Annotated in this window: 51 protein-coding genes and 1 riboswitch (2 of these 52 only partly in view); of the genes, 25 read left to right on the forward strand and 26 right to left on the reverse strand. The window is 72.4% G+C overall.

Annotated features, from left to right (window positions below):
• The 4 genes from ABZT03_RS02185 to ABZT03_RS02200 all read right to left on the reverse strand — a co-directional run.
• On the reverse strand, window positions 1–53 hold the start of the coding sequence (locus ABZT03_RS02185) for an EamA family transporter (protein WP_356032265.1). 895 nt of this gene lie to the left of the window's left edge; 53 of the gene's 948 nt are visible here — the first part of the coding sequence; it begins with the start codon at window positions 51–53; the stop codon falls past the left edge of the window.
• 117 nt (window positions 54–170) lie between these two features.
• Window positions 171–2,357, reverse strand: coding sequence for an ABC transporter ATP-binding protein (locus ABZT03_RS02190; RefSeq protein WP_356032268.1), 2,187 nt, complete (start codon window positions 2,355–2,357; stop codon window positions 171–173).
• Between the two features lie 140 nt (window positions 2,358–2,497).
• Window positions 2,498–2,629, reverse strand: coding sequence for a hypothetical protein (locus tag ABZT03_RS02195; protein WP_356032271.1), 132 nt, complete (start codon window positions 2,627–2,629; stop codon window positions 2,498–2,500).
• 235 nt (window positions 2,630–2,864) lie between these two features.
• On the reverse strand, window positions 2,865–5,792 hold the full coding sequence (locus ABZT03_RS02200) for an FAD-binding and (Fe-S)-binding domain-containing protein (RefSeq protein WP_356032273.1): 2,928 nt from the start codon (window positions 5,790–5,792) through the stop codon (window positions 2,865–2,867).
• A gap of 135 nt (window positions 5,793–5,927) precedes the next feature.
• Here ABZT03_RS02200 and serC point away from each other — a divergent pair, with 135 nt between their 5' ends.
• Both serC and ABZT03_RS02210 read left to right on the forward strand, forming a co-directional pair.
• Window positions 5,928–7,046: a phosphoserine transaminase gene (serC, locus tag ABZT03_RS02205; RefSeq protein WP_356032276.1), complete on the forward strand. Its 1,119-nt coding sequence runs from the start codon at window positions 5,928–5,930 to the stop codon at window positions 7,044–7,046.
• A 170-nt stretch (window positions 7,047–7,216) separates the two neighbouring features.
• The gene (locus ABZT03_RS02210; protein ID WP_356032278.1) at window positions 7,217–7,702 is read left to right on the forward strand and encodes a hypothetical protein; all 486 of its coding nucleotides are present in this window, start codon (window positions 7,217–7,219) and stop codon (window positions 7,700–7,702) included.
• A 244-nt stretch (window positions 7,703–7,946) separates the two neighbouring features.
• Here ABZT03_RS02210 and ABZT03_RS02215 read toward each other — a convergent pair whose 3' ends face one another.
• Window positions 7,947–9,467, reverse strand: a complete 1,521-nt coding sequence (locus ABZT03_RS02215; protein WP_356032280.1) for a cellulase family glycosylhydrolase — start codon at window positions 9,465–9,467, stop codon at window positions 7,947–7,949.
• A gap of 212 nt (window positions 9,468–9,679) precedes the next feature.
• Window positions 9,680–10,651: a WD40 repeat domain-containing protein gene (locus ABZT03_RS02220; protein WP_356032282.1), complete on the reverse strand. Its 972-nt coding sequence runs from the start codon at window positions 10,649–10,651 to the stop codon at window positions 9,680–9,682.
• A gap of 88 nt (window positions 10,652–10,739) precedes the next feature.
• On the opposite strand from ABZT03_RS02220, the gene ABZT03_RS02225 reads away from it, so the two are divergent.
• Window positions 10,740–11,414 (forward strand): SGNH/GDSL hydrolase family protein, encoded by a 675-nt coding sequence (locus tag ABZT03_RS02225; RefSeq protein ID WP_356032285.1) that lies wholly within the window; start codon window positions 10,740–10,742, stop codon window positions 11,412–11,414.
• Window positions 11,415–11,470: 56 nt separating this feature from the next.
• Window positions 11,471–12,463 (forward strand): aldo/keto reductase, encoded by a 993-nt coding sequence (locus tag ABZT03_RS02230; protein WP_356032291.1) that lies wholly within the window; start codon window positions 11,471–11,473, stop codon window positions 12,461–12,463.
• 142 nt (window positions 12,464–12,605) lie between these two features.
• Here the strand turns inward: ABZT03_RS02230 and thpR are convergent, their stop codons facing one another.
• Window positions 12,606–13,178, reverse strand: coding sequence for an RNA 2',3'-cyclic phosphodiesterase (thpR, locus tag ABZT03_RS02235; RefSeq protein ID WP_356032293.1), 573 nt, complete (start codon window positions 13,176–13,178; stop codon window positions 12,606–12,608).
• Window positions 13,179–13,290: 112 nt separating this feature from the next.
• Between thpR and ABZT03_RS02240 the strand changes: the two genes are divergently transcribed.
• The gene (locus ABZT03_RS02240; protein ID WP_356032296.1) at window positions 13,291–13,878 is read left to right on the forward strand and encodes a Uma2 family endonuclease; all 588 of its coding nucleotides are present in this window, start codon (window positions 13,291–13,293) and stop codon (window positions 13,876–13,878) included.
• A 25-nt stretch (window positions 13,879–13,903) separates the two neighbouring features.
• On the opposite strand, the gene ABZT03_RS02245 is transcribed toward ABZT03_RS02240, so the two are convergent.
• Both ABZT03_RS02245 and ABZT03_RS02250 read right to left on the reverse strand, forming a co-directional pair.
• Entirely contained in the window at window positions 13,904–15,271 is a 1,368-nt protein-coding gene (locus ABZT03_RS02245; protein WP_356032299.1) for an MFS transporter, read from the reverse strand.
• Window positions 15,272–15,316: 45 nt separating this feature from the next.
• Window positions 15,317–15,754, reverse strand: a complete 438-nt coding sequence (locus tag ABZT03_RS02250) for a MarR family transcriptional regulator (RefSeq protein ID WP_356032301.1) — start codon at window positions 15,752–15,754, stop codon at window positions 15,317–15,319.
• 152 nt (window positions 15,755–15,906) lie between these two features.
• Here ABZT03_RS02250 and ABZT03_RS02255 point away from each other — a divergent pair, with 152 nt between their 5' ends.
• A complete protein-coding gene (locus ABZT03_RS02255; protein ID WP_356032304.1) occupies window positions 15,907–16,089 on the forward strand; it encodes a ribbon-helix-helix protein, CopG family in 183 nt (60 codons plus the stop codon).
• Between the two features lie 66 nt (window positions 16,090–16,155).
• Here ABZT03_RS02255 and ABZT03_RS02260 read toward each other — a convergent pair whose 3' ends face one another.
• A complete protein-coding gene (locus ABZT03_RS02260) occupies window positions 16,156–17,607 on the reverse strand; it encodes an NCS2 family permease (protein ID WP_356032306.1) in 1,452 nt (483 codons plus the stop codon).
• Window positions 17,608–17,756: 149 nt separating this feature from the next.
• Between ABZT03_RS02260 and ABZT03_RS02265 the strand changes: the two genes are divergently transcribed.
• Both ABZT03_RS02265 and ABZT03_RS02270 read left to right on the forward strand, forming a co-directional pair.
• Window positions 17,757–18,074, forward strand: coding sequence for a DUF2530 domain-containing protein (locus ABZT03_RS02265; RefSeq protein WP_356032308.1), 318 nt, complete (start codon window positions 17,757–17,759; stop codon window positions 18,072–18,074).
• Between the two features lie 114 nt (window positions 18,075–18,188).
• The gene (locus ABZT03_RS02270) at window positions 18,189–20,591 is read left to right on the forward strand and encodes a cation-translocating P-type ATPase (RefSeq protein ID WP_356032310.1); all 2,403 of its coding nucleotides are present in this window, start codon (window positions 18,189–18,191) and stop codon (window positions 20,589–20,591) included.
• A 3-nt stretch (window positions 20,592–20,594) separates the two neighbouring features.
• Here ABZT03_RS02270 and ABZT03_RS02275 read toward each other — a convergent pair whose 3' ends face one another.
• The gene (locus tag ABZT03_RS02275) at window positions 20,595–21,443 is read right to left on the reverse strand and encodes a hypothetical protein (protein ID WP_356032312.1); all 849 of its coding nucleotides are present in this window, start codon (window positions 21,441–21,443) and stop codon (window positions 20,595–20,597) included.
• A 256-nt stretch (window positions 21,444–21,699) separates the two neighbouring features.
• Here ABZT03_RS02275 and ABZT03_RS02280 point away from each other — a divergent pair, with 256 nt between their 5' ends.
• Window positions 21,700–22,089, forward strand: coding sequence for a hypothetical protein (locus ABZT03_RS02280; RefSeq protein ID WP_356032314.1), 390 nt, complete (start codon window positions 21,700–21,702; stop codon window positions 22,087–22,089).
• 70 nt (window positions 22,090–22,159) lie between these two features.
• Here ABZT03_RS02280 and ABZT03_RS02285 read toward each other — a convergent pair whose 3' ends face one another.
• Window positions 22,160–25,309 (reverse strand): molecular chaperone Hsp90, encoded by a 3,150-nt coding sequence (locus ABZT03_RS02285; RefSeq protein ID WP_356032316.1) that lies wholly within the window; start codon window positions 25,307–25,309, stop codon window positions 22,160–22,162.
• A gap of 528 nt (window positions 25,310–25,837) precedes the next feature.
• On the reverse strand, window positions 25,838–26,764 hold the full coding sequence (locus ABZT03_RS02290; RefSeq protein ID WP_356032318.1) for a DUF3027 domain-containing protein: 927 nt from the start codon (window positions 26,762–26,764) through the stop codon (window positions 25,838–25,840).
• A gap of 379 nt (window positions 26,765–27,143) precedes the next feature.
• Between ABZT03_RS02290 and ABZT03_RS02295 the strand changes: the two genes are divergently transcribed.
• From ABZT03_RS02295 to ABZT03_RS02310, 4 genes are all read left to right on the forward strand, one after another.
• Window positions 27,144–28,565: an MFS transporter gene (locus ABZT03_RS02295; RefSeq protein WP_356032320.1), complete on the forward strand. Its 1,422-nt coding sequence runs from the start codon at window positions 27,144–27,146 to the stop codon at window positions 28,563–28,565.
• Window positions 28,566–28,627: 62 nt separating this feature from the next.
• A complete protein-coding gene (locus tag ABZT03_RS02300) occupies window positions 28,628–29,140 on the forward strand; it encodes a hypothetical protein (protein ID WP_356032322.1) in 513 nt (170 codons plus the stop codon).
• A 13-nt stretch (window positions 29,141–29,153) separates the two neighbouring features.
• Window positions 29,154–29,882, forward strand: a complete 729-nt coding sequence (locus tag ABZT03_RS02305; protein ID WP_356032324.1) for a futalosine hydrolase — start codon at window positions 29,154–29,156, stop codon at window positions 29,880–29,882.
• Window positions 29,854–30,729 (forward strand): 1,4-dihydroxy-6-naphthoate synthase, encoded by an 876-nt coding sequence (locus ABZT03_RS02310; protein ID WP_356032326.1) that lies wholly within the window; start codon window positions 29,854–29,856, stop codon window positions 30,727–30,729. Before ABZT03_RS02305 ends, ABZT03_RS02310 begins: the two co-directional genes overlap by 29 nt.
• Window positions 30,730–30,753: 24 nt before the next feature.
• Here the strand turns inward: ABZT03_RS02310 and ABZT03_RS02315 are convergent, their stop codons facing one another.
• Both ABZT03_RS02315 and ABZT03_RS02320 read right to left on the reverse strand, forming a co-directional pair.
• A complete protein-coding gene (locus ABZT03_RS02315; protein ID WP_356032328.1) occupies window positions 30,754–31,137 on the reverse strand; it encodes a cold-shock protein in 384 nt (127 codons plus the stop codon).
• A 453-nt stretch (window positions 31,138–31,590) separates the two neighbouring features.
• Window positions 31,591–31,818, reverse strand: a complete 228-nt coding sequence (locus ABZT03_RS02320; RefSeq protein WP_356032330.1) for a hypothetical protein — start codon at window positions 31,816–31,818, stop codon at window positions 31,591–31,593.
• Between the two features lie 362 nt (window positions 31,819–32,180).
• On the opposite strand from ABZT03_RS02320, the gene ABZT03_RS02325 reads away from it, so the two are divergent.
• Window positions 32,181–32,429, forward strand: a complete 249-nt coding sequence (locus ABZT03_RS02325) for a hypothetical protein (protein ID WP_356032331.1) — start codon at window positions 32,181–32,183, stop codon at window positions 32,427–32,429.
• Here the strand turns inward: ABZT03_RS02325 and ABZT03_RS02330 are convergent.
• Together ABZT03_RS02330 and ABZT03_RS02335 are read right to left on the reverse strand one after the other, a co-directional pair.
• Window positions 32,408–33,055, reverse strand: a complete 648-nt coding sequence (locus ABZT03_RS02330; protein WP_356032333.1) for a haloacid dehalogenase-like hydrolase — start codon at window positions 33,053–33,055, stop codon at window positions 32,408–32,410. The genes ABZT03_RS02325 and ABZT03_RS02330 overlap by 22 nt on opposite strands.
• A 60-nt stretch (window positions 33,056–33,115) precedes the next feature.
• Window positions 33,116–34,150, reverse strand: coding sequence for a hypothetical protein (locus ABZT03_RS02335; RefSeq protein WP_356032335.1), 1,035 nt, complete (start codon window positions 34,148–34,150; stop codon window positions 33,116–33,118).
• A gap of 179 nt (window positions 34,151–34,329) precedes the next feature.
• Here ABZT03_RS02335 and ABZT03_RS02340 point away from each other — a divergent pair, with 179 nt between their 5' ends.
• Window positions 34,330–36,972 carry a helicase-associated domain-containing protein gene (locus ABZT03_RS02340; protein ID WP_356032337.1) on the forward strand — a complete coding sequence of 881 codons (2,643 nt, stop codon included), beginning with the start codon at window positions 34,330–34,332 and terminating at the stop codon, window positions 36,970–36,972.
• 84 nt (window positions 36,973–37,056) lie between these two features.
• Window positions 37,057–38,700, forward strand: coding sequence for a DNA repair helicase XPB (locus ABZT03_RS02345; protein ID WP_356032339.1), 1,644 nt, complete (start codon window positions 37,057–37,059; stop codon window positions 38,698–38,700).
• A gap of 25 nt (window positions 38,701–38,725) precedes the next feature.
• Here the strand turns inward: ABZT03_RS02345 and ABZT03_RS02350 are convergent, their stop codons facing one another.
• Window positions 38,726–38,911, reverse strand: a complete 186-nt coding sequence (locus ABZT03_RS02350; RefSeq protein WP_356032341.1) for a hypothetical protein — start codon at window positions 38,909–38,911, stop codon at window positions 38,726–38,728.
• A gap of 392 nt (window positions 38,912–39,303) precedes the next feature.
• Here ABZT03_RS02350 and ABZT03_RS02355 point away from each other — a divergent pair, with 392 nt between their 5' ends.
• Window positions 39,304–41,295: a UvrD-helicase domain-containing protein gene (locus ABZT03_RS02355; RefSeq protein ID WP_356032617.1), complete on the forward strand. Its 1,992-nt coding sequence runs from the start codon at window positions 39,304–39,306 to the stop codon at window positions 41,293–41,295.
• Between the two features lie 40 nt (window positions 41,296–41,335).
• On the opposite strand, the gene ABZT03_RS02360 is transcribed toward ABZT03_RS02355, so the two are convergent.
• Window positions 41,336–42,028, reverse strand: a complete 693-nt coding sequence (locus ABZT03_RS02360; protein WP_356032343.1) for a copper homeostasis protein CutC — start codon at window positions 42,026–42,028, stop codon at window positions 41,336–41,338.
• Between the two features lie 101 nt (window positions 42,029–42,129).
• On the opposite strand from ABZT03_RS02360, the gene ABZT03_RS02365 reads away from it, so the two are divergent.
• Window positions 42,130–42,774 carry a hypothetical protein gene (locus ABZT03_RS02365; RefSeq protein WP_356032345.1) on the forward strand — a complete coding sequence of 215 codons (645 nt, stop codon included), beginning with the start codon at window positions 42,130–42,132 and terminating at the stop codon, window positions 42,772–42,774.
• 26 nt (window positions 42,775–42,800) lie between these two features.
• Entirely contained in the window at window positions 42,801–43,907 is a 1,107-nt protein-coding gene (locus ABZT03_RS02370; RefSeq protein WP_356032347.1) for a GNAT family N-acetyltransferase, read from the forward strand.
• Here the strand turns inward: ABZT03_RS02370 and ABZT03_RS02375 are convergent.
• A complete protein-coding gene (locus tag ABZT03_RS02375) occupies window positions 43,889–44,167 on the reverse strand; it encodes a DUF4031 domain-containing protein (protein WP_356032350.1) in 279 nt (92 codons plus the stop codon). The two genes, ABZT03_RS02370 and ABZT03_RS02375, sit on opposite strands and share 19 nt — an antisense overlap.
• Window positions 44,164–44,547, reverse strand: coding sequence for a hypothetical protein (locus ABZT03_RS02380; protein ID WP_356032352.1), 384 nt, complete (start codon window positions 44,545–44,547; stop codon window positions 44,164–44,166). Before ABZT03_RS02380 ends, ABZT03_RS02375 begins: the two co-directional genes overlap by 4 nt.
• A 54-nt stretch (window positions 44,548–44,601) precedes the next feature.
• On the opposite strand from ABZT03_RS02380, the gene ABZT03_RS02385 reads away from it, so the two are divergent.
• The 4 genes from ABZT03_RS02385 (at window position 44,602) to ABZT03_RS02400 (ending at window position 48,737) form a co-directional block, all read left to right on the forward strand.
• The gene (locus ABZT03_RS02385; protein WP_356032354.1) at window positions 44,602–45,519 is read left to right on the forward strand and encodes a MurR/RpiR family transcriptional regulator; all 918 of its coding nucleotides are present in this window, start codon (window positions 44,602–44,604) and stop codon (window positions 45,517–45,519) included.
• Between the two features lie 108 nt (window positions 45,520–45,627).
• Window positions 45,628–46,563, forward strand: coding sequence for an N-acetylmuramic acid 6-phosphate etherase (gene murQ, locus ABZT03_RS02390; RefSeq protein ID WP_356032356.1), 936 nt, complete (start codon window positions 45,628–45,630; stop codon window positions 46,561–46,563).
• 16 nt (window positions 46,564–46,579) lie between these two features.
• Window positions 46,580–47,989, forward strand: coding sequence for a PTS transporter subunit EIIC (locus tag ABZT03_RS02395; RefSeq protein ID WP_356032358.1), 1,410 nt, complete (start codon window positions 46,580–46,582; stop codon window positions 47,987–47,989).
• Between the two features lie 178 nt (window positions 47,990–48,167).
• The gene (locus tag ABZT03_RS02400) at window positions 48,168–48,737 is read left to right on the forward strand and encodes a hypothetical protein (RefSeq protein WP_356032360.1); all 570 of its coding nucleotides are present in this window, start codon (window positions 48,168–48,170) and stop codon (window positions 48,735–48,737) included.
• Between the two features lie 30 nt (window positions 48,738–48,767).
• On the opposite strand, the gene ABZT03_RS02405 is transcribed toward ABZT03_RS02400, so the two are convergent.
• The 5 genes from ABZT03_RS02405 to thrC form a co-directional block, all read right to left on the reverse strand.
• Window positions 48,768–49,895 carry an NADH:flavin oxidoreductase gene (locus tag ABZT03_RS02405; protein WP_356032362.1) on the reverse strand — a complete coding sequence of 376 codons (1,128 nt, stop codon included), beginning with the start codon at window positions 49,893–49,895 and terminating at the stop codon, window positions 48,768–48,770.
• A gap of 252 nt (window positions 49,896–50,147) precedes the next feature.
• Window positions 50,148–51,770, reverse strand: coding sequence for a chaperonin GroEL (groL, locus tag ABZT03_RS02410; protein WP_356032364.1), 1,623 nt, complete (start codon window positions 51,768–51,770; stop codon window positions 50,148–50,150).
• 353 nt (window positions 51,771–52,123) lie between these two features.
• Window positions 52,124–52,330: a cold-shock protein gene (locus ABZT03_RS02415; RefSeq protein WP_007493268.1), complete on the reverse strand. Its 207-nt coding sequence runs from the start codon at window positions 52,328–52,330 to the stop codon at window positions 52,124–52,126.
• 442 nt (window positions 52,331–52,772) lie between these two features.
• The gene (locus ABZT03_RS02420) at window positions 52,773–53,048 is read right to left on the reverse strand and encodes a MoaD/ThiS family protein (RefSeq protein ID WP_356032366.1); all 276 of its coding nucleotides are present in this window, start codon (window positions 53,046–53,048) and stop codon (window positions 52,773–52,775) included.
• 138 nt (window positions 53,049–53,186) lie between these two features.
• Complete coding sequence (gene thrC, locus ABZT03_RS02425; protein WP_356032368.1) at window positions 53,187–54,470, reverse strand: threonine synthase; 1,284 nt, start codon at window positions 54,468–54,470, stop codon at window positions 53,187–53,189.
• Window positions 54,471–54,485: 15 nt separating this feature from the next.
• A riboswitch (SAM riboswitch) is annotated at window positions 54,486–54,640 on the reverse strand.
• A 160-nt stretch (window positions 54,641–54,800) separates the two neighbouring features.
• Here thrC and ABZT03_RS02430 point away from each other — a divergent pair.
• Together ABZT03_RS02430 and ABZT03_RS02435 are read left to right on the forward strand one after the other, a co-directional pair.
• Entirely contained in the window at window positions 54,801–55,745 is a 945-nt protein-coding gene (locus tag ABZT03_RS02430; protein ID WP_356032370.1) for a glucosyl-3-phosphoglycerate synthase, read from the forward strand.
• 118 nt (window positions 55,746–55,863) lie between these two features.
• On the forward strand, window positions 55,864–56,922 hold the 5' portion of the coding sequence (locus tag ABZT03_RS02435) for a trehalose-6-phosphate synthase (RefSeq protein ID WP_356032372.1). 423 nt of this gene lie beyond the right edge of the window; 1,059 of the gene's 1,482 nt are visible here — the first part of the coding sequence; it begins with the start codon at window positions 55,864–55,866; the stop codon falls past the right edge of the window.

The following is a 56,922-nucleotide window of genomic DNA, read 5'->3' on the forward strand; positions in this document are numbered from 1 at the left end:
CCGGAGGGGGCAGTCGCGGGGGCGGCCGTCGGGATGGCGCTGGGGGTACTCACGGGACCTTCCGGGGACTCGGCACGGGTTCGTTCATCTCACTGTACGACTCAGTCCACGGTAATGGACTTCGTCAGGTGTGTGAACCCTTTTTGCCACTGTCCCCGTCTCGCCTCCGGTCAGGTTCCGTCCCAGGGGCTCGTCGGCACCTCGTCGCGGAACAGCGGGCGACCGTCGGGGTGGGCGGCAGGGTGGTCGCCAGGGTGCCGCTGCACCCAATCCCCCACCGGAACAGCCTGGTACTCCCAGTTCCCCACCGGGTGCTCCCAGCCCTCCACCGGACCGGGTGGCGGCTGTACCCGGTCCTCCACCGGCACCGGCTGCTGACCCCAGCCCTCCACCGGAACCGGAAGGGCCCCTTGCTGCCAGTCCTCCACCGGAGCGGCCCCCCGCTGCCAACCCTGCGCGAGAGCGGAGGCCAAAGCAGACGCAGACGCATGGCCCGGCGCGGGAACAGGCGCAGGCGCGGGCCACTGCCCGCCCTCCGTGAACAGCGGCAGGCGCAGCTCCCCCGTGTCCATGGCCGCGTTGTTCTGGGAGCGGTGCAGCCGGGCATACGCGCCCGCCCGTGCGAGGAGTTCGTCGTGGCGGCCGGTCTCGACGATGCGGCCCCGGTCGACGACCAGGATGCGGTCGGCGTCGGGGGCGAGGTTCAGGTCATGGGTGATCATGATCGTCGTACGGCCGGCCATCAGCCGGCGCAGCGGTTTCACCACCCGGCGGGCGGCCATCGCGTCGAGGCCGGTCGTCGGTTCGTCGAGGACGAGGACGGGCGCGTCCCGCAGGATGGCGCGGGCGATCGCGAGGCGCTGGAGCTGACCGCCGGACAGACGGGCCGAGTTGGGGTCGATCCGGGTGTCGTAGCGGTCGGGCAGCCGCATGATGAACTCGTGCGCGTCCGCGGCCCGCGCCGCGTCCTCGATCGCCTGGTCGCTCGCGCCGGCCCGGCCGCAGGCGATGTTCGCGCGGACCGTGTCGTGCAGGACCAGCGTCTCCTGGGGCAGCAGCGTGACGTACTCCCGCAGCCGGGCCAGCGGGAAGTCCCGCAGCGGCACGCCGTCGAGGGTGACCGCGCCGGCGTCGGGATCGTAGAAGCGGAGCAGGAGTTTGGAGACCGTGGACTTGCCCGCGCCGCTCGGGCCGGTGACGATCACCAGCTCGCCGGGGCTGACGGCGAAGGACAGGCCCTCCAGGGCGGCGGTGTCCGCGCCCGGGTAGCGGAAGGAGACGTCCCGTACCTCGACCAGGCCGTCCGGCCGGCCGGTGTCGGAGGCGTGCCGGGGGTCGCCGACCGAGGGCCGTACGTCGAGGATCTCGATCAGCCGCTCGGCGCCCGCGGTGGCCGCGGTGACGGTGAGCCCGAGCTGGGCCAGGCCCCGTACGGGCGGGTAGAGGTAGCCGAGGAACGCGGCGAAGGCGAGGAGCTGGCCGAGGGTCATGCGGCCGGTGGAGATCTCCCACGCGCCGACGCCGATCACGGTGAGCACGCACACCGTCTCGATGACCTGCACGAGCTGCTCGTACGCCTCGTTGAGCCGGGTCGCGCGGACGGAGGCCCGGAACCAGGCGCTCGCCTCCTCGTGCAGCCGCCGGCGCTCGGCGTCCCGGCGGTCATACGCCTGGGTGAGGACGATGTTGCCGAGGGACTCCTCCACGACGGAGGTGATCGCGCCGTCGGCGACACGCCCCTCGCGCGCGACGGACTTGATGGAGCCCGAGAAGCGGCGGGCCGCGAGCCAGAACAGCGGGGCGAGGACGAAGGTGGCGGCGGCCAGCTCCCAGCGCAGCCAGACCGCGGCGGCCGCATAGAAGAGGGCGCTGAAGACGGCGGAGGCCGCGCCCACCAGGCCGGACACGACCATCGTCTCGATGGCCTCGATGTCACCGGTGAGCCGGGACAGCAGATCGCCCTGGCGGTGGCGCTGGAAGAAGTGCGGCGGCAACTGCTGCACGTGGTCGAAGACCTGCTCGCGCAGCCGCATCACGAAGCGTTCGGTGAGCCAGGCGGCCAGCGAGTTGCCGGTGTACGCGACGAGCGCGCCGGCCACCGCGACGCCCAGCCACTCCACGGCCGGCCGCCAGAACGCGGCCGGCGAGCCCTGCCGCAGGGCGTGGTCGGTGAGTTCGGCGAAGAGCAGGATGGCCTCGGTCTCGGCGAGCGCGGCGAGCACCGTGCACAGCCAGACGGCGGCCAGTCTGCCGCGCAGACCCTTGGTGAGGGGCCAGAAACGGTGGAACGCGGTACGGGCCGGGATGGTGGGGGTTTCATGTTCGAGGCCGTCGTCGCCCTCGCCGTCGTCATCCATTCCACAGCCCTTTCACGTGAACGCGGATTCAGGTCACGAACAGTCCGGCAGAATTCGAGGAACCCAGAAATGCAGGAGCTGGAAAAGCGAAAGCGAAAAGGGCCGACGGTGCACCATCGGCCCTCCCGCTCGGCGCCGTGTCAGCTGTCGTGGCCGGGGATCGGCTTGGGCACCGGCTTGGCGTGGTGCTTCTTGGGCTTCGGCTTCGGCGGGGGCGGCAGCTGCTTCGACTTGGGCTTCGGGGGCAGCGGGGCAAGCTTCTTGAAGCTCATTTCGACTCCTTGCGATATGCGGTGTGCGATATGCGATGCACTGCATGCGATGCACTGTGCGTGATGCCCACTATGCGATTGCACCGCATCAGTAGGTCCGAGGAATTCCCGACACCGAGAAAGTTACACGGTTCCCATCGGGGCGACCGCAAGAAACGGCAAAATAGCGCTGTGAATACCCTTGGAAAACCTGGGAGTTGCTTTCCGAACCTGAGAACCGACTGATAGCGCCTGCTCAACGGACCGGGTTCTCGGGCCCGAGCCCGTCCGCCAGCACCTCCGCCAGGTGCCGCCCCCGCACACCCGCCAGCTGCTCCAGCTGGGTGCGGCAGGAGAAGCCGTCCGCCAGGATCACCGTGCCGTCTGCCGCGCCCCGCACCGAGGGCAGCAGGTGCTCCTCGGCGCAGGCCCGCGACACCTCGAAGTGGCCTTTCCCGAAGCCGAAGTCGCCGGCCAGACCGCAGCAGCCGCCGCTGAGTTCGCCGGTCAGGCCGGCGGCGGCGCGCAGCCGGCGGTCGGCGGTGTCGCCGAGGACCGCGTGCTGGTGGCAGTGGGTCTGGCCGGCCACCGGGCGGTCGAGGCGGGGCGGGGTCCAGTCGGGGGCGTGCCGCCGCAGGGTCTCGGCGAAGGTGAGGACCCGGGCGGCCAGGCGGGCCGCGCGCGGGTCGTCGTGCAGCAGTTCCGGGAGATCCGTGCGGAGGGCGGCGGCGCAGCTGGGCTCCAGGACGACGACCGGGGCGGCGGTGTCGAGGACCGGTTCCATCAGGTCGAGGGTGCGGCGCATGACGGTGCGGGCGCGGTCGAGCTGGCCCGTGGAGACGTACGTCAGCCCGCAGCAGACCCGCCCCCGCCCCCGCAGGAGCGACACGGGGTCGAGGGCGACCGTCCGGCCGTCGCCCACCGGGGCCGCGCGCAGCCGCAGGGTCGGCGGGAGCGCCACCCGCAGCCCGGCCGCTTCCAGGACGCGTACGGCCGCCCGGCCGACGGCGGGCGAGAGGTGCTCGGTGAAGGTGTCCGGCCAGAGGATCACCAGGTCACCGCCGGCCCGGACGTCACCGGCGCCAGCGGTGTCGCGGGTGGCGGCGTCCGGGGCAGCGGTGGGTGCCGGTTTCCGCCGCCCCCACCACCGGCTGAACGTCTCCGTCGCCAGCCGCGGCACCTCCCGCTGCGGCGCGATCCCGCCCAGCCGCCGCGCGATCCGCGCGAGGGGCCGTACGGAGGCGAGCGCGTTGACCACCGCCGCCGTGCGGGTGCGGGCCACCGCCCGCAGCCACACCGGCAGCCACCCCATCGCGTAGTGGGCGGCGGGCCGGCGCCGGCCCGCGTAGTGGTGGTGCAGGAACTCCGCCTTGTACGTGGCCATGTCGACGCCGACCGGGCAGTCGGACCGGCAGCCCTTGCAGGACAGGCACAGGTCCAGCGCGTCGCGGACCTCCGTGGAGCGCCAGCCGTCGGTCACCAGCTCGCCCGCGAGCATCTCGTGCAGCAGCCGGGCCCGCCCGCGCGTGGAGTGCTCCTCCTCGCCGGTGGCCCGGAACGACGGGCACATCACGGAAGTCCCGGCCCCGGACGCCGTACAGCACTTGGCGACGCCCACGCAGCGGCGGACCGCGGCCGGGAAGTCGCCGCCGTCCGCCGGGTAGCCGAAGGCGACGTCCACGGGTGCCGACGGCAGGACGGAGAAGCGGAGGTGGGTGTCGAGCGGGGCGGGGCGCACGAGCATGCCCGGGTTGAGCAGGTCGTCGGGGTCCCAGATGCCCTTGGCCCGTTCGAACACCCCCACCAGCTCGGGCCCGTACATGCGCGGCAGCAGCTCCGCCCGCGCCTGCCCGTCCCCGTGCTCCCCCGACAGCGAGCCACCGTGCGCGACCACCAGGTCGGCGAGCTCCTCGGAGAACCGGCGGAAGCGGCCGACGCCCGCGGGGGTCAGCAGGTCGAAGTCGATCCGGACGTGGATGCAGCCGTCCCCGAAGTGCCCGTACGGCGTCCCGCGCAGCCCGTGAGCGCTCAGCAGGCCCCTGAAGTCCCGCAGGTAGGCGCCCAGTCGGGCCGGCGGGACCGCGCAGTCCTCCCAGCCGGGCCACGCCTCGCAGCCGTCGGGCATCCGTGTCGCCGTACCGCTCGCGTCCTCCCTGATCCGCCACAGCACGCGCTGCCCGGCCGGGTCGGTCACCACCCGCGCGTCCACGACGTCGGCCGCGCGGACGACCGCCTCCGCCCGCGCGCGTGCCTCGGCCTCCGTGCCGCCGCCCGTCTCCACGAACAGCCAGGCACCGCCCCGGGGGAGGTCGGCGGTGGCCGGCACGAGGTCCGCCGCCATGCCCTCCACGGTGAGCGGCCCGAGCGGCAGCAGCCCGGCCGCGGCCTCGGCGGCGGCGCTCTCGTCGGCGTACGCCAGTACCGCGAGGGCCCGCGCGCAGGGCGCCTCGACGAGTCGTACGACCGCTTCCGTCAGCACGCCCAGCGTGCCCTCCGAACCGCAGAAGGACCGGGCGACATCGGCGCCCTTCTCGGGCAGCAGGGCGTCCAGCGCGTAGCCGGAGATACGGCGGGGCAGCTCGGGGAAGCCGGTCCGCAGCCGGGCCCGCTCGCTGTCCGCCAGCTCCCGCAGCCCCTCGGGGGCCCCCGCCCACCCCGCCGCGAGGCGCAGCCGCTCACCGCGCGCGGTGAGCACCGACAGCTCCCGCACGCTGTCCGCCGTGGTCCCCCACGCCACCGAGTGCGCGCCGCACGCGTTGTTGCCGATCATCCCGCCGAGCGTGCAGCGGCTGTGCGTGGAGGGGTCCGGTCCGAAGCGCAGCCCGTGCGGGGCGGCGGCCTCCTGGAGCCGGTCGAGGACCAGCCCCGGCTGCACGACCGCCGTCCGCGCTTCGGGGTCGAGCGACACCAGACGGTTCAGGTGCCGGGTGAAGTCCAGCACCACGCCCGTGCCGGTGGCCTGCCCCGCGATCGACGTTCCCCCGCCGCGCGGCACCACCGGCACGCCGTGCGACCGGCACACCTCCAGTACGGCGGCCACGTCGTCGGCGTCCCGGGGGGCGACGACACCGAGCGGGACCCGCCGGTAGTTGGACGCGTCCATCGTCACCAGGGCGCGGGCGGTGACGTCGAAGCGGACGTCACCGCGGACGGCCCCGCGCAGCTCGGCCTCAAGATCCGTCATACGTCCAGGAAACCAGGAACGCGGCGCCCGGGGCAGGTGCACAGGCCATGGCCTACGGCGACGCGCAGGTGGACGGCCGTCTCACCCGACGGACTACGTTTCGACCAGGTTTCCCCCAGCCGCTACGCTCCCCCCGTGGCTGAGATCCGGATTCCCGCTGACATCAAGCCCGCCGACGGTCGATTCGGCGCTGGCCCCTCCAAGGTGCGGACACAGGCGCTGGACGCCCTGGCCGCCACCGGAACCTCCCTCCTCGGCACCTCTCACCGCCAGGCGCCGGTCAAGAACCTGGTCGGCAAGGTGCGCGAGGGCATCGCCGAACTGTTCCAGCTCCCCGAGGGCTACGAGGTCGTCCTCGGCAACGGCGGCTCCACCGCCTTCTGGGACGTGGCGACCCACGGCCTGATCGAGAACAAGTCGCAGCACCTCAGCTTCGGCGAGTTCAGCTCCAAGTTCGCGAAGGCCGCCAAGCTCGCCCCGTGGCTGGCCGAGCCCACCGTGATCGCGTCCGACCCGGGCACGCACCCCGAGCCCTCGGCCGAGGCGGGCGTCGACGTCTACGCCCTCACCCACAACGAGACCTCCACCGGTGTCGCCGCCCCGGTCAGGCGGGTGGCCGGCGCCGACGAGGGCTCCCTGGTCCTCGTGGACGCCACCTCCGGCGCCGGCGGCCTCCCGGTCGACATCGCCGAGAGCGACGTCTACTACTTCGCCCCGCAGAAGTCCTTCGCCTCCGACGGCGGCCTGTGGATCGGCGTCTTCTCGCCCGCAGCGATCGAGCGCGCCGAGCGCCTCCACGCGTCCGGCCGCCACGTCCCGGAGTTCTTCAGCCTGCCCACGGCGATCGACAACTCCCGCAAGAACCAGACGTACAACACCCCGGCGCTGGCCACCCTCTTCCTCCTCAACGAGCAGCTGGAGTGGTTCAACGGCCAGGGCGGCCTCGCCTGGTCGACGGCCCGCACCAAGGACTCCTCGACCCGCCTCTACGGCTGGGCCGACGAGTCCAAGTACGCGACCCCGTTCGTCACCGACCCGGCGAAGCGCTCGCAGGTCATCGGCACGATCGACTTCGCCGACGAGATCGACGCGGCCGCCGTCGCCAAGGTGCTGCGCGCCAACGGCGTCGTCGACACCGAGCCCTACCGCAAGCTGGGCCGCAACCAGCTCCGCGTCGCGATGTTCCCGGCGGTCGACCCGGCGGACGTCGAGGCCCTGACGAAGTGCGTCGACTACGTCATCGAGAAGCTCTGACCCCTTCGGTACGACGATGAGGGGCGCCCGACAAGCACCGGGCGCCCCTTCGAGCTGCGCATCGCCCTTCACCGGAACCCCTCCGCCGGCGTCGTACGACCAGACGTACTGCACGAGGCCCCTCATTCGGGTGATGGCGGACCGCGGAGTTTCGAAGTAGTTTCAAAGTCATGGCACCCGACAACGCGGCCGTGAACTTCTCCGAGCTGGTGAACAAGAACAAGCAGACGCTCGCCCGACTCAAGGAATCGTCGCGGCTGCTGCTGCACCGGAGAGACGGTGAGGACCTGGTCCTGACCACAGCGGCACGGGCCGAGCAGGACCAGACCGTGGTGTCGGCCGCCACCCGGATACTGACCGCGTTGGCGCGCAGGGAGCCCGGCAGCATGGAGTTGCTCCTGGACATACTGCCGGACGCGTTTCCATGGGTCCGCTTCCTTCCCGAGACCGACGTCCACACCTTCGCCGTGGAACTGGTCGACACCATGCGGGCCGCCGACTCGGTCGGCAACAGCGCGTCCGTCGCCCAGATGCTGATCGCGTGGCAGCACACGGCCGAAATCCACTCCGACCCCGAACTGCTGGCCGCGCTGACCCGGGACCACGACGAGGACTACGGCCCCGTGCCTGTACCGGACCCGCAGGACGTTGCGTGAGCGCGGGTCGCGGCGACCGCGCCGCACCGCCGGCACCGGAAGGACACTGGGAGGTCCGCTTCACGGACGCTGCCTCGGCCAAGGGCTGGGGAAGCCTCGCCCAGCAGGCACCCGAGAACACCTACCGCGCCTGGGTCATCATGCGCACGGACGCTCGACCGGCCACCGAAACACCCCGCCACCACCGGCTGAAGGCGCCCCGTGCGGCCCCGCGAGGCGCCCGGCCGGGACCGGGCGCCTCTCCTCATGTCGCCGTACAGGTCACGGCCGGCACCCCGGCGCCCCCGGGTGCGCCCCCGAAGCCGAAGCTCGCCGAACCGCCCGCCGCGAGGGCGCCGTTGTGGGCGGCGTTCGTCGCGGTGACGCTCGCACCGCTCTGGGTGTAGGAGGCGTTCCACATGCTGGTGACCTTCTGGGCGCCGCTCCAGGTCCAGGTCACCTTCCAGGAACTGATCGCCGTCGTCCCGGTGTTGGTCACCTTCACCTCGGCGTTGAAGCCGCCGCCCCAGTCGCTGCTGACGGTGTAGGCGGCACCGCACGCCGCCGTACCGCCACCGCCGCCGTCTCCCCCGCCGCCGCCCGTGCCGGGGAAGCCCGGTGCCTTGACGCTCGCCAGGTAGCCGTCCTTCACCGTGTCCACGGACGACCAGTCGTCCTTCAGGATGCCGCCGGTGTCACCGGAGTTGGGGTTCCACGACCAGAACGTCCAGTGGAAGCTGTCGCCGCCGTACGTCGACGTCGGGCGCAGATAGGTCACCAGCGCCGACAGCCACTTCTGGTCGACCGCCGACTGGAGGGTCGTACCGAACTCGCCGACCCACACGGGTGCGAGGTTCTGCTTGAAGATGTAGCCCCAGTACTTGTCCCACACGCCGGGCAGGTTGGCCGGGTAGGTGGGATCACTGAACCAGCTCTGCTGGGCGACGCTGGTGGCGTAGTCGTGGGCGGAGTACACGACCCGGTTCGGCACGTCGAGCCGCACTGGGTACTGGGCGACGCCCATCAGGTTGCCGCCCCACCAGCCGGAGACGCCGTTGAAGGTCTGCACGCCCTCGACGAAGACCAGGAGGTCGGAGTTGGCGGACAGCACCGCGTTGCCGGCCCGCTGCGCGGCGAGCCGCCAGTCCGTCGCCTGGTCGCCGCAGCCCCAGCAGGCGGGATCGTGCGGCTCGTTGTGCAGGTCGATGCCCACCACGGTGTCCTGGCCCCGGTAACGGGTCGCGATCGCCTTGAGGTTGGCGATCCAGGTCGACTCGGGGACGGCCGCGGTGTACCAGAGCGCGGACTGGCCGCCGGAGTCGGGCCGGTGCCGGTCGAGGATGACCTTCAGGCCGTCCTGGCCGGCGTAGCCGACGAGCTTGTCCAGGACCTGGAGCGAGGTCAGGCCCTGGAGATCGGCGTTCTTTCCGCCGGAGAAGTCGATGCTGTCGGGGACGGTCCCGCTTTTGAAGATGTCGTCGCTGTAGGGCAGCCGCAGGGTGTTGTAGCCCAGCGACCTCATCTGGTCGATCATGCTCTTGTAGTCGCGGGACCAGAGGCCGTGGACGACGTGGTTGGCGGTCTCGAAGCCGAACCAGTTGATCCCGGCGATCCGGACCGGCTGTCCGGCCGCGTCCAGGATCTGGCGGCCGCTGGTGTGCCAGTACCCGGCACCGGGCGCGGCGGTGTTCGCGGTGGTCTCGGCGTGCGCCGTGAGGGCACCGGCCGTCGGTAACAGGAGCACCGCGGCGGCGGCGCACAGCGCTCTTCGCAGGCTGCGGAACATGTCGCTGCTTCCTCTCGGGAGGGGAGGCGCGGGCCCGGAACGCGATGGGAGCGCTCCCATCACACCACGCATCCCCCAGGAAACTGACAGGGCATGACCCCGTCAAGCCATCCGGCAGACCTCGTTCCGCCGGACCGGCCGGCTCCCCTCCGCCGGACCGGCCGGCTCCCCTCCGCCGGACCGGTCGGTTCACCTCCGCCGGACCGGTCGGCTCACCTCCGCCGTAGCCGGCGGAAGCCGAAGATCACGGCCGCCGCGACGGCCAGGGCGAAGGCGCCGACCTTGACGTTCCCGCTCGTACCGCCCCCGCCCTGCCCACCGGAGGCGCTCGAACTCCCGCCACCAGAAGGGGACTCGGAGCCTCCACCGCCCGGCGCGTCCTCGGCCGCCACCGCACTGTCGGTGCCCTCGGTGCCGTACATCAGCTTCGTGCCGTCGGCGGAGTAGGTTACGGACTCGCCCTGCCGCTGCAGGGGCACGTCGAGCCGGCCCTCGCGCTTGATCTTCCCCTTGTTCCAGTCGTACCAGATGCCGCCGAAGTAGCCACGGACGGCGAGCCGCCGGCCGTCGGGCGAGAGGGCGGCGTCGGTGGCCCACAGGTCGACGGCGGCGACGGGCCTGAAGATGTTCGCGCCGGACGCGGAGAGGTTCGCCGGGCCCCGGTAGAGGTGGCCGCCGTTCTCGTTCTTGTCGATGATGTAGAGGCGCCCCGACTTCGGGTCGACCACGAGGGACTCGGCGTCGCGGGCGCCGTCGGAGTACTTCACGACGTACTGCGTGGCCCTGACCGTCTGGTCGCGGAGCTTCTTCGGCTCCGGCAGCCGGTACACCCACACGTAGGGCCAGCTGCCGCCGAGGTTGTCGCCGATGTCACCGACGTAGATCTGGTCGTCCGGTCCGATGGAGACGGCCTCGACGTCCCGGGGCGTGCCGATGCCGCTCAGCGTGATCGTGGCGACGGTCCGCCCGGTGGCGCTGTCGACGGCGTAGAGGTAGGGGCCGTCGTCGCTGTCGTTGTGCGTCCAGTAGATCCCGGGGTGCAGGTGCGAGGCGGCGAGGCCACTGGACTCGGTGATCTTCGGGTCCTTGATGGTGAACCCCTCGTCACCGCCGGCGGCGGCTGCGGGCACGGCGAGCACGCCGGTGAGGAGACCGGCGGCAAGGAACGCAAGGGAGCGACGCATGGCCCAAGCCTGCCATCCCCGGCGGTGGTTCAGCGGGCGTGTCCGGCCTCACACCCCGCCTCCCGCGCTGATCGTCCATCATGAGCGGATGCTCAGGTTCATGCCCGTCGGCGACTCCCAGACGATCGGTAGCGCAGGCGAACACACATGGCGTTACCGGCTGTGGCGGCACCTGTGCGAGACGTACGGCGGTCCGTTCGCCCTCGTCGGCCCGCGCGAGACCCTGCACGACAAGGCGACGGACGCCCCCACCTCGCTCGCGTACGCCGACCCCGACTTCCCGCGCGCCCACCTCGCGGGCTGGGGCGAGGGCTGGGTGCACATGGCCCCGCTGATCGGCGAGGCCGTCCGCACGCACCGGGCGGACGTCCTGCTGGTCTCCCTGGGCCTGATCGACCTGGGCTTCTACACCGACGCGGAGCAGACCGCGGAGAACGTGCACGCCTTCGTCACCGCGGCCCGCGCCGCGAACCCGGGCATCCGGATGGTGGTGCTGCCGGTGATCCCGAACGTCCGCGCCGAGTCGGAGCCCGCCTTCGCCGCGCAGGTCGCCCGCTTCAACGAGCTGCTGGCGAAGGCGGTCGCCGACCTGGACGAGCGGCGCTCCCCCCTGCTGCCGGCCTCGCCGCCGCAGCCGTACGACCTGCTCACCCACACCTACGACGGCACCCACCCCAACGCGAGCGGCGAGCACCGGATCGCGGCGGCCTTCGCGGACACGATGTACCAGGCGTGGGGCCTGGGCGGGCCGTACCACGGCTGAGCGGACCCGCGAACCCGCTTGCATAGAGCGCACTTCAAGCCGTTGGCTTGAGGACCATGAAGTACACGCAGCTCGGACGCACGGGACTCAAGGTCAGCCGACTCGTCCTCGGCACCATGAACTTCGGACCGCTGACCGACGAAGCCGACAGCCACGCCATCATGGACGCCGCGCTGGCGGCGGGGCTGAACTTCTTCGACACGGCCAACGTCTACGGCTGGGGCGAGAATAAGGGCCGCACCGAGGAGATCATCGGCAACTGGTTCGCCCAGGGCGGCGAGCGGCGCGACAAGGTCGTGCTCGCCACGAAGGTCTACGGCAACATGGCCGCCGACGGCGACGCCTGGCCCAACCACGACAAGCTCTCCGCCCTCAACATCCGGCGGGCCGTCGACGCGAGCCTGAAGCGGCTGCGGACCGACCACATCGACGTCTACCAGTTCCACCACGTCGACCGGAGCACCCCCTTCGAGGAGATCTGGCAGGCGATCGACACCCTCGTCCGGCAGGGCAAGATCCTCTACGTCGGCTCCTCCAACTTCCCCGGCTACAAGATCGCGCAGGCCAACGAGATCGCCGCCCGGCGCGGCGGCACGATCGGCCTCGTCAGCGAGCAGTGCCTCTACAACCTGGCCGAACGCCGCGCCGAGATGGAGGTCATCCCGGCCGCGCAGGAGTACGGCCTCGGGGTCATCCCCTGGTCGCCGCTCCAGGGCGGCCTGCTCGGCGGGGTCATCAAGAAGGAGACCCAGGGCGGTCGCCGCGCCTCCGGCCGGGCCGCCGACACCCTGGCCGACCCCGCCGCGCGGGCCCGGATCCAGGCGTACGAGGACCTGCTGGAGAAGCACGGTCTGGAGCCCGGCGAGGCCGCGCTGGCCTGGCTGCTCACCCGGCCCGGTGTGACCGGCCCGATCGTCGGCCCGCGCACCGCGCAGCAGCTCGACTCGGCGTTGCGCGCGGTCGAGCTGGAGCTGAGCGAGGAACTGCTGAGCGGGCTGGACGAGATCTTCCCGGGCCCGGGGCCCTCGCCGGAGGCCTTCGCCTGGTAGGACCGGTGGCGCCGGTGACCCGGCAGGGCGTGGCCGCGGCGGTTACCTGCCGACCGCCGCCGCCACCGCCACCACGACGAACAACAGCACCAGCACACCGGCCATGATCCGGTTTCGGGTTTTCGGGTCCACGTATTCGAGCCTAACCGGCCGCACCGAGCGGCCGGCGGGCGACCACCTCGTAGCGGGGCTGCTCCCCCACTGCGCCCGACACGGGCAGGTCGCTGCGGACCAGCGCGAGGTCCGCCACCGTCCAGGTCCTGCTCTCGAACGCGCCGAGGGCCTCGACGCAGGCGCGGACGTCGGCCGCCTCACGGCTGCGGGCCACCGTCAGGTGGGCCTGGTAGCGCCGGTGCTCCCCCATCGGCACACCCGCCCGGCGCGCCGCCGCCTCGGCCCGGTCGGCCAGCAGCCGCAGGGCCGGGAGGTCTCCCCCGGCGCCCGCCCACAGCACTTTGCCGTGGCCGAACTGGCCGCCGCCGCGCACGGACAGGGGGAACCGGGCGCTGCGGTGGGCGGCCCGCTCCAGACGGGCCGACAGGCCGGGGACGAGGTCCTCGTCGACCTCGCCGTAGAAGGCGAGGGTGTAGTGCCAGCCGGGGCGGCCGGTCCAGCGCAGTTCCGCCGCCCCGGGCAGCTTCCTCAACTCGGCCACCCGCACGGCGAGTTCGTCGGCCACGTCCTCGGGGGGCAGTACGGCGGCGAAGAGTCTCATGGGGTCAGTGTGCCCGCCGGGCCCTCGCGTCCGGGCGCGTCCCGGTCACCGTGCGTATCGTTGAAGCGCGCGGCTGCACTCGTCCACGGAGCAGCCGGGGAGGAGCGCCACGATGACCGTCGTAGACGACAGGATCGCCATGGCCGACGCCAACACCAAGCGCCTGGACGAATGGTTCGAGCGGCTTGAACGGATGCCCGTCCCCGAAGGATTCAGGGTCGAGATCGTCGGGGGCAACGTTCACATGACGCCGCAGCGCGACACCCACTGGGAGATCATTCGTCGGATCGTACGGGCCGTCGAGGACAGGTTCGGGATGGACGTCAAGGTCTTCTCGGACGTACGCATCGACTTTCCGGGCCACCAGAACGGCTTCTGCCCCGACGTCGCCATGCTCAGGGCGTCGGCCATGAAGGACGACGAGGGCCGCTGGCGCCATGAGGACGTCGAATTCGTCGCCGAGGTCATCTCACGGGGCACGGCCGCCAACGACTACGGTCCCAAGAAGACCGCGTACGCGCTGGCGGAGGTCCCGGTGTACCTCGTCGCCGACCCCTACCAGGGCACCTGCCGTCTCTACGTCCACCCCAAGGACGGCGACTACGCGATCGAGACGAGAGTCTCCTTCGGAGACGACGTCGACCTCGCCGGCACCGTTGTCGGTCTCACGCTCAGGACCGACGCCTTCCCCCGCGACTGACGCCCGCACACGCGCCGGAAGCCCCCTACGCCACCGCCGCGAGTTCCTTCCGCTCGCGCGGTACGAACGCGACGCGTGGGTGCCCGTGGTGCCAGCCGACCGACAGCCGCAGGTTGCCCACCCGGGCCAGGACCAGGCCGACCGTGATCGCGGCGGCGGCGGCGACGGCGCCGCCCACCGCCATGCCCGCCCGGACGCCGTACGCGTCCGTGATCCAGCCGGCGATCGGCGCGCCCACCGGTGAGCCGCCGAGGAAGACCATCATGTAGAGGGCCATGACGCGGCCCCGCATGGCCGGGTCGGTGGTCATCTGGATGCTGGTGTTGGCGGTGACGTTGACGGTCATGCCGAACATCCCGATCGGCGCCATGAGCAGGGCGAACAGCCACAGTGAGGGGGCCGTCGCGGCGACCAGCTCCATGGTGCCGAAGGCCACGGCCGCCGCGATCAGCACCCGCATCCGGGTGGTGGCGCGCCGGGCCGCCAGCAGGGCCCCGACGAGGGAACCGATCGCCATCAGCGTGTTAAAGAGGCTGTAGGAGCCCGCGCCGGCCCGGAAGACGTCGTTCGCGAAGGCCGAGAGGTAGACGGGGAAGTTGAACCCGAAGGTGCCGACGAACCCGACCAGGACGATGATCCAGATCAGGTCGGGGCGCCCGGCGACGTAGTGCAGGCCCTCGCGCAGCTGCCCCTTGGCCCGCGGGGCGCGCTCGACGACGTGCAGTTCGCGGGCGCGCATCAGCAGCAGCCCGACGACGGGCGCGACGAAGGACAGGCCGTTGGCGAGGAACGCGTAGCCGGTGCCCACGCCGGTGATCATCAGGCCGGCGACGGCGGGGCCGACCAGGCGGGCCGACTGGAAGTTCGCGGAGTTCAGGCTGACGGCGTTCTGCAGCTGGCCGGGGCCGACGAGTTCGGAGACGAAGGACTGGCGGGCCGGGTTGTCGACGACCGTGGCGAGGCCGACGGCGAAGGCCGCGAGGTAGACGTGCCAGACGTGGACGTGTCCGGAGAGGGTGAGGACGGCCAGCGCGATCGCGGTGAGGGCCATCGCCGCCTGCGTGAAGAGCAGCGCGGGGCGCTTGCGCATCCGGTCGACCAGGACGCCGCCGTAGAGGCCGAAGAGGAGCATCGGCAGGAACTGCAGGGCCGTGGTGACGCCGACGGCGGTGGAGGAGCCGGTGAGGCTGAGGACCAGCCAGTCCTGGGCGATGCGCTGCATCCAGGTGCCGATGTTGGAGACGACCTGTCCCATGAAGAACAGGCGGTAGTTCCTGATCCTGAGGGAGCTGAACATCGACGACCGGCGGCCGGTGCCGGCGGGATCGGGAGTGGGCGGGGAGTCGTGGGTGGTAGGTGCGGGGGCGGAGTCTGCTCCGGGTCCCGAACTCAAAAGGGTCGCCTCCTCGTGGATGCCGCTGACGCGTGCGAGCGCTGCTTACAGGTGTGCGAGTTTCTCCAGGACGGGGGCGGCGGCACGGATCTTCGCCCACTCGTCCTCGTCGAGGCCGTCGACCAGGGTGGCCAGGAAGGCGTTCCGCTTGGCGCGGCTCTCCGCGAGCATGGCCTCGGCCTGCTCGGTCTTCGTGACGACCTTCTGGCGCCGGTCCTCGGGGTGGGGTTCGAGACGGACCAGCCCCTTGGCTTCGAGCAGCGCCACGATGCGGGTCATCGACGGCGGCTGTACGTGCTCCTTGCGGGCGAGTTCACCCGGTGTGGCCTGGCCGCAGAGGGAGAGGGTGCCCAGCACCGACATCTCGGTGGGGCTCAGCGACTCGTCGACCCGTTGGTGCTTGAGCCGACGGGACAGCCGCATCACGGCGGAGCGGAGGGAGTTCACGGCGGCAACGTCGTCGCCATGGGTGAGGTCCGGCATCTCCTTAGCGTAACTCATTACTCTCGCTAAACAAGCTGGGGGCGCACCGGGATTCCCGTGACACCCGCCACTGAACCGGATCATCACCCGAACGAGTGAGTTGGCGGCGGAAAGTGAACACCGGGCGGAGGGCGCCAGCGACCCTCGTGTCCATGGGGACCAGCGTGCTCAGCCTGCGGATAGACGAGGAGCTGCTCGAACGGCTCCGGGATCATGCGGCGAAAAGGGGGATGAGCGTCCAGGACTACGTGATCGGGACGCTCATCCGCGACGACTTCGACGAGCGGTTCCAGACCGCCGTCGAGGAGACGGAGAAGTTCTACGGGGTGACGTGAGCGGCGGGGCACGCCACCCCGCCGCTCGCATCTCTCCCCTGGCCGCCTCGCGGCCGTCGGGGCCGGTCAGGTCAGGCCGAGGGCCGGCATCAGGTAGTAGAAGGCGAACACCGCCGAGACGACGTACATCGCGGCCGGGACCTCCCTGGCCCGGCCGGCCGCGAGCCGCAGGACGACGAAGGTGATGAAGCCCATGCCGATGCCGTTGGTGATCGAGTAGGTGAACGGCATCATCACCATCGTGACGAAGGCCGGGATGGCGATCGTGTGGTCGGCCCAGTCGATCTCCTTGACCGAGCCGGCCAGGATCAGGTAGCCGACCGCGAACAGCGCCGGGGTGGCCGCCTGGGACGGGACCATGGTGGCGACCGGGGTCAGGAACAGGGCCACGGCGAACAGTCCGCCGGTGACCACGTTCGCGAAGCCGGTGCGGGCACCCTCGCCGACGCCGGCCGTGGACTCCACGAAGGCGGTGGTGGCCGAGGAGGAGCTGGCCCCGCCCGCGGCGACCGCGAGGCCGTCCACGAAGAGCACCTTGTTGATGCCGGGCATCTGCCCCTGCGCGTCCGTGAGCTTCGCCTCGTCGCTGACGCCCATGATCGTGCCCATCGCGTCGAAGAAGCACGACAGCAGGACCGTGAAGACGAACAGCACGCCGGTCAGCACGCCGACCTTGCCGAAGCCGCCGAACAGGCTGACCTTGCCGACGAGACCGAAGTCGGGGCTGGCGACGGGGTTGCCGGGCCACTTGGGGGTGGTCAGGCCCCAGGACGGGATCGTGGCGACGGCGTTGATGACCAGCGCGAGCACGGTCATCGTGACGATCGAGATGAGGATCGCGCCGGAGACCTTGCGGGTGATCAGGGCCAGTGTGAGCAGGGTGCCCAGGATGAAGACCAGGACCGGCCAGCCGTTGAGGTGGCCGTCGGCGCCGAGCTGCAGCGGGACGGTGGTGTGGGCGGCGTCCGGGATGCGGGAGACGAAGCCGGAGTCGACCAGGCCGATCAGCATGATGAACAGGCCGATACCGATGGAGATGGCCTTGCGCAGCCCGAAGGGCACGGCGTTCATGACGCGCTCGCGCAGGCCGGTGGCGACGAGCAGCATCACGACCAGGCCGGCCAGGACGACCATGCCCATGGCGTCCGGCCAGGACATCCGGGGCGCCAGCTGGAGGGCGACGACGGAGTTCACGCCGAGTCCGGCGGCGAGCGCGATCGGCACGTTGCCGACGACGCCCATGAGGAGCGTGGTGAAGGCCGCGGTCAGCGCGGTGGCGGTGACCAGCTGGCCGTTGTCGAGCTGGTGCCCGTACATGTCCTTGGCGCTGCCGAGGATGATCGGGTTCAGCACGATGATGTAGGCCATCGCGAAGAAGGTGGCGAGACCGCCGCGGATCTCCCGGGGCAGCGTGCTGCCACGTTCGGAGATCCTGAAGTAGCGGTCGAGGGCGCCGTGGGCGGGCGCCTGTCCCGGCTGCTGGGGCGCGGGGACCTTGGCGGGGGCCGAGGTGGGCATGCGAATCCTCATCACCAGCGGTTTCCCCCAGGCACCGTTGGAGTTTTCTACGAACAGAAGTGGTCAGATGCAAACCGTTTCAGTATGAACATATGAGTCAGCGAGCGCCATCTCCGCGCGTAGATGTGATCACCTCGTAAGCTGTGCCCATGGCCGCGTTCTTCTCGGGTTTCTCGGAACCACCCCGGCACGAGGCACCGGAGCCCCTGGAGGGCCCGGTGGTCGCCACCGTGACCGGCGGCACGATCATCTGGTTCGTGCTCTTCCTGGTCCAGCTCCCCTTCTACGGCTGGTTCGACGACCACGGCCACACCTGGTGGGTCTGGACCTGCCTGGCCGGCGGCGGCCTCGGCCTGATCGGCATCTGGTACGTCCGCAGGAGGGACGCGGCGATCAAGCGGTCCTCAGGCTCCACCGCGGACAGCGCCCCCGCGGAGCCGGAGGACCCCGGGCCCACCGCGCGGTGAGCAAGCCCCTCCTACGACCACAGCACCAGCCCGGCGCCCCCGCCCTCATCCCCAGGTCGGATCTTCGCCCGACTCGGCGGGTGAAGCCGTAAAACCGCACGTACCGTCGAATCCATGACGCACTTCCACGCGAGTGCCGGACTCGACCCGGTGCACCCCTTCCCCGTCCGGGCGGCGACCGGGCTCAGCGCCGCCGAGGTCGCGGAACGCGTCGCGCGGGGGCAGGTCAACGACGTGCCGGTGCGCAGCAGCCGCTCCGTCGGCGAGATCGTCCGGGCGAACGTCCTCACCCGGTTCAACGCGATCATCGGCGTGCTCTGGCTGGTCATGCTGTTCGTCGCGCCGGTCCAGGACAGCCTCTTCGGCTACGTCATCCTCGCCAACACGGGGATCGGCATCATCCAGGAGTGGCGGGCGAAGAAGACCCTCGACTCGCTCGCCGTGATCGGCGAGGCCCGCCCGACCGTACGGCGGGACGGCACCGCCACCCGGGTCGGGACGTCCCACATCGTGCTGAACGACCTGATCGAGATCGGCCCCGGCGACAAGGTCGTCGTGGACGGGGTGTGCGCCGAGGCCGACGGGCTGGAGATCGACGAGTCACTGCTCACCGGCGAGGCCGACCCGGTCGTCAAACACCCCGGTGACCAGGTGATGTCGGGGAGTTTCGTGGTCGCGGGCGGCGGCGCGTTCGAGGCGACCCGGGTCGGGCGCGAGGCGTACGCCGCCCAGCTCGCCGAGGAGGCGTCCCGCTTCACCCTCGTCCACTCCGAGCTGCGCAGCGGCATCTCCACGATCCTCAAGTACGTGACGTGGATGATGATCCCGACCGCCCTCGGCCTCGTCGTCAGCCAGCTCGTGGTCAAGCAGCACGGCTTCAAGGACTCCGTCGCGCGCACCGTCGGCGGCATCGTGCCGATGGTCCCCGAGGGGCTGGTCCTGCTCACCTCGGTCGCCTTCGCCATCGGTGTCGTCCGGCTCGGCCGCAAGCAGTGCCTCGTGCAGGAACTGCCCGCCATCGAGGGGCTGGCCCGCGTCGACACCGTCTGCCTCGACAAGACGGGCACCCTCACCGAGGGCGGCATGGACGTGACCGAGCTGCGGACGCTCCAGGACGCCGACGAGGGGTACGTCCGCACGGTGCTCGGCGCGCTCGGCACGTCCGACCCCCGGCCCAACGCCTCCCTCCGGGCCGTCATCGACGCCTACCCGGACCCCGGCGACTGGCGACGCACCGACTCGCTGCCCTTCTCCTCGGCCCGCAAGTACAGCGGCGCCTCCTTCGGCGAGAGCGACGGCGCCTCCAGCACATGGCTGCTCGGGGCCCCCGACGTCCTGCTCGACGGCGACGACCCGGCCGGCGCGACCGCCCTCGCCGAGACCGACCGGCTCAACGAACAGGGACTGCGGGTGCTGCTCCTGGCCCGCGCCGCCCACGGCCTCGACCATCCCGAGGTGGCCCGGTCGGCTCAGCCGGCCGCCCTCGTCGTACTGGAGCAGCGCCTGCGGCCGGACGCGGCGGACACCCTGCGCTACTTCGCCGAGCAGGATGTCCACGCCAAGGTCATCTCCGGGGACAACGCGGTCTCCGTCGGCGCGGTGGCCGGAAAACTCGGGCTCACCGGCGAGGTCGTGGACGCGCGCCGGCTGCCCGACGACAAGGAGGCGATGGCGCGGGCCCTGGACGAGGGCACGGTGTTCGGGCGGGTCGCCCCGCAGCAGAAGCGGGACATGGTGGGCGCCCTGCAGTCACGCGGCCACACGGTCGCCATGACGGGCGACGGCGTGAACGACGTCCTCGCCCTCAAGGACGCCGACATCGGGGTCGCGATGGGCTCCGGGTCCGAGGCGACCCGGGCCGTCGCACAGATCGTGCTGCTCGACAACAGCTTCGCGAGCCTGCCCTCGGTGGTCGCGGAGGGCAGGCGGGTCATCGGCAACATCACCCGGGTGGCGACCCTGTTCCTGGTGAAGACGGTCTACTCGGTGCTGCTGGCCGTCCTGGTGGTGTGCTGGCGGGTGGAGTACCCGTTCCTGCCCCGCCACCTGACGCTGCTGTCCACCCTCACCATCGGCATCCCGGCGTTCTTCCTCGCCCTCGCCCCCAACCGGGAGCGGGCCCGGCCCCACTTCGTACGGCGCGTCATGCGGTACTCGCTGCCCGGCGGGGTGGTGGCCGCGGTGGCGACCTTCGTGACGTACCTGATCGCCCGCCACCACTACAGCGGGAGCGGCTCACTGGACGCGGAGACCAGCGCGGCCACCCTGACGCTCTTCCTGATCTCCATGTGGGTCCTGGCGATCATCGCCCGCCCCTACACCTGGTGGCGGGTGCTCCTGGTGGCGTCGATGGGCGCGGCGTTCGTGGTGGTGCTCATGGTGCCGTGGCTCCAGCACTTCTTCGCGCTGAAGCTGGTCGGCGTGACGATGCCGTGGATCGCGGTCGGCATCTCGGCGGTGGCGGCGGTCGTCCTGGAACTGCTGTGGAAATGGGTCGACCGCCGCTTCCCGGCCTAGCTCTTACTGCACGTCGACGTAGTCACCGGTGGCGTTGACCGGCGCGGTGGTCGCGCTGCCGGCGAAGACGAACCGGTAGTAGCCGTCGACCGTCGCGGTGGTCGTGGTCTTCAGGGCGCCGGTCGTCGACGACTTGACGCCCTTGACGGCGGTGTACGTGGTGGTGCCCGCCTTGCGGAACTGGAGCACGACCGGCTGGGTGGAGTAGCCGGCGTACACGTTGGTGTCCCAGTTCGCCCGGCTCAGCTTGCCGGTGACCGTCAGGGTCCTGCCCTTCTTGACGGGCTCCGGGGCGGCGTCGACGGTGAGCTTGGCGGTGCGCAGGACCTTGACGCTGCCGAGGTCACCCTGGACCTTCGTGGCGTCGTCCTTGGTGACGGCCAGGCCGCCGGCGTGCCAGGTGCCGGCCTGGGAGCTGGAGAGGTCGCCGTCGCCCGCGTAGATCTTGATGACGGCCGAGCAGTCGAGGACGGTCGTCGAGGTGTCGGTGCAGGTGCCCGGCTCCTCGCTGATGACGACGTTGTCCGGCGTCTGCACCGAAGCACCCTTGTAGATCAGCGGGCCGCTGGCGAAGTTGTCGGCGCTGGTGTCCAGGCTCGCGGCGTGCGTCAGGGTGTACGTCACCGGGACGCTGACCGTGCTGGTGGCGCCGACGACGATGGGCTTGCCGTGGTTGACCTTCATGTTCGAGAAGGTGACGTCGAGCGTCGCGGCGGCGGACACGCCGTCCGCGGCGGCGGCGCTGAACGCGGCCTTGCCGGACGGGGCGTCGGCGGCCTGCGCGGCCGGCACGGCGAAGGCGGAGAGGACCAGGGCGCCGGAGACGGCGGCCACGGTGGTGCGTATACGCATGTTGCGTTCCCCAGGGGGAGAAGTGGTGTGGAGCCTGTTGGCTCACGGGGTGAGATCCGCGAGGGAAGTGGCTGGTTGTACGCCCCGAGGACGATTTTGATCACCCTTGCGCAAGCTTGGGCCCCGCATGTACAGGACTTGGCCTGGCCATGACGAAACGTGGGCGCCGGCCCCGGGCGGGGCGGCGAGACCGTCGCCGAGTACAAGTCGAGGTGGACACGGCCTGACAAGATCGACTTCGGGTTCTAGGAGACGAGTGCGCGACAAGGAGTTCATCGAGGCGTTCCGGGACGGGCAGGAGGGATTCGGCCTGAACGGCACCTACTACCCGACCGTCATGTTCCTCACAGGGATTGACGTCGGCCGGTCCGGCGGCCTGCTGCGCGGGTTCACGGAGTGGCTGGTCGTTCGCAGGGGCGAGTGCATCAGCCTCTACTGGCATCAGCTCGTCCTCCTGGACCTGTTCCCCGACATGAAACTCCAGGGCTGGAAGGATCCGGGCCACCTGACCCCGGACCAGCACCGACAGGCCGTGGAACACCTGTTCTCGCTCGTCCTGGAGTTCCTGGGCGTACGGAACAACCCGCGAGTGCTGGGCCTCATGTACACGCGGTACGAAGCCCTGTACGCCCACATCGAGGGATAGGCCGGTACATACGCCAGGGCCGCCTCACCGGAGAGTTCTCCGGCGAGGCGGCCCCGCGTTCGTGTCGGGCTCAGTCGAACCAGCGGTCCCGGGACAGTTCGGCTGTGCGGGAGGGGTCCTCCAGGAGGGCTGTCACCTCGAAGCGGCGGGGCCACTGGCCCGCCGCCCAGGCGAGGCCGGCGGCGACGCCCTCCAGGGTGGCCGCGTGCAGGACGCCGTCGGGGGTCAGGCGCCAGTCCAGTTCGACGCCGTCCACGACGAGTTCCTCGTGCTCGACGTAGGTCGCGGGGGTGCGCGGCCCCAGCAGGAGCGCCACCGGCTCCGGTACGCCGTGCTCGGTGCCCTCGGAGTCCACCCGGCCCGTCACGGACTCGCTCAGCCGCCGTACCTGGAACAGTTCGGCCAGTTCGGCGGCGCGGGCCGGGCGTACCGGCAGCAGGGGGACGCCTTCGGTGAAGGGCAGCAGGTCGGGTGAGTCGACGACCACCGCCTCGGACGCCTCCACGACCTCGATCCGGCCGTCGACCACGGCCCGCAACTCGTCGGGCAGGGTGACCTGTTCGGGGTCCAGTTCGGCCAGCGACCCGTACAGGGCGTGCAGTTGGGCGGCGGTGACCTCGCGGTCGGGGTCGGCCAGCCGGTCCAGGAGTTCGGCGGCGCCGCCCGGTTCGTCCAGCAGCGCCGCCACCGAGGTCCGGACGCCCAGCGCCCGCAGCACCTGCTCGTCGTCGAAGCCGGTCGCCTCGGCCTCCTCGTACAGGCCCCGCAGCAGCGGATCGCCGCCCGCCGCCAGCAGTCCGGCCGGGCGGCGGCCGTCGAGCACCGGGTGCCCGCGCAGCCACCACGCGGTGTACGGCCGTACGACCTCGTGGGTGCCGTCGGCCAGCAGGATCCGCACGGGCTGGACGATCGCGTCGCGCAGCGGGGGCCGGGACAGCAGGGCGAGGGCCTCGGGCCACTTGTCCTCGTCGACGAGGTCCAGGTCGCGCACGGCGAGCAGTTCGGTGGCGACCGGCGGGACCGGGGTGTCCGGGAAGCGGTCGAGGACGTCCTCGCTCCACACGTCGACGGCGTCCAGCAGGCCGGCGTCGTCGGGTTCGGCGAAGTCCCCGTCGCGGGGCTCCAGTTCGTCCGGGTCGAGAACGACGTCCGTGGCGCGGACGAGGGTGAAGTTCGCGAGCACCCCGCAGGCGGCCAGCGGCTGTTCGCCCCACTTTCGGGCCAGCTCGTGGTCCACCAGGGCGAGTTCGTCCTCCCGCATGACCCGCGCGAACGGGCTGCCGGGCAGCACGAGTTCGCCGGCCGGGGACAGCTCGCCCTCCTCGTCCGGCAGGGCCAGCGCTCCGAGCCAGGGTTCGTCGCCGGGCTGCAGGCCCGCGTCCCGCACCAGCGCGAGGACGGTGTCGGCCAGCTCCTCGCTGTCGGGCGCGTCCTCCTCCCAGTCCATCGGGCCCTCGTCGTCCAGGGAGGCGGCCACGGCGGCCCGCACCTGCGGTGTGGTGAGCACGGCCCGCGGTGTCGCGGGCAGCGCGCCCAGCTTCTCCAGGAGCGGATGCGCGGCGTCCGCGTGCGCGACCTTGAGGCCGAGCCGGGCCAGCACCTCCGGGTCGGCGCGGTCGTCGGGGGTGGGCAGCAGGACCTGGCGCGGGCCGATGGTCGTACGCCCGTCGGCGAGCGGCACGGGAAGCCCGGACAGCCGGTCCGGGTCGACGCCGGCGAGGCTGTCGTACAGCCGCCGCCACCAGCCGGGTTCCTTCTCCAGACCGGCCAGCCGGTCCACCGCGTCCGTCAGCGGCACCCGGGCGACGCCCAACGTCCGCAGCTCGACGCGTCGTTCGAGGCCGGCGGGCAGCAGCGTGGGCAGCACCTCGGCGAGCACCCGCACGGTGTCGCCGCTCGCGCCCTCCACCACCTCGGCGTCCCGCGGCCGCAGCGACTCGGGCAGCTCGTCGGCGTCGTCCCCGGCGGGCGCGACGGCGGGCGGCAGGAACGAGGTGCGGGGCAGCCGGTCGAGGACGGCCTGCCGCAGCGCCCCGTCCAGCTCGCCCTGGCCCAGCGGTCCGGGCACCAGGCCGATGATCGCCTCGCTCACCGGCCGCCAGTCGGCGAGGAGCCCGGCGTACGCGTCCGCCGCCCGCTGCACCAGGAAGTCAGTCAGCGGGCCGGGCGCCGCGTGCCGGCGGGTGGTGTCCAGCGGGAAGGAGGCGATGAGCAGCGCGGGCACGCCGAGCGCCTCGTCGCTGGGCGTGGGGGCGTGGACGTACGGGCTGGTGCGGGGGCGGACCGGGGCACCGTCGGCGTCCACGGGCACGGCCCAGGTCACCGACCAGTGGGGGCGCAGCCGCTCCTCCACCGGGCGGTCGGCGAGCAGGTCCGGGGTGAGCGGCCCGTGCGCGGACGCGGTACGCCACCGGGTGGCGCCGTCCCGGGAGTCCGTTACGACGGTCTCCGCGCCCTCCGTGCGGCGGCGCAGGGTGCGGGCCTCGCCCGTCCCCGTCTCGATCACGACCTCCTCCAGGCCGGGAAGGGCGAGGAGGAGCGCGTCGTCGACGGCGTTCAAAAGGCGTTCGGCGAGGCCGGCGGCCGCGGAGTCGCGCAGCGGCAGGATGACGGCCGTGTCGTACGGCTCCGGGGCGGTGCCCTCGGCGGCGAAGGGCAGCCGCAGCAGCGGCACGTGACCCTCGCGCCGGCGGATCTCACCGCCGAGCCCGGGGCTGTGCCGCGCCGTCTCCTCGGCCAGCACCCGCGCCTCGCCCAGCGACCAGCGGACCCCGCCGTGCAGGCCGACGAGCGCGGGCTCGTCCGTGACGGCGAGGACGGCGGCGAACCCGACACCGTAACGGCCCACGGCACCGACCGCGCCGTCCGCGCTGTCGCCACCGCCGGTGTCCCGCTTGGCGGAGGCGCGGAGCGTGGACAGCGACTCGACGCCGGCCGCGTCCACGGGGGCGCCGGTGTTCGCGGCGACCAGGACGCCGTCGCGGAGGGTCAGCCTGAGCCGGCCGGGCACGCCGGCCCGGGCGGCCGCGTCGGCGGCGTTCTGGGCGAGCTCCACGACGAGCCGGTCCCGGTAGCCGCCGAGGACGAGGTCCTCCTCGGCGTTGGCGTCCTCACGGAACCGGGCCGGACTGGTGGCCCAGGCGTCCAGCACACCGCGGCGCAGACGGGCCGTCCCGAACGGATCGGCACCCTCGGCGGCGGGCCGCACGAACTTGCTCACGTTCACTCTCCTCGTCGGCGTGACGACGAAGGTACCGCGCGCCCGGGAAACCCCGTCACGTGAGACCGGGCGACCCGACACCACGAGCCGGTCCAGCACCATCAGCCCGTCCGGCACCATCAGCCCGTCCGGCACCCCACCAGCCGGCCCGGCATGATCAGCCCGTCCGGCACCATCAGCCCGTCCGGCACCCCACCAGCCGGCCCGGCATGATCAGCCCGTCCGGCGCTTGAGGACGAGGCCGTTCAGGCCGAACGGGGGCCCAGGGCCGCAGCCCCGGAAACCCGCACCCCCACGACCCCGCAGCCGCCGGCCAGGCAGCCCACCCGGCACCACCAGCCCGTCGTCCGGCACCACCAGCCGGCCCGGCATGATCAGCCCGTCCGGCGTTTGAGGACGAGGCCGTTCAGGCCGAACGGGGGCCCAGGGGCGCAGCCCCGGAAACCCGCACCCCCACAACCCCGCAGCCGCCGCCCAGCGAACCGGCAGCCCACGACCCCGCAGCCGCCGCCCAGGCAACCCGCGACGCTACGAGTGCCCCAACTCCGCCACATCCCCGTCGGAGACATCCGGTACGGACCCCGAGTCCGCGGCCGGCCGCAACGGGAAGGGATCGATCCGCGTCTCGTCGAGCCGCGGCGGCGGCGGCTGAGGCGGCTTCGGCATGACCGCCGCCTCGGAGTGCCCCCCGCAGCCGTACGCGAGGGAGACGACCCGCCCGTCCGCCGGGGCGAACTCGTTGGCGCAGACACCGAAGGCCTGCCCCAGTGATCCGCCGATCGGCGTGAGGAAGGCGCAGCTGACGCAGGTCGCGGGTGCGGCCTGGGCCATCGGGGTCTTGGCGCCGTACGCCTCCTCCCAGCGGTCCGCGGCGGCGTGCAGCCCGTACCGCGACAGGACCCTCGCGCGCCGCATGCCGAGTTCCTCGGCGACCGCGGCGATCGACCCGCGCACGGGGGCGCCGGGAAGCTGCGCCGGGGAGCCCTCGGTGACCTCCGCGTCCTCGGCCTCGACGAGCTCGGCCATCTCCTCCGACACCGCGGAGTTCGGCGGCGGCTGGTCCTCACCGGTGTAGCCGGGCTCCAGCCGCAGGTCGTCGGCCTCCGTCGGCAGGAGGTCGCCGGGGCCCATGTCGCCGGGGCGCAGCCGTTCGCTCCACGGCACCCACTCGGGTGCCAGCAGGGCGTCCGGTCCGGGCAGCAGGACCACCTCGTCGAGCGTGACGAGTTTGGCGCGGGAGGCGCGGGCCACCGTCACGGCCCAGCGCCAGCCGCGGTAGCCGAACTCCTTGCACTCGAAGAAGTGCGTGACAACCCGGTCCCCGTCGGCCTGGAGCCCCGTGTGCTCACCGACGACTCCGGGTGCGGCGGCCTCTTCGGCCGCGGCACGGGCGAGGTCGACCGCCTCGGCGCACAGGCGGTCGGTGGTGCGGCTTCGCGTTGTCGCTGCGCTCACAGGTATCGCTTCTCTCCTACGCCGTCTCTCGGGTGCGTCTGCCTTTGGCGGCGGGGCGGACGGAGCGGACCGGAGGACCGCGTCGACGTCCGCGCCCGCTCGCACTCGGGCGCACCTGTACCACCCATTCTGCGGGATGGCTGAGATACGCACGCTACCTGTTCACCGGCGCTCGGCCTACACCGGAGGTTGTTCTTCGGCGCTTCGCGCCGATGTTTTCCGCTCCGCGCACCGGAGTTCTCCGCTCCGCGCACCGGAGTTCTCCCGTCCGCGCACCGGAGTTCTCCCGCCCGCCCGCGGGGACCGGCCGGTCGAGAAGTGCGCGGCCATACGCGCGGTAACCGCACTATCAATGCCTTTCTCGGGGCACTATGACGTCGTGGCAGCCGCGAGGACACCCCCAGGAGCCACCGGAGTCGGTGGGGTCAAGGGCAGCAGTCGTAGTGGCGGATCGGGCCGGTTCCGCGGGTCCGTCCGCTCCGTCGGCCGTGCCCTGCACTTCCCGGTGACGGGTCCGGCCCGCGGTATCCGCAAGGCGACCCACGCGCACGGCGCAGGCGAGTCGGGCCTGGGCAAACTCATCGAACTGCACGGGGTGAACGGCGCCGGCGACGTCATGATCACCGTGGCGCTCGCCTCCACCGTCTTCTTCTCGGTGCCGACCGACGAGGCCCGCGGGCGCGTCGCGCTCTACCTGGCGATCACCATGGCGCCCTTCACCGTCCTCGCGCCGGTGATCGGCCCCCTCCTCGACCGGCTGCCGCACGGCCGCCGGGCGGCGATGGCGGGCGCGATGCTCGCCCGGGCGCTGCTCGCGCTGATCATCTCCGGCGCGGTCGCCGCCGGCAGCCTGGAGCTGTATCCGGCGGCCCTGGGAGTGCTGGTCGCCTCGAAGGCGTACGGCGTGGTCAGAAGCGCCGTGGTGCCCCGGCTGCTGCCACCGGGCTTCTCCCTGGTGAAGGCGAACTCCCGGGTCACGCTCGGCGGGCTCCTGGCGACCGGGGTCGCGGCGCCCGTCGCGGCCGGCCTCCAGGCCGTCGGCTCCCGCTGGCCGCTCTACGGCGCCTTCGTGATCTTCGTCGCGGGGATGTTCCTGTCCTTCTCGCTGCCACCGAAGGTCGACTCCTCCAAGGGCGAGGACATCGCGCTGCTCGCCGCCGACGAGGAGCACCTGCACGGGCCGCATCTGCGTCCGGTCAAACGCCCCGGGCTCCGTACGGTCGGTACGGCCGTCACCCACGCCCTCGGCGCCAACGCCACCCTGCGCTGCCTCACCGGCTTCCTGATCTTCTACCTGGCGTTCCTGCTGCGGGAGCATCCGCTGACCGGCGAGAGCGCGGCGGTGTCGCTGGGCATAGTGGGCGTCGCGGCGGGCGCGGGCAACGCACTCGGCACGGCGGTCGGGGCGTGGCTGCGCCGGGCACCGGAGATCATCATCGTCGCCGTGGTCGCGATCGTGCTGGGCGCGGCGATCACCGCCGCGATCTTCTTCGGCGCGTTCGTGGTGGCGTGCCTGGCGGCGGTCGCCGGGTTCGCGCAGGCCCTCGCCAAGCTGTCCCTGGACGCGCTGATCCAGCGGGACGTGCCCGAGCTGGTCCGCACGTCGGCGTTCGCCCGTTCGGAGACCCTGCTGCAGGTGGCCTGGGTGTTCGGCGGCGCGATCGGCATCGTGCTGCCGCTGAACGGCACGCTCGGCATGTCGGTGGCGGCCGCGATCGTCGCCATCGGCTGGCTGGGCACCACCCGCGGCCTGCTGGCCTCCGCCCGCCGCAGCGGCGCCGGGCACCCGCGAGTGGCGTAACGAACCGGGCACGCCGCACCCCGCGTAGGGGGACGGTCCCACCTGCCCGATAACCTTCGCCCATGACCACGCTGCCCCGCGGCGAAGCCGCTGATGTACACCGGGCTGTGCGACGCCGCCGCGTCGTCGCCGCCGCCGGCGCCGTTGCCGCCGGACTGCTCGTCCTGTCCGCCTGCGACAAGCCGACGCCGCGTGCCACCGTGACGGTCGGCAAGAGCTCGGTGAGCGCCGAGGCCGCCTGCTACGAGGACGGCGACAACCTCGGCAAGGCGAAGGCCACGAAGTGCGCCCTGCAGAAGTCGTCGGACTCGATCGACGTGCCGCAGAGCGAGACCCTGCGCATCGGCGTGGACCCGAAGGTCGCCGACACCGGCTGGGCCCTGTGGATCAACGGCCAGCAGGTCACCAACCCGTACAAGAAGACGTACTACTCCTTCGAGGGCGTCGACCTGTTCGCCGACCAGCAGGGCCAGGCCGCGCCGAAGCAGCTCTACATCAGCGTCGTCGAGCAGAACAAGGCCGGCACCCAGTTCAAGGGCGTGTGGAACTTCAAGCTCGTGAACGCGGACGCCTGATCCCGGCCCCGCCATGCGCATCCTCGTAGCCACCGCGGTCCCCGTCGAACGGGACGCGGTGGCTCGCGCGTTCTCCGGGCCGGCGCGTGAGGTGCGGGTGCCGGGCGTGACCCTGCACCAGCTCCCCGAAGGCGGCCCCGACCTGATCGCCGCCGGCGTGGGCCCCGCCCTGGCCGCCGCGTCCGTCGCCGCCGCCCTCACCGTCGCGGCCCTCGACGGCGCCCCCTACGACCTGGCCGTCTCCACCGGCATCGGCGGCGGCTTCGCCCCCGGCGCGCCCGTCGGATCCGTCGTGGTCGCCGACGAGATCACCGCCGCCGACCTGGGCGCCGAGACGGCCGACGGCTTCCTGCCGGTGACCGAACTCGGCTTCGGGACCGTCACCCACCGTCCACCGGAAACACTCGTACGAGGGGTCGCGGCGGCCACCGGAGCGCGCGCCGGCACGGTCCTCACGGTGTCCACCGTCACCGGTACGGCCGCCAGCGCGCACGCGCTGCGGACCCGGCACCCGCGGGCGCTGGCCGAGGCCATGGAGGGCTTCGGGGTCGCCGAGGCCGCCGCCGCGCACGGGGTGCCCGTGCTGGAGATCCGGGCCGTCTCCAATCCGGTCGGCCCGCGCGACCGCACCGCCTGGCGCATCGGCGACGCCCTCATGGCTCTTTCGGACGCCTTCGGGAAGCTCACGCCCGCACTGGAGAGTTGGAACCCACATGACGACACCCACGACCGAGACCGCTGAGCGGCCGCAGACCCTGCGGATCGCGTACTCCCCCTGCCCCAACGACACGTTCGTCTTCGACGCCCTCGCGCACGGCCGCGTCGCGGACGCCCCCGCGCTCGACGTGACCTTCGCGGACATCGACCTCACCAACGGCATGGCCGAGCGCGGCGAACTCGACGTGCTGAAGGTGTCGTACGCCGTGCTGCCGTACGTCCTCGACGAGTACGCGCTGCTGCCCTGCGGCGGCGCGCTGGGCCGGGGCTGCGGGCCGCTGGTGCTGACCCGGGAGGCGGGCACCGACCTCACCGGCCGGACCGTGGCCGTGCCGAGCGAGAGGTCCACGGCCTACCTGCTGTTCCGGCTGTGGGCGGCGGACCTGGTGCCGGGCGGGGTCGGCGAGATCGTGGTCATGCCGTTCGACGAGATCATGCCCGCCGTACGGGACGGCAAGGTCGACGCCGGACTCGTCATCCACGAGGCCCGCTTCACCTACCGGAACTACGGGCTGCACAAGCTCGCCGACATGGGCGAGCACTGGGAGGACACGACCGGGCTGCCGATCCCGCTGGGCGCGATCATCGCCCGCCGGGCGTTGGGCGCCGCGACGCTGACCGCGCTCGCGGAGTCGATCCGCACGTCGGTGCGGGCGGCCTGGGACGACCCCGCGGTCTCCCGGCCCTACGTGATGGAACACGCCCAGGAGATGGACCCGGAGGTCGCCGACCAGCACATCGGGCTGTACGTCAACGAATTCACCGCCGACCTCGGCGACGACGGCTACGCGGCGGTACGCGGACTGCTCACGCGCGCGGCGGCCGAGGGACTGGTTCCGCCCCTCGGCCCGGACGCGCTCGCTTTCCCCTGAGCGCCTCACGGCGGGGGCGGGTCCTTACACGTCCAGTTGGTCGGCGACCGCGCGCAGCAGGCCCGCGATCTTCGCCCCGGACGCCTTGTCGGGGTAACGGCCCCGCTCCAGCATCGGCGTGATGTTCTCCAGGAGGGTCGTCAAATCCTGGACGATGGAGGCGAGTTCGTCGGGCTTTCTGCGGGTCGCGGCCGCGACGGACGGCGTCGGATCGAGGATGGTGACCGAGAGGGCCTGGTCACCGCGCTGCCCGGCGACCACTCCGAACTCCACCCGCTGGCCCGGCTTGAGCATCTCGACTCCGGCGGGGAGGACCGAGGAATGGACGAAGACGTCACCGCCGTCGTCACGGGAGAGAAAGCCGAAGCCCTTCTCACTGTTGAACCACTTGACCTTGCCAGTCGGCAAAGCACACGCTCCCTCGATAGCTGCCGGACTGACACCGGACGCCCTGAACTTCCGTCGAAACACCCTACCGGGGGTCTCTCCAGCGGAACACGCCTTAAAACAGCGCCGGGCCCGCGCCAGGGAGGCAAGGGCTCAAGGTGGTGAAGGAAGTGTGAGGGGTCGACCGATGTGGCGGTAGGAGCGTCGCGACCAGCACGAGTGCGCTCAACGGCCATGTCTCGCTCAAGCGCGGCCAAGCCGACCGCTGCCGTAAAGGGCAATCGCCTTCTCTCCTAGGGAAGTAGTCACCGGTGAGATTCCCGGTGAGGATGCGGGGCGCGGTTCCACGCACGCATGCCTGTCGGGCGTGCGCCGGAATAGTCGCCGTGAAAGAGGACGACCCGCCTATTCGCATCCTGAGGGCGCCTTCCGGCTACCGCCTCCCCTCGGGGATTTCCCTCACGCCTCTTTCTTTCACGCCGCTTCGAGTTCCTCTGGAAATGCGAGAACTTCCCCCTCGGTGAATTCCCTCAACTCGGGGCTGATCCGGTGCGCCGGTACATTCTGGCCGATCAGGAGCCTGCCCGTTCCGTCACCCTTGCTCAGGCGCAGCTCCTGTGCCCTGGCCTGGACATCTCCCAGGTCCATGACCGTTGCCCTGTCGCAGTGGTCGACACCCTTACCCCAAGCCCGGACCTTCACGTGGTGAGTCCGCAGGAATTCCCTGCGGTCCTCCTGCTCTTTGGCTTCCCGGACTTCCCCGTACTTCCTGCCCGTCGACTTGGGAGCCGGTTGACTCTTTCCTCTTCCTGCCTGGCCGGGAGAGCGACCTTTACCGACAGACCCTTCGGCATACGGCGGCAGGACTCCTTCTGCCCCTGTCCGTCGTCCCTGCCGACTGGAGTTCCCTCGCCTGAGAGAGTCCCGTACCAGGGAGAGATGGAGCCTGAGACGTCCGTGCCTCCGCCTCCCCCACCAGGACGCCGGACGGGAGAGGGGAGCTGACAGGGTGTCTGATCACGCCACGCCGGTTGCTCCTTCGGGCAGGGAACTACCCTGGTCCCGTGCGTGACAGAACCCAAGTGAATTCCGCCGGGCCCGGTGACCGACTGGTCCGGGCCGGCGTTGTCGTGTTCTTCGTCGGCGCCGTGGCCACACTCGTCACCGTGGCCCCGCTGCTGCTCGACACGAGGCCGTTCCCCACCTACATGTTCGGACTGAGCATGCTCATGGGCGTGGGCTTCCTGCTGGCCGCCGCCGGTGTGCTGAGGTCCGTGGCGGCGGGGCGCCGTCAGGCGCGGGCCGGGCGGTAGGGCGGTATCGCGAAGGCGGCGAGCCAGTCCGGGAACTCGCCGAGCCCGCCGAGGACGACGTCCGCGCCCGCCGTGCGCAACTCCTCGGGACTGCACGGGCCGGTGGCGACGGTGACCGCGAGGGCTCCGGCCGTGCGGGCGCCGCGTACGTCCCCGACGTGGTCGCCGACGTACACGCCGGCCCCGTGCGCGCGCAGCGCCTGCGCCTTCTGCTCCGCCCACAGGTCGCCGACGACCGCGTCCGGCTCGATGCCCAGGTGCTCCAGGTGGAGCTCGGCGTTCGGCTGGTGCTTGGCGGTGACGACGACCGCCCGGCCGCCGGCCGCCCGGACCGCCGCGAGCGCCTCGCGGGCGCCCGGCATGGCGGTGGTGGGCGTGATGGCGATCGCCGGGTACATCGAGCGGTAGAGGTCGGTCATGGCCGGGACGCGCTCCGCGGGGAACCAGTTGACCAGTTCGTCCGCGAGCGGCGGACCGAGCCGCGTGACCGCGAGGTCGGCGTCGATGTACGTCCCGGTCCGTTCGGCGAGCGCCTGGTAGCAGGCGCGGATGCCGGGCCGGGAGTCGATGAGGGTCATGTCGAGATCGAAGCCGACGGTCAGCGTGGGAGAGGTCATGCGGGCCATTGTGCCGAGTCGGTGCGGCTTACACGTGTCCCCGGGCGGGCCGGGGACGGCCGGCAGGGTTCAGCGCCGGCGTTGCGAGCGCCACACCAGGTACAGGGCGGAGGCGACGGCCGCGCCGCGGATGACCCAGGGCCAGGTCTGGCCGATCGCGTCGTTCATGTGGCCCTGGGCGATCGGCTCGCCCCAGCGGCCCCGGGTCCGGCCCCAGATCCAGCCGAAGCCGGCCGCGACGGCCAGTCCGGGCAGGAACACGACCGCCCACTTCGTCTCGGTCTGGGTCAGCCGGCGTGAGGCGTAGGTGATCAGCCAGCCCACCACGAGGACCGGCAGGTTGCCGAGGACGGCCCCCGCGAGGAGGAGGGCGGCGGCGAGCAGGAGCAGGGGGTTGCTCCAGCCGCGGGCCCTGGCGGTCGCGGTGGGCGCGGCGGTGGGAGCGGGCGAGGTGCGGTTCTTTCGCAGGCGCCGGGGCAGCAGGCGGCGGCGTCGGGCGGGCGGGGCGGCGGGGGCGCCGGTCACCTCGACGGCCGGCGCGGTCTCCTTGGTGGCGGCCGGGTCCGTCTCCTTGGGCGGCGGCGGTTTCAGCAGTTCAGGGATCTCCACTCCGCCGACGAACCCGGGCACGGCGTCCCCGAGTCCGAAGGGGCTGCCGTCCACCCGCCACCAGTCGGGCTGCCGGGTGACGTCGCCGAGTTCGTGGGCGCTCGCCAGGTGCGGTGGGGAGGGCGCGTCGGAGGCGGTGGGCTCGGGCGGCTGGGCGGGGCGGGGCCGGGGGACCATGCGGCGCAGGCCCTTGGGCCGCTCGGTGTCCTCCGCCTCGCGGTCGCGCTGCACGGGTACGGCGGGCGTCGGGGTCCGCGGTTGGCCGCCGGTGCCGCCCGCGGCGGCGACGACGTCGTCAGGGCTGCCGATGCGGTCGAGGATGCGGCGGACGGCGGCGGGAGAGTCGACGGGCACCTTGGCGCGCCGCCGGTCGATCTCGTTGCGCAGTTCCGAGACGAGCCGCATGCGGGTGCCGGACGGCAGCTGCCGCTGCTGGGCCACGTCGCCGACGCGGCTCAGATACTCGTAGACGACCTGGTCGCTCTCGATACCCACGAAGTCCCCTCCGGGGCCGGTGCGTTGGATACCCCGTGGGACGACGGTAGCGCAGGTCAGCCTCTGCCGGCCGGTACGCCGTCCGGTGGCGGGGGCGTTCCGGCCCGGGCGGGAGGCGGGCCGGCGCGGGACCGCACGCCCGGGTCGGCCGCCGGGGGTGACCCGCTAACGTGGGGCGGATGAGCAACCCGGCATCCCCGCCCCGGTCCCTCGCGGAGGCCCTCCGCGCACGGGACGACGCGGCCCTGGCGGTCCTTCTGCGTGCCCGCCCCGACCTCGTCACGCCGGTGCCCACGGATCTCACGCAGCTCGCGACGCGGGCCGGCACGCGTGCGTCGGTCGTGCGGGCCCTGGAGCGGCTGGACCGGTTCGCGCTCCAGACGGCGGAGGCCCTGGCCGTCGCCGCGGACCCGGCGCCGTACGCGGAACTGCTGGCGTTGATGGCCGGGGACGAGGGGGATCCGGTGGTGGCGGCCGCGGTGCCGAGCGCGCTGGGGACGCTGCGCGAGCAGGCGCTGGTGTGGGGGGACGACGAGCGGCTGCGTCTGGTGCGTACGGCGCGGGAGCTGCTGGCCCCCTCGCCGCAGCATCCGTCGCCGACGGGGCTGGGCCCCACGGTCGCGGAGGCCACCGCGGGCATGTCGCCGGGCCGTATCCAGGAGATCGTCGCGTCGGCGGGGCTGGCGTCGACGCACGACTCGGTGTCGGCAGTGGAGGCGCTGACCGCGCTGTTCCGGGACCGGGTGCGGATGGCGGCGCTGCTGGCGGAACTGCCGGAGGAGTCCCGGGAGGTGCTGTCCCGGCTGGTGTGGGGTCCGCCGTACGGTCAGGTCACGGCGGAGCCCGCGGCGCATCTGCGGCGGCTGCTGGACCGCGGGTTGCTGCTGCCGACGGCGCCGGGGACGGTCGTCCTGCCGCGGGAGGTGGCGCTGCACCTGCGCGGGGGGCGGGCGCACCGGGCGGCCGAGCCGGTGCCGCCCGCGGTGGAGGCGGCCGGCACGCACCGTCCGCAGGTGGTGGACGCGGCGGCGGCCGGGCAGGCGTACACGGCGCTGGCGACCGTGGAGGAGCTGCTGAAGGACTGGGACGAGGGTGGTCCGGCGGTGCTGCGGGCCGGGGGGCTGAGTGTCCGGGACCTCAAGCGCACGGCGGTCGCCCTCGACGTGGCGGAGCCGGTCGCCGCGTTCTGGGTCGAACTCGCCTACGCGGCGGGGCTGCTGGCCTCCGACGGGGAGGCGGACGAGCGGTACGCGGCGACCCCGGCATACGACGAGTGGCTGGAGCAGCCTCCGGCGCGGCGCTGGGCGCGGCTGGCGGAGGCGTGGCTGACGGCGACCCGGACGCCGGGGGTGGTCGGTGGGCGCGACGCGAAGGAGCGCACGCTGTCGGCGCTCGGTCCGGGTCTGGACCGCTCGGCGGCTCCGGAGGTGCGGCACCGGGTGCTGACGCTGCTGGCCGGGCTGCCGGAGGGTTTCTCCCCGTCCGCGGGGTCGGTTCTCGCCCGGCTGCGCTGGGAGCGGCCGTTGCGCGGTCCGCAGCAGGACGACGACCTGCGGGGCCGGCTCGCGCGGTGGACGCTGTCGGAGGCGGAGCTGCTGGGTGTCACCGGCCGGGGTGCCCTGTCGGCGCACGGGCGGGCGCTGCTCGGGGCGGTCGCACCGAAGCCGGCGCAGGAGGGCAGCGGGCGGGACGCGGAGCCGGCGGCGCGGGAGCGGAGCGCGCGGGCCGCGGAGCCGGCGGGACCCGGCGACAAGCTGCCCGTGCACCACGCGCCGGGGAGCCGGACGTCGGCGCCGCACCGGTCCGGTGGGGGACCGTCGTACGGGTTTGGCGGCACGGCGGTCGTCCCCGAGCCCCTGTCCGCGGGCGAGCAGGCCGCCGCCTGCGCGGCCGCCGCCCGGCTGCTGGCCCCGCTGCTGCCCGAGCCGCTGGAGCATGTGCTGCTGCAGGCCGACCTGACGGCGGTGGCGCCGGGTCCGCTGCGTCGCCCGCTGGCCGACGTGCTGGACGTCCTCGGCGATGTCGAGTCGAAGGGCGGGGCCACGGTCTACCGGTTCACGCCGGCCTCGGTGCGCCGGGCCCTGGACGCGGGCCGGTCGGCTTCGGACTTGCAGAGTTTCCTCGCCGCGCACTCCCGTACGCCGGTGCCGCAGCCGCTCGCCTATCTGATCGACGACGTCGCCCGGCGGCACGGGCACCTGCGGGTCGGCGCGGCCTCGGCGTACGTGCGCTGCGACGACGACGCGCAGCTCAGTGAGATCCTCGCCGACAAGCGGGCCGCGGGCCTGGGGCTGCGGCGGCTGGCGCCGACCGTGCTGGCGGCGCAGGCCGACCCGGGCACGCTCCTCGAGGGGCTGCGCGCGATGGGCTTCGCGCCGGCCGCGGAGTCCGCCGAGGGCGATGTGCTGATCGCCCGCGCGCACGCGCACCGGACCCCGCCGCGTACGGCGCCCGAGCCGGTGCCGGAGGGTCCGCCGGTGCCCGACGCGACGCTGCTGTCGGCGGCGATCCGGGCCGTGCGGGCGGGTGACCTGGCCGCGACGGCCCCGCGCCGGCCCAGCGCCGCCCCGGTGGCGGGCGGGGAGCTGCCGCGCACCAGCTCCGCCGAGACCCTGGCCACCATGCAGGCCGCCGTCCTCACCGGCGAGGCCCTGTGGATCGGTTACGTCAACGCGGAGGGCGCCGCCAGTCAGCGGGTCATCGCGCCGGTCCGGGTCGAGGGCGGCTTCGTCACGGCGTACGACCACACCGCGGACGAGGTGCGGACGTACCCGCTGCACCGGGTGACGGGGGTCGCGGAGCTGGCCGACGACCAGCTGTGATCGTCGGCCGGTAGGGCACACTGGACGTTTGGCCGTGCGTAGGCACGCCGGTTCATGCAGCTCCGTGCAGAAAGGCAGCCGCGCGTGAATGGTCCACTCATCGTCCAGTCCGACAAGACCCTGCTCCTGGAGGTCGACCACGAGCAGGCCGGTGACTGCCGTCGGGCGATCGCGCCGTTCGCGGAACTGGAGCGGGCTCCCGAGCACATCCACACCTACCGGGTGACGCCGCTGGGGCTGTGGAACGCGCGGGCGGCCGGGCACGACGCCGAACAGGTCGTGGACGCGCTGGTGCAGTACAGCCGGTATCCGGTGCCGCACGCGCTGCTCGTCGACATCGCCGAGACGATGGACCGCTACGGGCGGCTGACCCTCAGCAAGCATCCGACGCACGGTCTGGTGCTGACCACCACCGACCGGCCCGTCCTGGAGGAGATCCTCCGCTCCAAGCGGATCATCCCGCTGGTCGGGGCGCGTCTGGACCCGGACACCGTGGCCGTGCACGCCTCCGAGCGCGGGCAGATCAAGCAGACGCTGCTGCGCCTGGGCTGGCCCGCGGAGGACCTCGCCGGGTACGTCGACGGCGAGGCGCACGCGATCGACCTGGACGAGGACGGGTGGGCGCTGCGGCCCTACCAGAAGCAGGCCGTGGAGAACTTCTGGCACGGCGGCTCGGGGGTCGTGGTCCTGCCGTGCGGGGCGGGCAAGACGCTGGTGGGCGCGGGCGCGATGGCGCAGGCCAAGTCGACCACGCTGATCCTGGTCACCAACACCGTCTCGGCCCGGCAGTGGAAGCACGAGCTGGTGAAGCGGACGAGTCTGACCGAGGAGGAGATCGGCGAGTACAGCGGGACGCGGAAGGAGATCCGGCCCGTCACCATCGCCACCTACCAGGTGCTGACGACGAGACGCAAGGGTGTCTATCCGCACCTGGAGCTGTTCGACTCGCGGGACTGGGGGCTGATCCTCTACGACGAGGTGCACCTGCTGCCCGCGCCCGTGTTCAAGTTCACGGCGGATCTCCAGGCGCGGCGGCGGCTGGGGCTGACGGCGACGCTCGTGCGGGAGGACGGCCGGGAGTCGGACGTCTTCTCGCTGATCGGGCCGAAGCGGTTCGACGCGCCGTGGAAGGAGATCGAGGCGCAGGGGTACATCGCGCCGGCGGACTGTGTCGAGGTGCGGGTCAACCTGACGGACTCCGAGCGGCTGGCGTACGCGACCGCCGAGGCGGAGGAGAAGTACCGCTTCTGCGCGACCACCGCGACCAAGCGGAAGGTCACGGAGGCGATCGTGCGGCGGTTCGCCGGGCAGCAGATCCTGGTGATCGGGCAGTACATCGACCAGTTGGACGAGCTGGGCGAGCATCTGAACGCGCCGGTCATCAAGGGTGAGACGAGCAACGCGCAGCGCGAGAAGCTCTTCGGCGCGTTCCGGGAGGGCGAGATCAGCGTGCTGGTGGTGTCGAAGGTCGCGAACTTCTCCATCGACCTGCCGGAGGCGACGGTCGCCATCCAGGTGTCGGGGACCTTCGGTTCACGCCAGGAGGAGGCGCAGCGGCTGGGCCGGGTGCTGCGGCCGAAGGCCGACGGGCATCAGGCGCACTTCTACTCCGTGGTGGCGCGCGACACGATCGACCAGGACTTCGCGGCGCACCGGCAGCGCTTCCTGGCCGAGCAGGGCTACGCGTACCGGATCGTGGACGCGGACGAACTGCTCGCGGAGAGCTGAGCGGGAGTCCGGCCGGGGCGGGCGGTCACCTGCGGCGGACGCCCGCCTCCTCGCCGTACTCACCGAGGACGACCACGTCGAAGGCTGCGCCCACGAAGACGCGGACGGCGTGCAGGCTCTCGCCGAGGATGTGCCGGTGGCTGCCGAGGACGGGGGTGGCGCCGGCCGGGCGGGGCGGGCGCGGTGCTGGGGTGATGGTTGCTGCGCTCATACCTCCATAGTGGCTTTACGGGCATAAGGGTGGCATCGGTCTGCGGGGCGAGCCCCGCAGGTCACCGCGTAGTACTCCAGGCCGAGCCGTTCCCCTCCGGAGGTGAGGGTGTGTCCCCTAGGGGACGCCGGGAGGGCGCGGCCCGCGGCGCGGAGAATAACGCGTTGGTCCCCGCCGTCCCGCTCGCCTAGAATCTCCGCTTCCCCGCCTCCGCTCGGAGTGCCGCCGTCCGGACGGAAACCGGCCGGCATCCACGCGTACGTCGCGCGGTCCGCTTCGCGCGGTCCACCCGCCGGTCCTTCGGAGGCACCCCCTTGTCCACGCCCGTCGACGACGATCCCCTCGCCCGCGAACGGTCCCATCTCTCCTCCTCCCGGGCGGCCCTGCGCGCCATGCGGGAGGACGTCGAGTCGCTCGACATCCGTGACGTCACCGCGAACTGGGTCAACGCGCAGATCCTGGAACGCCAGATCGGGGAGCGCATCAAGGCACTCGCCGACCTCAGTCACACGCCGCTGTTCTTCGGTCGTCTCGACTACCTGCACGCTCCGGGCGCGGACCGGGCCGAGGGCGCGGAGGGTGAGCGTTTCTACATCGGGCGCCGGCACGTGCACGACGGCGGGGGCGACCCGATGGTGATCGACTGGCGGGCGCCGGTCTCGCAGCCGTTCTACCGGGCCTCCAAGAAGGACCCGATGGACGTGGGGCTGCGCCGCCGCTTCGGCTACACCGGCGGCGACCTGACGGCGTACGAGGACGAGCACCTGTCCGACCCGGCGGAGACGGCCGCCACCAGCAAGCTGCTCCAGCGGGAGATCGAGCGGCCGCGTGTCGGTCCGATGCGGGACATCGTGGCGACGATCCAGCCCGAGCAGGACGAGATCGTCCGCAGCGGGCTGGGCGGGACGGTGTGCGTGCAGGGAGGCCCCGGCACCGGCAAGACGGCCGTCGGTCTGCACCGGGTCGCCTATCTGCTGTACGCGCACCGCGAACGGCTGGCCCGTACCGGCACTCTGGTGATCGGGCCGAACCGGTCCTTCCTGCACTACATCGAGCAGGTGCTGCCCGCCCTGGGCGAGCTGTCGGTGCGGCAGGCCACCGTGGACGACCTGGTGGCCCATGTCGAGGTGCGGGGCACGGACGAGGCGGTCGCCGCGGTCGTGAAGGGCGACGCCCGGATGGCGGAGGTGCTGAAGCGGGCCGTCCGCTCCCACGTGAGCATGCCCACCGAGCCGGTCGTGGTGGTGCGCGGTTCCCGCCGCTGGCGGGTCCCGGCCTACGAACTGGAGGGCATCGTCCGCGAGTTGCTGGAGCGCGACATCCGCTACGGCGCCGCCCGCGAGGCCCTGCCGCAGCGCATCGCGCACGCGGTGCTGGTGCAGATGGAGCGGTCGGGCGAGGCACCGGACGACCGGGTGCAGGACGCCGTGGCCCGCAACGCGGCGGTGAAGGCGGCCGTGCGGGCGATCTGGCCGCCGGTCGACCCGGCGAAGCTGGTGCTGCGGCTGCTGACGGACGCGGACTTCCTCGCCGCGCACTCCGAGGGCCTGCTCGACGAGGACGAACGCAAGACGGTCCTGTGGGCGAAGCCGGTGCGCGGTGTGAAGGCGGCCCGGTGGTCGGCGGCGGACGCGGTGCTGATCGACGAGGCGACGGATCTCGTGCAGCGCACGCACTCACTCGGTCATGTGGTCCTGGACGAGGCGCAGGACCTGTCCCCGATGCAGTACCGGGCGGTGGGCCGGCGCTGCACGACCGGTTCGGCGACCGTGCTCGGCGACCTGGCGCAGGGCACCACGCCGTGGGCGACCCGCAGTTGGGCGGAGGCGCTGGCGCACCTCGGCAAGGCGGACGGGGTCATCGAGGAGCTGACGGCGGGTTTCCGCGTGCCGACGGACGTGATCACGTACGCCTCGCGGCTGCTGCCGCACATCGCGCCGGGGCTGACCCCGGTGGCGTCGGTGCGGGAGAACCCGGGGTTCTTCGAGGTCCGCGAGGTCACCGGTGCCGCCGACGTGGTCGCGGCCTGCGCGGAGTCGCTGCGCCACGAGGGCTCCACCGGTCTGATCGCGGCGGACGCGCGGATCCCGGCGCTGGCCGAGGCGCTCGCGGCGGCGGGCGTCGGCCATCTCGCGCCGGGTGAGGAGACGACGTACGAGACGCGGCTGACGCTGGTCCCGGCCTCGCTGGCGAAGGGCCTGGAGTACGACTACGTGGTCCTGGACGAGCCGCGGGCCGTGGTCGACGGCGAACCCGACGAACGCACCGGCCTGCGCCGCCTGTACGTGGCCCTGACCCGGGCGGTCTCCGGCCTGACCGTCACCCACACGGAGCCGCTCCCCCACCAGCTCACCGGGGACCGGCGGGAACCGCAGGGCGTTTGACCCCGTGCGGGTCCCGGGCTTCCGGGGCCCGCACGCCCTTTCAGGCCCCGTCGAGCGCCTCGCGCCACTGGGTCACCGCGGCGGTCGAGACCGGGTGCCGCCAGCCTCCGGGGCGGGCCGCTCCACCGATGTGGAAGGCGTCGATGCCGGCGGCCAGAAGGGTGGGCACGTGGTCGAGGCGGAGGCCGCCGCCGACGAGGATCCGCTGCTCGTAGCCGGGTTCCCCGCTCCGCGCCGCCTCGGCGGTGAGGGTGGGCAGGCCGGCGTCGACGCCGCTCGCGGAGCCGGCCGTCAGGTAGGTGTCCAGTCCCGGCAGTCCGTCCAGCTGCTTGCGCAGCGCGTCGCGGTCGGCGGCGCGGTCGATGGCCCGGTGGAAGGTCCAGCGGCAGCCGTCGAGGGCGGCGACGACCCGTTCCACGGCCGTGAGGTCGACGCAGCCGCCGGCGTCGAGGAAGCCGAGGACGAACTCCTCGGCCCCGGCGTCGCGCAGTTCGCGGGCGGTGTCCACGAGGCGCCCGGTGTCGCCGGCCGCGAAGCCGTCGGTGGGCCGCAGCATGACGCGCAGCGGGATGTCGACGGCCTCGCTGATACCGGCGAAGGTGCGGGCCGACGGGGTGAGCCCGTCGGCCTCCATGTCGGTGACCAGCTCGAGGCGGTCCGCGCCTCCGGCCTGGGCGGCGACGGCGTCCTCGGCGTCGAGGGCGATCACCTCCAGGACTGCACGCTTGCTCATGGGACCCCATTCTTCGGCGGCTGTCGGCGGGCCGTAGGCGACTACAGGTCTAGTCCAATCTAAGAGTACGCCCCCGGTTCGGTCACGGGGACAATGGCCGTATGGCCGATCTCGATGCCCTGCGCGCCCGCTTCGTCCGTGCCCTGGAAGGGGCCCGTGCCCCCGGCGGCGGACCGGACCCGGTGCCGTACGCCGACGACCTGCTCGCCCGCTGGCAGGAACCGCAGCGCCGCTACCACACGCTCACCCACCTCACGGCCGTCCTCGACCACGTCGACGTCCTGGCCGGGTGGGCGGCCGATCCGGACGTGGTCCGGCTCGCGGCCTGGTTCCACGACGCGGTGTACCGGCCCGACCGCTCCGAGAACGAGGAGCGCTCGGCCAAGCTCGCCGAACGCGCCCTGCCGGAGGCCGGGGTGCCGCGGGCGAGGACGGCCGAGACGGCCCGTCTGGTCCGGCTGACGCTCACCCACGCACCGGCCGACGACGACCGCGACGGGCAGGTGCTGTGCGACGCCGACCTCGCGGTCCTCGCCTCGCCCCCGTCCGCGTACGCCGCCTACACGGCCGCCGTCCGCGAGGAGTACGGCTTCGTCCCGAACGACGCCTTCCGCACGGGCCGGGCCGCGGTCCTGCGCCAACTCCTGGACCTGCCCAGCCTGTTCAGGACGCCCCACGGGAAGGCCGAGTGGGAGGCGACGGCCCGCTACAACCTCCGCTCCGAGCTGGAAATCCTGTCGCCGTGACGGGCCCTGCCGCCTACCCTGCCCGCATGCGATTCATGGGCGGGGATTACGTGGAAGAAGCCGTCACGGGCTGTACGGCCGTGCTGAGTTCGGCGCTGGAGCGGGACTGGGAGCAGGTGCGGGCCGGCGGCCTCGACTGGGACTGCCGGCGGACGGTGGCGCACATCGCGAGCGATCTCCTCGCCTACGCGGGACAACTGGCCGGACGGGCGCAGGACGCCTACGTGCCCTTCGAGATCACCGTCGACGGCAGCGGCCACAGCCTCGACCGCGCCGGCAACACGGGACTGGTCCAGGTGGTCGAGACGACCGGTGCCCTGTTCGCCGCGACCCTGCGCACCACCCCGCGCGAGGTCCGCGCCTTCCATCCGTACCCCTTCGGCAGCGCGGACCGCGAGGGCTTCGCCGCGATGGGCGTGGCCGAGGTGCTGCTGCACACGCACGACCTCGCCACGGGTCTGGGCCTGCCCTACGAGCCGCCCGCCCATCTCGCCGAGGCCGTGCTGACCCGGATCTTCCCGCATGTGCGGCCCGGCCCCGACCACTGGTCCACCCTGCTGTGGGCGACCGGCCGCGGCGAGCTGCCCGGCCGCGCCCGGCTGACCCGGTGGCGCTGGAACAACAACCTGGTCCTGCCGGCCGCCCGCCTCACCCTCCAGGGCGTCACACCCGCGGCCGCCGCCGACCTTCGCGCGGGCGGCGACGGAGGGTTCGAGTGGGTCGAGGACGGCCCCTTCGAGGGCACCCGGGACGCCGCCGGAATGACCGTGAAGGCCTACGAGTCGGGGGTGCACCGGCCGGAGTTCGGGCTGTTCGTGCTGGTGCGGCGCGAGGACGGCCGCGCGGTAGGCGGCATGGGCTTCCACGGCGCCCCGGACGAGGACGGCCGCGCCGAGATCGGCTACGACCTCGCCGAGAGCGTCCGCGGCAACGGCTACGCCACCGAGGCGCTGCGCGCGCTGGCGGACTGGGCACTGGCCCGGGACGACGTACCGTCCCTGTTCGCGACGGTCGACCGGGACAACCCGCCCTCGCAGGCCGTGCTCGGGCGCGCCGGGTTCGTCCGGGTCGGCGGGGACGGCGTCCTGGAGGGCGTCGAGGAGGGCCTGCTGGCCTACGAACTGCGCGGCTGAGCCCGCCCCTTGCGCCGGCGCAGTCCCGCCCCGTACAGCAGCCGCACCACCTCGCGGCTGCCGACCTCGACCGCGCCGGCGCGCACCGCGTCCGCGTACCGGTGCGAGGGCACGTCGTAGTGGTCCCGCTCGAAGGCGCGCCGGGGGATCTCCAGCGAGGCGGCGAAGGCGTGGAGTTCGTCGTAGGAGACGTCGCTGACCAGGTGGGACCACAGGCGTCCGTGGCCGGGCCAGGTGGGCGGGTCGATGTAGAGGGTCACGCGGTCGCCGCCCCGCCCTGCACCTGGCCCAGCGTGCCGACGGCCGCGACCTGCACGCCGGCCTTGTGGCACACCCAGTGCGGGTCGGGGCCGAGTTCCGGCTCGACCTCCAGGGCGTGCGGGTCGCCGGAACCGCAGACCGGGCACAGCGGCCAGCGGCCGTACCGCTCCAGGAGCGCGTCCTGCACGTCCTGCGCGATCAGTCCGGCGACGTACTCCTTGCCCTCCGGCCACTGCTCGACCCACCAGCGCCGTTGGACGACCGACTCCTCGACCATGGACACCACGTCCGCGGCGGCGACCTCACCGGCGGCCAGGTCGGCGAGTACGAGGGCGCGTGCGGCGTGCAACGCCTGCTCCAGGGGGCTGATGGGGTCCATGCCTCCATTGTGCGCACTCTTGACCGCCGACTGGACCGAAAATATCTTTCAGAGGTGACCCGGAACGTGAAGGAAACTTTCGGTGCCGCCTCCGGCGCCGCACCACCCGCGCCCGCCGCCCTCGCCGCCAAGGTGCGCACGCTCGCGCCCTCCATGACCCGCTCCATGCAGCGGGTCGCCGAGGCCGTCGCGAAGGACCCGGCCGGCTGCGCGGCCCTCACGGTCACCGGTCTCGCCGGGCTCACCGGCACCAGCGAGGCCACCGTCGTGCGCACCGCCCGGCTGCTCGGCTACCCCGGCTACCGCGATCTGCGGCTGGCCCTGGCCGGGCTCGCCGCGCAGCAGCAGTCCGGCCGCGCGCCCGCCCTCACCACGGACATCGCGGTGGACGACCCCCTCGCCGACGTGGTGGCGAAACTCGCCTACGACGAGCAGCAGACCCTCGCCGACACCGCCGCCGGACTCGACACCGCCCAGCTCGCCGCGGCGGTCGGCGCGGCGGCGGCCGCACGGCGCATCGACGTGTACGGCGTCGGCGCGTCCGGGCTGGTCGCGCAGGACCTCACGCAGAAACTGCTGCGCATAGGGCTCATAGCCCACGCGCACGGCGATCCGCACCTGGCCGTCACCAACGCGGTGCAGCTGCGCGGCGGCGACGTGGCCATCGCGATCACCCACTCCGGGGCCACCGGCGACGTGATCGAGCCGCTGCGGGTCGCGTTCGAGCACGGCGCGACCACCGTCGCGATCACCGGGCGGCCCGACGGCCCCGTCACGCAGTACGCCGACCACGTGCTGACGACGTCCACCGCGCGGGAGAGCGAACTGCGGCCGGCCGCGATGTCCTCCCGGACCAGTCAACTGCTGGTCGTGGACTGCCTGTTCATCGGGGTGGCGCAGCGGACCTACGACCGGGCCGCGCCGGCGCTGTCCGCGTCCTACGAGGCGCTGGCGCACCGGCACCGGCGATAACCCCTCACTCCAGGTGTCGCGGGTCCCCGGGCAGGTCGACCGTGGCGGGCCGCGCCGCCGCACGCCCGAGCCCGACCTCACACCGTTCCGAGAAAGAGCCGCATCTCCATGACCTCCACGTCCGACCCCCGCGAACTCCGTGCCGCGCTGGAGACCCTGACCACCGAGGCGTTCCGGCCCGAGCTCGCCGGCATCGACCGGCTGCCCACCCTCGACATCGCCCGCCTGATGAACGGCGAGGACACCGCCGTCCCCGCCGCCGTCGCCGCACGGCTGCCGGAGATCGCCGCCGCCATCGACGCCGTGGCCGAGCGGATGGCCCGGGGCGGCCGGCTCGTCTACGCCGGTGCCGGGACCGCCGGCCGGCTCGGCGTGCTGGACGCCTCCGAGTGCCCGCCCACCTTCAACACCGACCCCTCCCAGGTCGTCGGCCTGATCGCGGGCGGCCCCGACGCCATGGTCACCTCCGTCGAGGGCGCGGAGGACTCGGCGGAACTCGCCCGCGCCGACCTCGACGCGCTCGCCCTCACCGCCGCCGACACGGTGGTCGGCGTCTCGGCCTCCGGCCGCACCCCCTACGCCATCGGCGCGGTGGAACACGCGCGCGCCGGAGGCGCGTTGACCATCGGCCTGGCCTGCAACGCGGGCAGCGCGCTCGCGGCGGCCGCCGAGCACGGCATCGAGGTCGTCGTGGGACCCGAGCTGCTCACCGGCTCCACCCGGCTGAAGGCGGGCACGGCTCAGAAGCTGGTCCTCAACATGCTGTCCACGATCACGATGATCCGGCTGGGCAAGACGTACGGGAACCTGATGGTCGACGTGCGCGCCTCCAACGACAAACTGCGGGCCCGCTCCCGCCGGATCGTCGCGCTGGCCACCGGCGCGGACGAGCAGGAGACCGAACGCGCGCTCGCGGCGACGGACGGCGAGGTGAAGAACGCGATCCTGGCGATCCTCGCCGGTGTCGACGGCCCGACGGCCGCCCGCCTTCTGGAGGAGTCGAGCGGCCATCTGCGCGCCGCGCTGGCGGCGGCTCCCCGCTGACCAGCACGCTCGGGGGGTGCACACCTCCAACGACACCGCCGCCGCGCTCCTGCCCCTGGTGGGCGGCGCCGCGAACGTCATCTCCGTCGCCCACTGCATGACCCGCCTGCGCCTGGGCCTGGCCGACCGCTCCCTGGTCGACGAGGAGGCGCTGCGGGCGCTGCCCGGGGTGCTCGGGATCGTGTCCGACGACACCTACCAGATCGTGCTGGGGCCGGGCGTGGTCGCGCGGGTCACACCCGAGTTCGAGGCGCTGGTGGCGGCGGCCGGGACCCGGGCGGACGAGCTCGCCGACCGGGGCCACGCGTTGCGCGAGGCACGCCGGGCCCGCAACGCGACCCCGCTCAAGCTCGCCCTGCGACGCCTGGCGAACATCTTCGTCCCACTGATCCCCGCGCTGATCGGCTGCGGCGTCCTGGCCGGTCTCAACGGCCTGCTCGTCAACCTCGGCCTGCTGCCGGGCCTCACCCCGGCCCTCGCCGCCGTCGCCTCCGCCTTCATGGCCCTGATCGCGGTGTTCGTCGGCCACAACACGGCGAAGGAGTTCGGCGGCACGCCCGTGCTGGGCGGCGCGGTGGCGGCCGTCGTCGTGTATCCGGGCGTGGCGAAGGTGACGGCGTTCGGCGTGGCACTGGCTCCCGGGCAGGGCGGGGTGCTCGGCGCGCTGGCCGCCGCGCTGCTCGGCACCTGCGTGGAGAAGTGGTGCCGCGCCCGCGTCCCGGCGACCCTCGACGTCCTCCTCACCCCGACCCTGACCGTCCTGGTGTCGGGCCTGGTGACGCTGTACGGCCTGATGTACGCGGCCGGCGTGGTCGCCACCGCCATCGGCGCCGCCGCGAACTGGCTGCTCGCCACCACGGGCGCGTTCGCCGGCCTGGTTCTCGGCGGACTGTTCCTGCCCCTGGTGATGCTGGGCCTGCACCAGGCCCTCATCCCCATCCACACCACCCTCATCCAGCAGCAGGGCTACACCGTCCTGCTGCCCGTGCTGGCGATGGCCGGCGCCGGCCAGGTCGGCGCCGCCCTCGCGGTGTACGTCCGGCTGCGCCACGACACCTCGCTGCGCACCACGATCAGATCGGCGCTGCCCGCGGGACTGCTCGGTGTGGGCGAACCGCTGATCTACGGCGTCTCGCTCCCCCTCGGCCGCCCCTTCCTCACCGCCTGCGCGGGCGGCGCGGCCGGCGGCGCGTTCGTCGGCTTCTTCGCGATGCTCGGCGACCGGGTGGGGACCACGGCGATCGGCCCGTCGGGCCTGGCCCTGTTCCCGCTGCTCGCGGGCAACAGGCCCCTGGCGGTGACGGCGGCGATCTACGCGGGCGGCCTGCTCACCGGCTACCTGACGGGATTCCTGATGACGTACGCCTTCGGATTCACCGGCGCCGCGGCCGACCGCCTCGCCCCGGCAGCGGTCCCTCCCCGCTGACCTTCGCGCCCGGAGACCCCCGGCGCCGCCTCCGAGGGCGCGGAACGGTCACCTGGACCGGTCCGGGCGAGGCCGCAGCGGCGGTGAAGGCGTCGTGGCGCCGCGCGGGACAGGGCACCATGGAGGGGAGACGGCGGCCGCCCGCCGACTGCCCGGACCCCGATCGGAGCCGTACCGCATGAACCACGCCCAGCTCACCGCCCTGGGCCGTGCTCTGCGCCTGCTGGGCGAGCACGGGGAGACGCTGACCGGCGACACTCCGGACGCGCGGCTGCACGAGGTCAAGGGGGATCTCAAGCGGGCGCTGGATCTGCTGGAGGAGAGCGTCGCCGGGGCCGCGCCCACCACGCGGTGCCCTGAGCACCCGAACGGGCCGGTCGACGAGAACGCGCACGACCTCTGCCTGCTGTGCGAGACGCGGCGCCGGGCGGCTCGCCGCTCCGAGTTCAACGGTCCGGCGCCGCTCGCCCGGACCGGCGAACGGGCGTCGTCCCGCTACGGCGTCCGCGAGGACCGGCCGCAGCCGCAGCAGCGGTGGCTGCCCGAGCAGTGGAACGGGCAGGCGTGGCAGCTGTGCGGCACCCCGCGCCGCGACCGGCGCGAGGCGGAGCTGTATCTCGCCGCCGCGCGCCGGGGCCCCCGGGCGGCCATGGCCTACCGGCTGGTGCACGAGTTCACCGACTACGAGGTGCTGCGGGTGTGGGGCACCCCGGTGCACGTCGACATCGAGCCCCTCGGCAACCTGTAGGGCCTCCCCTCGGCGGCCCGGGGAGCCGGGTCAGCTCAGGGTCTTCAGGGCCGACGCGTCGTACGGCTTCAGTTCGTCCAGGCGGTCGCCGAGGACCTTCGCCGCCCACTCCGGGTCCTGGAGCAGGGCGCGGCCGACGGCCACCATGTCGAACTCGTCGCGCTCCAGGCGGTCGAGGAGGTCGTCGATGCCCTTGAGCGGGGAGCCCTCGCCCATGAAGCCCTTGATGAAGTCGCCGTCCAGGCCGACCGAGCCGACGGTGATCGCGGGCCGGCCGGTGAGCTTCTTCGTCCAGCCGGCGAGGTTGAGGTCGGAGTCGTCGAACTCGGGCAGCCAGTAGCGGCGGGTGGAGGCGTGGAAGGCGTCGACGCCGGCCGCGGCGAGCGGGGCCAGGATGGCCTCCAGCTCCTCCGGGGTCTCGGCGAGGCGGGCGTCGTAGGCCTCCTGCTTCCACTGGGAGTAGCGGAACAGGACCGGGAAGTCGGGCGAGACGGCCGCGCGGACCGCGGCGACGATCTCCGCCGCGAACTTCGTCCGGGCCACCGGGTCGCCGCCGTAGGCGTCCGTGCGCCGGTTGGTGCCCGCCCAAAGGAACTGGTCAACGAGGTAGCCGTGGGCGCCGTGCAGCTCCACGCCGTCGAAGCCGATGCGCTCGGCGGCCGCGGCGGCCTCGGCGAACGCGCCGATGACGTCGTCCAGGTCGCGCTGGGTCATCGCCTTGCCGGTGCCCTCGGTGCCGTCGACCCGCAGGCCGGAGGGGCCGACCGCGGGAGCCTCGGCGACGGGGGGCTCGCCCTGCTTGCGGACCATGCCGATGTGCCACAGCTGCGGCACGATCCTGCCGCCCGCCGCGTGCACGGCGTCGGCCACCTTCGCCCAGCCCGCGAGCTGGTCCTCGCCGTGGAAGCGCGGGACGCGGTCGCTCTGTCCGGCCGACTCGTGGCCGACGTAGGTGCCCTCGGTGACGATCAGGCCGACCCCGGCGGCCGCGCGACGGGCGTAGTACGACCGCACGTCCTCCCCGGGCACGCCGCCCGGGGAGAACATGCGGGTCATGGGCGCCATCGCGATGCGGTTCGGGACGGTCAGGCCGTTGATGGACAGCGGCCGGGAGAGGAGCTGGGCGGCGCGGGAGGCGGCGGGCGTGGTGGCGGTCACGTGGAGGGCTCCTGAGGGTGCGTACGACAGACGGATGGGAGAAACCGGACGGTATGTGCACATGCATTGAGTCCGCGTCAACCACAACCGCCCGGCCGCGATCCTCATTCCGCGGCCCCCGGCCGCGGGCCTGTGATCCCGGACACGACCGGTCCCGTGCCCGACCGGTCCCGGACACGACCGAGGGCGGCACCCCCTGTCTCCAGGGGGTGCCGCCCTCGGTACGAGCGGACCGGGTCCGAGCCGTCAGGCTCAGAAGTCCATGTCACCGCCCGGCATGCCGCCGCCGGCCGGCGCGGCGGACTTCTCCGGCTTGTCGGCGATGACGGCCTCGGTGGTGAGGAACAGCGCGGCGATGGACGCGGCGTTCTGCAGGGCGGAACGCGTGACCTTCGCCGGGTCGATGATGCCTTCGGCGATCATGTCGACGTACTCACCGGTCGCGGCGTTCAGGCCGTGACCGACGGGCAGGTTGCGCACCTTCTCGACGATGACGCCACCCTCGAGACCACCGTTGACGGCGATCTGCTTGAGCGGGGCCTCCAGCGCGAGCCGCACGGCGTTGGCGCCGGTCGCCTCGTCACCAGTGAGCTCCAGCTTCTCGAAGACCGAGGAAGCCTGGATGAGCGCCACGCCACCACCGGCGACGATGCCCTCCTCGACGGCCGCCTTCGCGTTGCGAACGGCGTCCTCGATGCGGTGCTTGCGCTCCTTGAGCTCGACCTCGGTGGCGGCACCGGCCTTGATGACGGCCACGCCGCCGGCCAGCTTCGCCAGACGCTCCTGGAGCTTCTCGCGGTCGTAGTCCGAGTCGGAGTTCTCGATCTCGGCGCGGATCTGGTTGACCCGGCCCTGGACCTGGTCGGCCGAGCCGGCGCCGTCCACGATCGTGGTCTCGTCCTTGGTGATGACGACCTTGCGAGCGCGGCCCAGAAGGTCCACGGACGCGTTCTCCAGCTTGAGGCCGACCTCCTCGGAGATGACCTCGCCGCCCGTGAGGATGGCGATGTCGCCGAGCATGGCCTTGCGGCGGTCACCGAAGCCCGGGGCCTTGACGGCGACGGACTTGAAGGTGCCACGGATCTTGTTGACGACCAGCGTCGACAGGGCCTCGCCCTCGACGTCCTCGGCGATGATCAGCAGCGGCTTGCCCGACTGCATGACCTTCTCCAGGAGCGGGAGCAGGTCCTTGACGGCACCGATCTTGGAGTTGGCGATCAGGATGTACGGGTCGTCGAGCGACGCCTCCATCCGCTCCATGTCGGTGGCGAAGTACGCCGAGATGTAGCCCTTGTCGAAGCGCATACCCTCGGTGAGTTCCAGTTCCAGACCGAAGGTCTGGGACTCCTCGACGGTGATGACGCCTTCCTTGCCGACCTTGTCCATCGCCTCGGCGATGAGCTCGCCGATCTGGGTGTCGGCGGCGGAGATGGAGGCCGTGGAGGCGATCTGCTCCTTGGTCTCGACATCCTTGGCCTGCTCGAGCAGGGCACCGGAGACGGCCTCGACGGCCTTCTCGATACCGCGCTTGAGGGCCATCGGGTTGGCGCCGGCGGCTACGTTGCGCAGACCCTCGCGCACCAGCGCCTGGGCGAGCACGGTCGCCGTGGTCGTACCGTCGCCGGCGACGTCGTCCGTCTTCTTGGCGACTTCCTTGACCAGCTCGGCGCCGATCTTCTCGAACGGGTCCTCGAGCTCGATCTCCTTGGCGATGGAAACACCATCGTTGGTGATCGTGGGCGCGCCCCACTTCTTCTCGAGGACGACGTTACGGCCCTTGGGGCCGAGGGTGACCTTGACGGCGTCGGCGAGCTGGTTCATCCCGCGCTCGAGACCGCGCCGTGCCTCCTCGTCGAACGCGATGATCTTGGCCATGTGAAGTGGTCCTCCCGGACAGGGGGTGGATTTCTCCGGACCGCGCTGGCGCCCGCGACGGACGGCTCGCCGACCCTGTGGTTCCTTGCCCCACCTGGCCTGCGGGCCTCACCGACCCGATCCTCGTTGTCACTCTCACCTGCAGAGTGCTAACGCCAATGATTAGCACTCGCCCATGCCGAGTGCAAGCGCCTGCCCGGGATCGAGGGGGCGCTCCGCGGGGCGCGAACGGCGCGCGATCGGCGTGCGAGCGGGTCCCGGACACGCCGAAGGGCTCGTAACCCATGACTCCCCATGGGATACGAGCCCTCCGAAGAAGAACAGAAGAACGACGCTGTCAGTCGGCGCGTGCTTCAGCCGGTCGCCAGTCGGACCATGTCCGCCTGCGGCCCCTTCTGGCCCTGCGAGATCTCGAAATCGACTCGCTGACCCTCTTCCAGGGTGCGGTAGCCGTCCATCTGAATCGCGCTGTAGTGGACGAAAACATCCGCACCACCGTCGACCGCGATGAAGCCGTACCCCTTCTCCGCGTTGAACCACTTGACGGTGCCCTGAGCCATGCCTAACTCCCCTATTACTGGCCCTTGCGCGGACCCGCACTTCGCGGATCCGGGTCAGACCTCACCCCCCCACATGGACGGGGGCGTGCGCCGGAACGCGTCGACCGCGGCCGAATGTATCTGCCCAACTGCCCTCTGCAACAGGTCAATCGGACGAGAATTCCAGGCATGACCGGTCGGGAATGTACGGAGAATTCGCCCGAACTCAGGGCAAGTCGGGCTCCACAAAAGGAGTGAATGGCGCAAAATACCCGCACACTTTGGCCATTTATCGTCGCACGCGGAGCCTGAACTCATATGCGTCCGTCATGCGGAAGACCGCGGGTTCCCCAACTGTACCGCGCTCAACCATACAGAATTGCCCCCTCCGCTTCTCTCGCGGAGGGGGCAATCACATGAACTCCTGGTGATCGGCATTACCGAGGGTAATGATCGGCCTCGGTCAGCCGCCGGCCACGGCCGGGATGATCGACACGCCGGCGCCGTCGGGGGTGGCCGTCTCCAGCCCCTGCTCAAAACGCACGTCGTCGTCGTTCACGTACACGTTGACGAAACGGCGCAGCTTTCCCTGGTCGTCCAGGACCCGGGCGGCGATACCGGTGTGGTTCTTCTCCAGGTCCGTGATGACCTCGCCGAGGGTCCCGCCCTCGGCCGTCACCTCGGCCTTGCCGCCGGTGTAGGTGCGCAGGATGGTGGGGATGCGGACGTTGACGCTCATACGGTGTGACCTCCGGTCGGATGGAACCCTGAAGGGGGCGCGGGGCCCCGTGGGTGTGCGGCTCCGCCGCGTGGCGCGGCCGGCCCCGGCGCCCGCGCGGACGGGCGACGGGCGGGCGGCGCGGGTGACGGACGACGACTAGCCGAGACCGGCGTCCCGGAACGACTCCAGACTGGGGCGGATGGTCGCCGTCAGTCCCGTGTCCGCCACCGCGTCCAGCGTCTTGAGGCCGTCACCCGTGTTGAGCACGACCGTCGTGAGGGTCGGGTCCAGCAGACCGCTCTCGATGAGCTTCTTCGTGACGCCGACCGTCACGCCGCCGGCGGTCTCGGCGAAGATGCCCTCGGTCCGGGCGAGCAACCGGATGGCGTCCACGATCTGCTCGTCGTTCACGTCCTCCACGGCGCCGCCCGTGCGGCGCGCGATGTCCAGGACGTACGGCCCGTCGGCCGGGTTGCCGATGGCCAGCGACTTGGCGATGGTGTCCGGCTTCTGCGGCCGGACGACGTCGTGGCCCGCCTTGTAGGCCACCGACACCGGGGAACAGCCCTCCGCCTGCGCACCGAAGATCTTGTACGGCCTGCCCTCGACCAGCCCGAGCCCGATCAGCTCCTGAAGACCCTTGTCGATCTTCGTGAGCTGGGAGCCGGAGGCGATCGGCACCACGAGCTGGTCGGGCAGCTGCCACCCGAGCTGCTCGCAGATCTCGTACGCCAGCGTCTTGGAGCCCTCGGCGTAGTACGGCCGCAGGTTGACGTTGACGAAGCCCCAGCCCTCGCCGGCCGGGTCACCGATCAGCTCGGAGCAGAAGCGGTTCACGTCGTCGTAGTTGCCCTCGATGCCGACGAGCTCGCCGCCGTACACCGCGGCCATGACGACCTTGCCCTGCTCCAGGTCGTGCGGGATGAACACGCAGGAGCGGAAACCGGCCCGGGCGGCGGCGGCGCCGACCGCGCCGGCCAGGTTGCCGGTGGAGGAGCAGGACAGGGTGGTGAATCCGAAGGCGCGGGCGGCCTCGATGGCCTGCGCGACGACACGGTCCTTGAAGGAGTGCGTCGGGTTGCCGGAGTCGTCCTTGACGAACAGCCTGCCGGCGTCGACGCCCAGCTCGCGGGCCAGGTTGTCGGCCCGCACGAGCTTGGTCCAGCCGGGGTTGATGTTGGGCTTGTCCGCCACGTCGGCCGGGACGGGCAGCAGCGGCGCGTACCGCCAGATGTTCGCCGGTCCCGCCTCGATGCGCTTGCGGAGTTCCTCGGTGTCGTAGGCCGAGAAGTCGTAGGCGATCTCGAGCGGGCCGAAACACTCCTCGCAGGCGAAGACCGGGCCGAGGGGCACGCGGTGGCCGCATTCGCGGCAGGAGAGCGCGGCAGCGGGGCCGAGGTCTACGGAGTCGGTGGTGCTTGCAACGGTCTGCACAGCCATGGAGGCGAGGCCCTTTCCTCATCTTCCTCACGACGCGTTTCGCCATGAGACGGATTTGGCACCTTCCCTAGCCGGGAGCCTCGCGTGATGATCAACAGTGATCCACGAGACCGGCTGGAGGGTTGCCGGGGCTTCAACGGGCCGTATCCCTCTGCCCCTCTGGATGAGCGGTATGTAGTTGTACGCGCAACGACCCCCGACATGCGATGGTCATCAGCGTTGTTCAAGACTGTAACCGAAGGCCAGGACAGTTGAGAGAGTCGTCCGCACCGCGAGATGGATCACAGCTGATCCACTTCTCGCCGACAGAACGCAGAGGAGCCGCGCACCGTGCTGGAAGAAGTCGAGCGCTGGCTGAGCACCCGCTCCTGGTCCATGACCAGTCGCCCGCTGCACAAGATCCTGGCCGCGAAACGCATGACGGGCCAGACGGTCTCCGTCGTGCTGCCCGCGCTCAACGAGGAGGAGACGGTCGGTGACATCGTCGCCGTGATCCGTCACGACCTCATGCATCAGGTCCCGCTCGTCGACGAGATAGTCGTCGTCGACTCGGGGTCGACCGACCGCACCTCCGAGGTGGCCGCCGCGGCCGGCGCCCGGGTCGTCCACCGCGACGACATCCTGCCGCACATCCCGCCCGTGCCGGGCAAGGGCGAGGTCCTGTGGCGCTCGCTCCTGGTGACCGGCGGGGACATCGTCTGCTTCATCGACGCGGACCTGAAGGAGTTCTCCTCCGACTTCGTCTCCGGGATCGTGGGGCCGCTGCTCACCGATCCCGGCGTCGACCTCGTCAAGGCGATGTACGACCGCCCGCTCGGCGGCCGGGCCGGCCAGGGCGGCCGGGTCACCGAGCTGATGGCCCGCCCGCTGCTGAACATGCACTGGCCCCAGCTGGCCGGTTTCGTGCAGCCGCTCGGCGGCGAGTACGCGGCCCGCCGCTCCCTCCTGGAACAGCTCCCGTTCCCGGTCGGCTACGGCGTGGAGCTGGGCATGCTGGTCGACGCGCTGCACCTGGTCGGCCTCGACGCCCTGGCCCAGGTCGACGTCGGGGTGCGCAAGCACCGCCACCAGGACGGCCAGGCGCTGGGCCGGATGGCCGCCGCGATCTACCGCACGGCCCAGCTGCGGCTGGCCCGCGGCCACCTGATCCGCCCCTCCCTCACCCAGTTCGAACGGGGCGAGGACGGATTCGAGCCGCGCACGTACTCCGTGGACACCGAGGAACGGCCGCCCATGGTGGAGATCGCCGAGTACGCCACCCGCAAGGTGGCCTGACCGGGCCGGGTCCGGGGGCCGTGCGCGCACCGGGCCGGTCCGGGCGCGGCCCCGGACCCCGCCGCCGTACGTCGGACCGCACGTTTGAGCGTTTACGGGCCGGGCTAGGTTGAGGCGTATGGCTTCCACCCGCGCTGCTCAGGGCGCCCAGGTACTCGTCGCGTCCAACCGCGGCCCGGTCTCCTACGACGTGCGTGAGGACGGCTCGCTGCACGCCAGGCGTGGCGGCGGCGGGCTCGTCTCCGGCCTGTCCGCGATCGGGCCCGACGCCGGCGCCCTGTGGGTGTGCTCCGCCCTCGGCGACGGCGACCGCGAGGCGGTCCGGCGCGGGGTCGGCGAGGACGGCGTACGGATGCTGGACATCCCCGCCGACGTGCACGCCGACGCCTACAACGGCATCGCCAACTCGGTGCTCTGGTTCGTCCACCACATGCTGTACCAGACCCCGCTGGAGCCCGTCTTCGGCGCGGAGTTCCGCCGCCAGTGGGCGTCGTACGAGACCTACAACCGGGCCTTCGCCGAGGCGCTGGCGCAGGAGGCGGCCGAGGGCGCGGCGGTCCTCGTGCAGGACTACCACCTGTGCCTGGTGCCGGGCATGCTCCGCGAACTCCGCCCCGACCTGCGGATCGCACACTTCTCGCACACGCCGTGGGCGCCGGACGCCTACTTCCGCATCCTGCCCGACGACATCCGGGCCCAGCTGGTGCGGGGCCTGCTCGGCGCCGACCAGCTCGGCTTCCTCACCTGGCGCTGGGCGACCGCCTTCGCCGAGTGCGCGCAGGCCCTCGACGACGGCATCGGGCGGGAGTGGCCGCAGCAGGGGCCGCGGACGCTCACGCACGGCGGCGGGGCGTCCGGGCGCCGGACCCGGATCGGGGTGCACGGCCTCGGCGCCGACGCCGAGTTCCTGCGCGCCCGCGCCCACGAGACGGACGTCGAGGAGCGGATCACGGCGCTGCGCGGCGAGATCGGCACGGCCCCGGACGGCAGCCCGCGCAGGACCATCGTGCGGGTGGACCGCACCGAGCTGTCGAAGAACATCGTGCGGGGCCTGCTGGCGTACCGGCAGCTGCTCGACGACCACCCCGAGTGGCGCGAACGGGTGACGCACGTGGCGTTCGCCTACCCCTCGCGGCAGGACCTCGCCGTCTACCGGGACTACACGGCCGAGGTGCAG

Origin of the sequence: Streptomyces sp. NPDC005574, assembly GCF_040605435.1 — a bacterium.
Lineage (GTDB): Bacteria > Actinomycetota > Actinomycetes > Streptomycetales > Streptomycetaceae > Streptomyces.

Coding starts and splice junctions, on each gene's coding strand:
- ABZT03_RS02225 (WP_356032285.1), top strand. CDS start 10,740: ATGCTCAGGTTCATGCCCGTCGGCGACTCCCAGACGATCGGTAGCGCA.
- ABZT03_RS02255 (WP_356032304.1), top strand. CDS start 15,907: ATGGGGACCAGCGTGCTCAGCCTGCGGATAGACGAGGAGCTGCTCGAA.
- ABZT03_RS02275 (WP_356032312.1), bottom strand. CDS start 21,443: ATGCGTATACGCACCACCGTGGCCGCCGTCTCCGGCGCCCTGGTCCTC.
- ABZT03_RS02330 (WP_356032333.1), bottom strand. CDS start 33,055: ATGGCCCGCATGACCTCTCCCACGCTGACCGTCGGCTTCGATCTCGAC.
- ABZT03_RS02420 (WP_356032366.1), bottom strand. CDS start 53,048: ATGAGCGTCAACGTCCGCATCCCCACCATCCTGCGCACCTACACCGGC.
- ABZT03_RS02215 (WP_356032280.1), bottom strand. CDS start 9,467: ATGTTCCGCAGCCTGCGAAGAGCGCTGTGCGCCGCCGCCGCGGTGCTC.
- ABZT03_RS02340 (WP_356032337.1), top strand. CDS start 34,330: ATGAGCAACCCGGCATCCCCGCCCCGGTCCCTCGCGGAGGCCCTCCGC.
- ABZT03_RS02370 (WP_356032347.1), top strand. CDS start 42,801: ATGCGATTCATGGGCGGGGATTACGTGGAAGAAGCCGTCACGGGCTGT.
- ABZT03_RS02220 (WP_356032282.1), bottom strand. CDS start 10,651: ATGCGTCGCTCCCTTGCGTTCCTTGCCGCCGGTCTCCTCACCGGCGTG.
- thrC (WP_356032368.1), bottom strand. CDS start 54,470: ATGGCTGTGCAGACCGTTGCAAGCACCACCGACTCCGTAGACCTCGGC.
- ABZT03_RS02250 (WP_356032301.1), bottom strand. CDS start 15,754: ATGCCGGACCTCACCCATGGCGACGACGTTGCCGCCGTGAACTCCCTC.
- ABZT03_RS02190 (WP_356032268.1), bottom strand. CDS start 2,357: ATGGATGACGACGGCGAGGGCGACGACGGCCTCGAACATGAAACCCCC.
- ABZT03_RS02270 (WP_356032310.1), top strand. CDS start 18,189: ATGACGCACTTCCACGCGAGTGCCGGACTCGACCCGGTGCACCCCTTC.
- ABZT03_RS02355 (WP_356032617.1), top strand. CDS start 39,304: ATGCGGGAGGACGTCGAGTCGCTCGACATCCGTGACGTCACCGCGAAC.
- ABZT03_RS02210 (WP_356032278.1), top strand. CDS start 7,217: ATGGCACCCGACAACGCGGCCGTGAACTTCTCCGAGCTGGTGAACAAG.
- ABZT03_RS02240 (WP_356032296.1), top strand. CDS start 13,291: ATGACCGTCGTAGACGACAGGATCGCCATGGCCGACGCCAACACCAAG.
- ABZT03_RS02400 (WP_356032360.1), top strand. CDS start 48,168: ATGAACCACGCCCAGCTCACCGCCCTGGGCCGTGCTCTGCGCCTGCTG.
- ABZT03_RS02260 (WP_356032306.1), bottom strand. CDS start 17,607: ATGCCCACCTCGGCCCCCGCCAAGGTCCCCGCGCCCCAGCAGCCGGGA.
- ABZT03_RS02360 (WP_356032343.1), bottom strand. CDS start 42,028: ATGAGCAAGCGTGCAGTCCTGGAGGTGATCGCCCTCGACGCCGAGGAC.
- ABZT03_RS02300 (WP_356032322.1), top strand. CDS start 28,628: ATGACCACGCTGCCCCGCGGCGAAGCCGCTGATGTACACCGGGCTGTG.
- thpR (WP_356032293.1), bottom strand. CDS start 13,178: ATGAGACTCTTCGCCGCCGTACTGCCCCCCGAGGACGTGGCCGACGAA.
- ABZT03_RS02305 (WP_356032324.1), top strand. CDS start 29,154: ATGCGCATCCTCGTAGCCACCGCGGTCCCCGTCGAACGGGACGCGGTG.
- groL (WP_356032364.1), bottom strand. CDS start 51,770: ATGGCCAAGATCATCGCGTTCGACGAGGAGGCACGGCGCGGTCTCGAG.
- ABZT03_RS02380 (WP_356032352.1), bottom strand. CDS start 44,547: ATGGACCCCATCAGCCCCCTGGAGCAGGCGTTGCACGCCGCACGCGCC.
- ABZT03_RS02310 (WP_356032326.1), top strand. CDS start 29,854: ATGACGACACCCACGACCGAGACCGCTGAGCGGCCGCAGACCCTGCGG.
- ABZT03_RS02265 (WP_356032308.1), top strand. CDS start 17,757: ATGGCCGCGTTCTTCTCGGGTTTCTCGGAACCACCCCGGCACGAGGCA.
- ABZT03_RS02230 (WP_356032291.1), top strand. CDS start 11,471: ATGAAGTACACGCAGCTCGGACGCACGGGACTCAAGGTCAGCCGACTC.
- murQ (WP_356032356.1), top strand. CDS start 45,628: ATGACCTCCACGTCCGACCCCCGCGAACTCCGTGCCGCGCTGGAGACC.
- ABZT03_RS02350 (WP_356032341.1), bottom strand. CDS start 38,911: ATGAGCGCAGCAACCATCACCCCAGCACCGCGCCCGCCCCGCCCGGCC.
- ABZT03_RS02200 (WP_356032273.1), bottom strand. CDS start 5,792: ATGACGGATCTTGAGGCCGAGCTGCGCGGGGCCGTCCGCGGTGACGTC.
- ABZT03_RS02365 (WP_356032345.1), top strand. CDS start 42,130: ATGGCCGATCTCGATGCCCTGCGCGCCCGCTTCGTCCGTGCCCTGGAA.
- ABZT03_RS02415 (WP_007493268.1), bottom strand. CDS start 52,330: ATGGCTCAGGGCACCGTCAAGTGGTTCAACGCGGAGAAGGGGTACGGC.
- ABZT03_RS02195 (WP_356032271.1), bottom strand. CDS start 2,629: ATGAGCTTCAAGAAGCTTGCCCCGCTGCCCCCGAAGCCCAAGTCGAAG.